The 53,723-nt window shown below is 71.0% G+C and carries 57 protein-coding genes and 1 pseudogene (2 of these 58 cut by a window edge); 30 read left to right on the forward strand and 28 right to left on the reverse strand.

Annotation, left to right across the window (positions count from 1 at the left end; all coding sequences use genetic code 11):
- The 3 genes in view from ACIA5G_RS29200 to ACIA5G_RS29210 are tightly spaced (at most 29 nt apart) and all read left to right on the forward strand, a layout consistent with a single transcriptional unit that may run on beyond the window.
- Positions 1-208, forward strand: the 3' end of a protein-coding gene (locus ACIA5G_RS29200; protein ID WP_395928793.1) for an acyl-CoA dehydrogenase family protein. Its footprint begins 875 nt before the window's first position; 208 of the gene's 1,083 nt are visible here — the last part of the coding sequence; its start codon lies beyond the left edge, outside the window; it ends in the stop codon at positions 206-208.
- A 23-nt stretch (positions 209-231) separates the two neighbouring features.
- The gene (locus tag ACIA5G_RS29205) at positions 232-1,788 is read left to right on the forward strand and encodes an amino acid adenylation domain-containing protein (protein WP_395928795.1); all 1,557 of its coding nucleotides are present in this window, start codon (positions 232-234) and stop codon (positions 1,786-1,788) included.
- Between the two features lie 29 nt (positions 1,789-1,817).
- Positions 1,818-2,276 carry a sugar 3,4-ketoisomerase gene (locus ACIA5G_RS29210; protein WP_395928797.1) on the forward strand — a complete coding sequence of 153 codons (459 nt, stop codon included), beginning with the start codon at positions 1,818-1,820 and terminating at the stop codon, positions 2,274-2,276.
- 174 nt (positions 2,277-2,450) lie between these two features.
- On the opposite strand, the gene aceB is transcribed toward ACIA5G_RS29210, so the two are convergent.
- Together aceB and aceA are read right to left on the reverse strand one after the other, a co-directional pair.
- Positions 2,451-4,058, reverse strand: coding sequence for a malate synthase A (gene aceB / locus ACIA5G_RS29215; protein ID WP_395928800.1), 1,608 nt, complete (start codon positions 4,056-4,058; stop codon positions 2,451-2,453).
- 94 nt (positions 4,059-4,152) lie between these two features.
- Positions 4,153-5,433, reverse strand: coding sequence for an isocitrate lyase (aceA, locus tag ACIA5G_RS29220; RefSeq protein ID WP_395928802.1), 1,281 nt, complete (start codon positions 5,431-5,433; stop codon positions 4,153-4,155).
- Between the two features lie 229 nt (positions 5,434-5,662).
- Between aceA and ACIA5G_RS29225 the strand changes: the two genes are divergently transcribed.
- The gene (locus tag ACIA5G_RS29225; RefSeq protein ID WP_395928804.1) at positions 5,663-7,087 is read left to right on the forward strand and encodes a short-chain fatty acyl-CoA regulator family protein; all 1,425 of its coding nucleotides are present in this window, start codon (positions 5,663-5,665) and stop codon (positions 7,085-7,087) included.
- Here the strand turns inward: ACIA5G_RS29225 and ACIA5G_RS29230 are convergent, their stop codons facing one another.
- On the reverse strand, positions 7,088-8,062 hold the full coding sequence (locus ACIA5G_RS29230) for a hypothetical protein (protein WP_395928806.1): 975 nt from the start codon (positions 8,060-8,062) through the stop codon (positions 7,088-7,090).
- Positions 8,059-8,559, reverse strand: a complete 501-nt coding sequence (locus tag ACIA5G_RS29235) for a SigE family RNA polymerase sigma factor (RefSeq protein ID WP_395928808.1) — start codon at positions 8,557-8,559, stop codon at positions 8,059-8,061. Before ACIA5G_RS29235 ends, ACIA5G_RS29230 begins: the two co-directional genes overlap by 4 nt.
- Before the next feature lie 88 nt (positions 8,560-8,647).
- Here ACIA5G_RS29235 and ilvA point away from each other — a divergent pair, with 88 nt between their 5' ends.
- Both ilvA and ACIA5G_RS29245 read left to right on the forward strand, forming a co-directional pair.
- The gene (ilvA, locus tag ACIA5G_RS29240; protein ID WP_395928810.1) at positions 8,648-9,904 is read left to right on the forward strand and encodes a threonine ammonia-lyase IlvA; all 1,257 of its coding nucleotides are present in this window, start codon (positions 8,648-8,650) and stop codon (positions 9,902-9,904) included.
- A 21-nt stretch (positions 9,905-9,925) separates the two neighbouring features.
- Positions 9,926-10,495 carry an NADAR family protein gene (locus ACIA5G_RS29245; protein ID WP_395928812.1) on the forward strand — a complete coding sequence of 190 codons (570 nt, stop codon included), beginning with the start codon at positions 9,926-9,928 and terminating at the stop codon, positions 10,493-10,495.
- Between the two features lie 15 nt (positions 10,496-10,510).
- Here the strand turns inward: ACIA5G_RS29245 and ACIA5G_RS29250 are convergent, their stop codons facing one another.
- On the reverse strand, positions 10,511-11,941 hold the full coding sequence (locus ACIA5G_RS29250; RefSeq protein ID WP_395928814.1) for an alpha/beta fold hydrolase: 1,431 nt from the start codon (positions 11,939-11,941) through the stop codon (positions 10,511-10,513).
- A gap of 353 nt (positions 11,942-12,294) precedes the next feature.
- The gene (locus ACIA5G_RS29255) at positions 12,295-12,999 is read right to left on the reverse strand and encodes a FadR/GntR family transcriptional regulator (RefSeq protein ID WP_395928816.1); all 705 of its coding nucleotides are present in this window, start codon (positions 12,997-12,999) and stop codon (positions 12,295-12,297) included.
- A gap of 75 nt (positions 13,000-13,074) precedes the next feature.
- Here ACIA5G_RS29255 and ACIA5G_RS29260 point away from each other — a divergent pair, with 75 nt between their 5' ends.
- The gene (locus tag ACIA5G_RS29260; RefSeq protein WP_395928818.1) at positions 13,075-13,950 is read left to right on the forward strand and encodes a carbon-nitrogen hydrolase family protein; all 876 of its coding nucleotides are present in this window, start codon (positions 13,075-13,077) and stop codon (positions 13,948-13,950) included.
- Positions 13,947-15,272: an APC family permease gene (locus ACIA5G_RS29265; protein WP_395928820.1), complete on the forward strand. Its 1,326-nt coding sequence runs from the start codon at positions 13,947-13,949 to the stop codon at positions 15,270-15,272. The genes ACIA5G_RS29260 and ACIA5G_RS29265 overlap by 4 nt, the downstream gene beginning before the upstream one ends.
- 1 nt (position 15,273) lies before the next feature.
- Here the strand turns inward: ACIA5G_RS29265 and ACIA5G_RS29270 are convergent, their stop codons facing one another.
- On the reverse strand, positions 15,274-15,651 hold the full coding sequence (locus ACIA5G_RS29270; RefSeq protein WP_395928822.1) for a hypothetical protein: 378 nt from the start codon (positions 15,649-15,651) through the stop codon (positions 15,274-15,276).
- A 43-nt stretch (positions 15,652-15,694) separates the two neighbouring features.
- On the reverse strand, positions 15,695-16,450 hold the full coding sequence (locus ACIA5G_RS29275; RefSeq protein ID WP_395928824.1) for an acyltransferase: 756 nt from the start codon (positions 16,448-16,450) through the stop codon (positions 15,695-15,697).
- Between the two features lie 52 nt (positions 16,451-16,502).
- Between ACIA5G_RS29275 and ACIA5G_RS29280 the strand changes: the two genes are divergently transcribed.
- The 4 genes from ACIA5G_RS29280 to ACIA5G_RS29295 all read left to right on the forward strand — a co-directional run bounded on the left by ACIA5G_RS29280 (position 16,503) and on the right by ACIA5G_RS29295 (position 21,629).
- Positions 16,503-17,465, forward strand: coding sequence for a nucleoside hydrolase (locus ACIA5G_RS29280; protein ID WP_395928827.1), 963 nt, complete (start codon positions 16,503-16,505; stop codon positions 17,463-17,465).
- Between the two features lie 17 nt (positions 17,466-17,482).
- Positions 17,483-18,610 carry an NlpC/P60 family protein gene (locus ACIA5G_RS29285; protein ID WP_395929272.1) on the forward strand — a complete coding sequence of 376 codons (1,128 nt, stop codon included), beginning with the start codon at positions 17,483-17,485 and terminating at the stop codon, positions 18,608-18,610.
- A 217-nt stretch (positions 18,611-18,827) separates the two neighbouring features.
- A complete protein-coding gene (gene rox, locus ACIA5G_RS29290; protein ID WP_395928829.1) occupies positions 18,828-20,264 on the forward strand; it encodes a rifampin monooxygenase in 1,437 nt (478 codons plus the stop codon).
- 159 nt (positions 20,265-20,423) lie between these two features.
- On the forward strand, positions 20,424-21,629 hold the full coding sequence (locus ACIA5G_RS29295) for a glycosyltransferase (RefSeq protein ID WP_395928831.1): 1,206 nt from the start codon (positions 20,424-20,426) through the stop codon (positions 21,627-21,629).
- 46 nt (positions 21,630-21,675) lie between these two features.
- On the opposite strand, the gene ACIA5G_RS29300 is transcribed toward ACIA5G_RS29295, so the two are convergent.
- From ACIA5G_RS29300 to ACIA5G_RS29315, 4 genes are read right to left on the reverse strand one after another with little or no spacing between them, the layout of a single operon-like run.
- Positions 21,676-22,677: an NAD(P)H-dependent oxidoreductase gene (locus ACIA5G_RS29300; protein WP_395928833.1), complete on the reverse strand. Its 1,002-nt coding sequence runs from the start codon at positions 22,675-22,677 to the stop codon at positions 21,676-21,678.
- A gap of 53 nt (positions 22,678-22,730) precedes the next feature.
- Positions 22,731-23,588: a LysR family transcriptional regulator gene (locus tag ACIA5G_RS29305; RefSeq protein WP_395928835.1), complete on the reverse strand. Its 858-nt coding sequence runs from the start codon at positions 23,586-23,588 to the stop codon at positions 22,731-22,733.
- Between the two features lie 9 nt (positions 23,589-23,597).
- The gene (locus tag ACIA5G_RS29310) at positions 23,598-24,419 is read right to left on the reverse strand and encodes a hydrolase (RefSeq protein ID WP_395928837.1); all 822 of its coding nucleotides are present in this window, start codon (positions 24,417-24,419) and stop codon (positions 23,598-23,600) included.
- On the reverse strand, positions 24,416-25,261 hold the full coding sequence (locus ACIA5G_RS29315) for an alpha/beta fold hydrolase (RefSeq protein WP_395928839.1): 846 nt from the start codon (positions 25,259-25,261) through the stop codon (positions 24,416-24,418). The genes ACIA5G_RS29310 and ACIA5G_RS29315 overlap by 4 nt, the downstream gene beginning before the upstream one ends.
- 97 nt (positions 25,262-25,358) lie before the next feature.
- Here ACIA5G_RS29315 and ACIA5G_RS29320 point away from each other — a divergent pair, with 97 nt between their 5' ends.
- The gene (locus ACIA5G_RS29320) at positions 25,359-25,730 is read left to right on the forward strand and encodes a winged helix-turn-helix transcriptional regulator (RefSeq protein ID WP_395928841.1); all 372 of its coding nucleotides are present in this window, start codon (positions 25,359-25,361) and stop codon (positions 25,728-25,730) included.
- A 4-nt stretch (positions 25,731-25,734) separates the two neighbouring features.
- Here ACIA5G_RS29320 and ACIA5G_RS29325 read toward each other — a convergent pair whose 3' ends face one another.
- Positions 25,735-26,103 (reverse strand): VOC family protein, encoded by a 369-nt coding sequence (locus ACIA5G_RS29325; RefSeq protein ID WP_395928843.1) that lies wholly within the window; start codon positions 26,101-26,103, stop codon positions 25,735-25,737.
- Between the two features lie 60 nt (positions 26,104-26,163).
- Between ACIA5G_RS29325 and ACIA5G_RS29330 the strand changes: the two genes are divergently transcribed.
- Positions 26,164-26,793 carry a winged helix-turn-helix transcriptional regulator gene (locus ACIA5G_RS29330; RefSeq protein WP_395928845.1) on the forward strand — a complete coding sequence of 210 codons (630 nt, stop codon included), beginning with the start codon at positions 26,164-26,166 and terminating at the stop codon, positions 26,791-26,793.
- A gap of 4 nt (positions 26,794-26,797) precedes the next feature.
- Here the strand turns inward: ACIA5G_RS29330 and ACIA5G_RS29335 are convergent, their stop codons facing one another.
- On the reverse strand, positions 26,798-27,649 hold the full coding sequence (locus tag ACIA5G_RS29335; protein WP_395928847.1) for an SDR family oxidoreductase: 852 nt from the start codon (positions 27,647-27,649) through the stop codon (positions 26,798-26,800).
- Between the two features lie 78 nt (positions 27,650-27,727).
- On the opposite strand from ACIA5G_RS29335, the gene ACIA5G_RS29340 reads away from it, so the two are divergent.
- On the forward strand, positions 27,728-28,522 hold the full coding sequence (locus ACIA5G_RS29340) for a helix-turn-helix transcriptional regulator (protein ID WP_395928849.1): 795 nt from the start codon (positions 27,728-27,730) through the stop codon (positions 28,520-28,522).
- Here the strand turns inward: ACIA5G_RS29340 and ACIA5G_RS29345 are convergent.
- Positions 28,512-29,666 (reverse strand): MFS transporter, encoded by a 1,155-nt coding sequence (locus ACIA5G_RS29345; protein WP_395928851.1) that lies wholly within the window; start codon positions 29,664-29,666, stop codon positions 28,512-28,514. The two genes, ACIA5G_RS29340 and ACIA5G_RS29345, sit on opposite strands and share 11 nt — an antisense overlap.
- 22 nt (positions 29,667-29,688) lie before the next feature.
- On the opposite strand from ACIA5G_RS29345, the gene ACIA5G_RS29350 reads away from it, so the two are divergent.
- The 4 genes from ACIA5G_RS29350 to ACIA5G_RS29365 all read left to right on the forward strand — a co-directional run bounded on the left by ACIA5G_RS29350 (position 29,689) and on the right by ACIA5G_RS29365 (position 32,583).
- The gene (locus tag ACIA5G_RS29350; protein ID WP_395928853.1) at positions 29,689-30,084 is read left to right on the forward strand and encodes an MmcQ/YjbR family DNA-binding protein; all 396 of its coding nucleotides are present in this window, start codon (positions 29,689-29,691) and stop codon (positions 30,082-30,084) included.
- 64 nt (positions 30,085-30,148) lie between these two features.
- Positions 30,149-30,544, forward strand: coding sequence for a YciI family protein (locus tag ACIA5G_RS29355; protein ID WP_395928855.1), 396 nt, complete (start codon positions 30,149-30,151; stop codon positions 30,542-30,544).
- On the forward strand, positions 30,544-31,767 hold the full coding sequence (locus ACIA5G_RS29360; protein WP_395928857.1) for an RNA polymerase sigma factor: 1,224 nt from the start codon (positions 30,544-30,546) through the stop codon (positions 31,765-31,767). Before ACIA5G_RS29355 ends, ACIA5G_RS29360 begins: the two co-directional genes overlap by 1 nt.
- 42 nt (positions 31,768-31,809) lie before the next feature.
- Positions 31,810-32,583 (forward strand): maleylpyruvate isomerase family mycothiol-dependent enzyme, encoded by a 774-nt coding sequence (locus ACIA5G_RS29365; RefSeq protein ID WP_395928859.1) that lies wholly within the window; start codon positions 31,810-31,812, stop codon positions 32,581-32,583.
- A 40-nt stretch (positions 32,584-32,623) separates the two neighbouring features.
- On the opposite strand, the gene ACIA5G_RS29370 is transcribed toward ACIA5G_RS29365, so the two are convergent.
- On the reverse strand, positions 32,624-32,950 hold the full coding sequence (locus ACIA5G_RS29370; protein ID WP_395928861.1) for an antibiotic biosynthesis monooxygenase family protein: 327 nt from the start codon (positions 32,948-32,950) through the stop codon (positions 32,624-32,626).
- A 55-nt stretch (positions 32,951-33,005) separates the two neighbouring features.
- Here ACIA5G_RS29370 and ACIA5G_RS29375 point away from each other — a divergent pair, with 55 nt between their 5' ends.
- The 5 genes and pseudogenes from ACIA5G_RS29375 to ACIA5G_RS29395 form a co-directional block, all read left to right on the forward strand.
- Entirely contained in the window at positions 33,006-33,434 is a 429-nt protein-coding gene (locus ACIA5G_RS29375) for a MarR family winged helix-turn-helix transcriptional regulator (RefSeq protein ID WP_395928863.1), read from the forward strand.
- A gap of 41 nt (positions 33,435-33,475) precedes the next feature.
- The gene (locus tag ACIA5G_RS29380) at positions 33,476-34,051 is read left to right on the forward strand and encodes a PadR family transcriptional regulator (protein WP_395928865.1); all 576 of its coding nucleotides are present in this window, start codon (positions 33,476-33,478) and stop codon (positions 34,049-34,051) included.
- 10 nt (positions 34,052-34,061) lie between these two features.
- Positions 34,062-35,495 carry an FAD-dependent monooxygenase gene (locus ACIA5G_RS29385; protein WP_395928867.1) on the forward strand — a complete coding sequence of 478 codons (1,434 nt, stop codon included), beginning with the start codon at positions 34,062-34,064 and terminating at the stop codon, positions 35,493-35,495.
- Positions 35,496-35,745: 250 nt separating this feature from the next.
- Positions 35,746-36,063, forward strand: a complete 318-nt coding sequence (locus ACIA5G_RS29390) for a transposase (protein WP_395928869.1) — start codon at positions 35,746-35,748, stop codon at positions 36,061-36,063.
- Positions 35,954-36,217: pseudogene (locus tag ACIA5G_RS29395) on the forward strand (transposase); the annotation flags it as partial. The gene ACIA5G_RS29390 and the pseudogene ACIA5G_RS29395, both read left to right, overlap by 110 nt.
- Before the next feature lie 280 nt (positions 36,218-36,497).
- On the opposite strand, the gene ACIA5G_RS29400 reads toward ACIA5G_RS29395, so the two are convergent.
- Together ACIA5G_RS29400 and ACIA5G_RS29405 are read right to left on the reverse strand one after the other, a co-directional pair.
- Positions 36,498-37,016, reverse strand: a complete 519-nt coding sequence (locus tag ACIA5G_RS29400) for a GNAT family N-acetyltransferase (protein ID WP_395928871.1) — start codon at positions 37,014-37,016, stop codon at positions 36,498-36,500.
- Positions 37,017-37,040: 24 nt separating this feature from the next.
- Positions 37,041-37,979, reverse strand: a complete 939-nt coding sequence (locus ACIA5G_RS29405; RefSeq protein ID WP_395928873.1) for a TetR/AcrR family transcriptional regulator C-terminal domain-containing protein — start codon at positions 37,977-37,979, stop codon at positions 37,041-37,043.
- Between the two features lie 106 nt (positions 37,980-38,085).
- Between ACIA5G_RS29405 and ACIA5G_RS29410 the strand changes: the two genes are divergently transcribed.
- Positions 38,086-38,793: a DUF2306 domain-containing protein gene (locus ACIA5G_RS29410; protein WP_395928875.1), complete on the forward strand. Its 708-nt coding sequence runs from the start codon at positions 38,086-38,088 to the stop codon at positions 38,791-38,793.
- Between the two features lie 146 nt (positions 38,794-38,939).
- Entirely contained in the window at positions 38,940-39,914 is a 975-nt protein-coding gene (locus ACIA5G_RS29415) for a chitinase (RefSeq protein ID WP_395928877.1), read from the forward strand.
- A 1-nt stretch (position 39,915) separates the two neighbouring features.
- Here the strand turns inward: ACIA5G_RS29415 and ACIA5G_RS29420 are convergent, their stop codons facing one another.
- From ACIA5G_RS29420 to ACIA5G_RS29450, 7 genes are all read right to left on the reverse strand, one after another.
- Positions 39,916-40,761: a LysR family transcriptional regulator gene (locus ACIA5G_RS29420; RefSeq protein WP_395929274.1), complete on the reverse strand. Its 846-nt coding sequence runs from the start codon at positions 40,759-40,761 to the stop codon at positions 39,916-39,918.
- Between the two features lies 1 nt (position 40,762).
- A complete protein-coding gene (locus ACIA5G_RS29425; RefSeq protein ID WP_395928879.1) occupies positions 40,763-41,143 on the reverse strand; it encodes a DUF427 domain-containing protein in 381 nt (126 codons plus the stop codon).
- A gap of 65 nt (positions 41,144-41,208) precedes the next feature.
- A complete protein-coding gene (locus tag ACIA5G_RS29430) occupies positions 41,209-41,973 on the reverse strand; it encodes an HAD family acid phosphatase (RefSeq protein ID WP_395928881.1) in 765 nt (254 codons plus the stop codon).
- 86 nt (positions 41,974-42,059) lie between these two features.
- Positions 42,060-43,223 carry a class I SAM-dependent methyltransferase gene (locus ACIA5G_RS29435; RefSeq protein ID WP_395928883.1) on the reverse strand — a complete coding sequence of 388 codons (1,164 nt, stop codon included), beginning with the start codon at positions 43,221-43,223 and terminating at the stop codon, positions 42,060-42,062.
- On the reverse strand, positions 43,224-44,189 hold the full coding sequence (locus ACIA5G_RS29440) for a class I SAM-dependent methyltransferase (protein ID WP_395928885.1): 966 nt from the start codon (positions 44,187-44,189) through the stop codon (positions 43,224-43,226).
- 4 nt (positions 44,190-44,193) lie between these two features.
- Complete coding sequence (locus ACIA5G_RS29445; RefSeq protein ID WP_395928887.1) at positions 44,194-44,973, reverse strand: enoyl-CoA hydratase/isomerase family protein; 780 nt, start codon at positions 44,971-44,973, stop codon at positions 44,194-44,196.
- A gap of 55 nt (positions 44,974-45,028) precedes the next feature.
- Positions 45,029-45,850, reverse strand: coding sequence for an ABC transporter ATP-binding protein (locus tag ACIA5G_RS29450; protein WP_395928889.1), 822 nt, complete (start codon positions 45,848-45,850; stop codon positions 45,029-45,031).
- Positions 45,851-46,187: 337 nt separating this feature from the next.
- Between ACIA5G_RS29450 and ACIA5G_RS29455 the strand changes: the two genes are divergently transcribed.
- Together ACIA5G_RS29455 and ACIA5G_RS29460 are read left to right on the forward strand one after the other, a co-directional pair.
- The gene (locus tag ACIA5G_RS29455) at positions 46,188-46,733 is read left to right on the forward strand and encodes a cysteine dioxygenase (RefSeq protein WP_395928891.1); all 546 of its coding nucleotides are present in this window, start codon (positions 46,188-46,190) and stop codon (positions 46,731-46,733) included.
- A 10-nt stretch (positions 46,734-46,743) separates the two neighbouring features.
- A complete protein-coding gene (locus ACIA5G_RS29460; protein WP_395928893.1) occupies positions 46,744-47,139 on the forward strand; it encodes a rhodanese-like domain-containing protein in 396 nt (131 codons plus the stop codon).
- A 51-nt stretch (positions 47,140-47,190) separates the two neighbouring features.
- On the opposite strand, the gene ACIA5G_RS29465 is transcribed toward ACIA5G_RS29460, so the two are convergent.
- Together ACIA5G_RS29465 and glgP are read right to left on the reverse strand one after the other, a co-directional pair.
- Entirely contained in the window at positions 47,191-48,177 is a 987-nt protein-coding gene (locus ACIA5G_RS29465; protein ID WP_395928895.1) for an LLM class F420-dependent oxidoreductase, read from the reverse strand.
- 73 nt (positions 48,178-48,250) lie between these two features.
- Positions 48,251-50,779, reverse strand: a complete 2,529-nt coding sequence (glgP, locus tag ACIA5G_RS29470) for an alpha-glucan family phosphorylase (protein ID WP_395928897.1) — start codon at positions 50,777-50,779, stop codon at positions 48,251-48,253.
- A 132-nt stretch (positions 50,780-50,911) separates the two neighbouring features.
- Between glgP and ACIA5G_RS29475 the strand changes: the two genes are divergently transcribed.
- Positions 50,912-52,345 (forward strand): neutral zinc metallopeptidase, encoded by a 1,434-nt coding sequence (locus tag ACIA5G_RS29475; protein ID WP_395928899.1) that lies wholly within the window; start codon positions 50,912-50,914, stop codon positions 52,343-52,345.
- 50 nt (positions 52,346-52,395) lie between these two features.
- On the opposite strand, the gene ACIA5G_RS29480 is transcribed toward ACIA5G_RS29475, so the two are convergent.
- Entirely contained in the window at positions 52,396-53,373 is a 978-nt protein-coding gene (locus tag ACIA5G_RS29480; RefSeq protein ID WP_395928901.1) for a tetratricopeptide repeat protein, read from the reverse strand.
- A 92-nt stretch (positions 53,374-53,465) separates the two neighbouring features.
- Here ACIA5G_RS29480 and ACIA5G_RS29485 point away from each other — a divergent pair, with 92 nt between their 5' ends.
- Positions 53,466-53,723: the 5' portion of a hypothetical protein gene (locus tag ACIA5G_RS29485; protein ID WP_395929276.1), read on the forward strand. 150 nt of this gene lie beyond the right edge of the window; 258 of the gene's 408 nt are visible here — the first part of the coding sequence; its start codon is at positions 53,466-53,468; its stop codon lies beyond the right edge, outside the window.

Consider the following 53,723-nt stretch of genomic DNA (forward strand, 5'->3'; position numbering starts at 1 on the left):
GTTGCTCAAGGCCGGCGCGGGCATGACCGCCGAACGGGTACTGGCGGACTGCGCCCAGCTGCAGGGGGCCGACGGGTTCGCGGCCGGCGGCGCGCAGTGGCTTCGCGCCCAGGCCGCGGTCTTCGGGATCGGCGGCGGGGTCACCGAAGTCGTGCTGTCCGCGGTTGCGGACTCGGCCGACGCGCTGCTGGCGGAGACGGCCCGATGACGTCCCAGCCGAGGAGGGATCCCATGACCGACGCCCGCACGCTCGACGACTGGTTCACCACCACGGTGGCGGAGTTCGGCGACGAGACCGCGCTGGAGGTGTCCGGCGAGCAGTTCAGCTACACCGAGCTCGACACGCTGGCCGGCCGGCTGGCCGGGGTGCTGGTCGCCGAGCACGGCGGCGCGCCGTCGAGGATCGGGCTGCTGGCCGCGCGCTGCCCACTGGCCTACGCGGGATACCTTGCGGCGCAACGGCTCGGCGCCACCGTCGTCCCGCTGAACCCGGCGTTCCCGGCGGCCCGCAACGCCGCCATCACCCGGGCGGCCGGCCTGGACCTGGTGCTGGCGCAGGAAGACACCCCAGGGCTGGACGACTGGCCGGCCCCCGTCGTGCGGGCCGATCCGAAGCTGGCCAGGCTTCGCGAGGGCGCCACCCCCGCTCTGCCCGGCTCGGCGGCCGGCCCGGACGACCTCGCCTACATCCTCTTCACCTCCGGCTCCACCGGGACGCCGAAGGGCGTGCCGATCCAGCACCGCAACGTTTCCGCCTACCTCGACCACGTGATCCCGTTGTACGAAGCGGGCCCGGGCTCGCGGGTGTCGCAGGTCTTCGACCTCACCTTCGACCCGTCCGTGCGCGACATGTTCCTCGCGTGGGGCTCGGGCGCGACGCTGGTGGTGCCCAGCGCCAACGACGTTCTCACGCCGGTGCGGTTCGTGAAGCGGGCGCGCCTGACGCACTGGTGCTCGGTGCCGTCCGTGGTTTCGTTCGCGCTGAAGCTGCGTGGCCTCGCCCCCGGCAGCATGCCGACGTTGAAGTGGAGCGTGTTCTGCGGCGAGGCGCTGACCACGAGCCAGGCGGAGGCGTGGCGGGCCGCGGCCCCGGACAGCGCGCTGGAGAACAGCTACGGCCCCACCGAGGTGACGATCACCTGCACCGGGTACCGCCTACCCGACGAGGTCGACGAATGGCCGCGCCCGGCGAACGGCACCGTCCCCATCGGACCCGTGTACCCGGAACTCGAAAGCTTGATCATCGGCGACGACGGGACACCGTCGGCGGACGGCGAACTGTGCGTGCGCGGGCCACAGCGGTTCCCGGGTTACCTGGACGCGGGCGACAACGCCGGCCGGTTCGTCACGTTCGAGGGTGAACGCGCCGAGGTGTACGACGGTTCGACCCCGTTGACCGGGCAGCACTGGTACCGCACCGGGGACCGGGTACGCGTCGAGGACGGCCGGCTCGTCCACCACGGCCGGCTCGACCACCAGATCAAGATCCGCGGCTACCGCGTGGAACTCGGGGAGATCGAAGCGGCGCTGCGGGCGCAGCCGGGCGTGCGGGACGCGTTTGTCGTCCCCTTGACCGGGCCGAACGGCGAACTGGACCTCGAGGCCGCCTACACCGGCGTCGCCCAGGACGCCGAGGTCCTCCTCGCCGGCCTGCGGACGAAGCTGCCCGGCTACATGGTGCCGCGCCGGGCGACGGCGTTCGACGAGCTGCCGCTCAACCCGAACGGCAAGGTGGACCGGGCCGCGCTGGCCGCCCGCCTGGCCCCGCCGGCACCGAAGGCCGCGTGAGGATCCGTCAACGTGAAGGAAAGGTGACCATGGCATCCGAAACCCGCTCCGGCGGCGACCAGCCCGTGATCGGCCGGATCGCACCCTGCCGGATCATCGACTTCCCCGAGCACGCCGACCAGCGCGGCCGCCTCACCGTGATCCAGCCGCGCCAGGACGTCGACTTCGACGTGCGCCGGGCGTTCTACCTCCACGACGTCCGCGACGGCGCTTCGCGCGGCGCGCACGGCCACCGCGAGCTGATCCAGCTGCTGATCCCGGTCCACGGCAGTTTCACGGTCGTCGCGGACGACGGCTTCCAGCAGGCGACCTACGTCCTGGACAACCCGAGCCGCGGCCTCTACGTGAGCCCCATGGTGTGGTGCGACGTCACCGAGTTCGCCCCCGGCGCGGTCCTGCTCTGCCTGGCGTCCGAGGAGTACGACGAGGCCGACTACTACCGCGACTACGACGAGTTCCGCCGCGCCGCCCGGTCCCTGGCGGCTTGAACCGCGGGGACGACAAGCAGAAATGAACCGGCCCGGTGACGGGGAGCCTCCGTCACCGGGCCGGTTCGGACCACACCATCCCAACCAGTGTGGATCCGGCCGCCCCTCGTCAGGTAGGGGCGGCCGGAGCTCGAAGCACTCTCTTCCGCTGAGAGCGCATCGAACCGAGCCCTGCTACCGGGCGTCCGTGAGGTACCGCGCGTAGGCACCCGTGGTGAGGAAGCTCGGCAGCTTCTCGCCCAGCGCGGTCTCGGTGAAGATCTCGTACGCGTCGCCGAGGCGGTTGCTCTCGCCGAGTTCCGCACGCACCGACGCGAGTTCGTCGTCCAGGAACTCGACCGCCAGTTCGCGGGTGAGCGCCGTGCCGTCCTCGAGCTTCGTGCCGTTGCGGATCCACTGCCAGATCTGGCAACGCGCGATCTCGGCGGTGGCCGCGTCCTCCATCAGGTTGTGGATCGCCGCCGCGCCGGTGCCGCGCAGCCACGCGTCGACGTAGCGCAGCGCGACGTTGATGTTCGCGCGCACGCCCGCTTCGGTGACCTCGCCGCCGGCGCTCGCGACGTCGAGCAGGTCCTCCGCGGTGACCTCGACGTCGTCCCGCAGCTTGCCGAGCTGGTTCGGCCAGCCGCCGAGCACACTGTCGAACACCTCGCGGCAGACCGGAACGAGCCCGGGGTGCGCCACCCAGGAACCGTCGAAGCCGTCGCCGGCCTCACGTTCCTTGTCGGCGCGGACCTTCTCGAGCGCGGTCGCGTTGATCTCCGGGTCCTTGCTCGGGATGAACGCGGCCATGCCGCCGATGGCGTGCGCGCCGCGCTTGTGGCAGGTCTGCACCAGCAGCTCGGTGTAGGCCCGCATGAACGGCACGGTCATCGTGACCTGCGCGCGGTCCGGCAGCACGAAGTCGGCGCCGTGCGCGGCGAAGTTCTTGATCATGCTGAAGATGTAGTCCCAGCGCCCGGCGTTGAGGCCCGCAGCGTGCTCGCGCAGTTCGTAAAGGATCTCGTCCATCTCGAACGCGGCGGTGATCGTCTCGATCAGCACGGTGGCGCGGATCGTGCCGCGCGGGACGCCGAGCTCGCGCTGCGCCAGCAGGAAGACGTCGTTCCACAGCCGCGCTTCGAGGTGGTTCTCGAGCTTCGGCAGGTAGAAGTACGGGCCGACGCCGCGCGCGAGCAGCTGGCGGGCGTTGTGGAAGAAGAACAGGCCGAAGTCGACCAGGCTCGCCGAGACCGGACGGCCGTCGATGCGGATGTGCTTCTCCACCAGGTGCCAGCCGCGGGGACGCGCGACGATCGTCGCGGGGTCGTCGCCGATCGTGTAGTGCTTGCCGGCCTCGGTGGTGAAGTCGATGTTGCGGCGGATCGCGTCGAAGAGGTTGAGCTGGCCGTCGATGACGTTGTGCCACGTCGGCGACGTCGCGTCCTCGAAGTCCGCCAGCCACACCTTCGCGCCGGAGTTCAGCGCGTTGACCGTCATCTTGCGGTCGGTCGGGCCGGTGATCTCGACCCGGCGGTCTTCCAGGCCCGGCGCCGTCGGCGCGACGTGCCAGGACTCGTCGTCGCGGATCCGGCGGGTCTCGGGCAGGAAGCCGAGCGGCTTCTCCCCCGACTGCAGCTCCTCGCGGCGCACGCGACGGGCGTCGAGCAGCTCGCGCCGGCGGCCGGCGAAGGTGTTGTCGAGCTTGGCCAGGAAGTCGAGTGCCGCCGGGGTGAGGATTTCGGCGGACCGGCCCTCGACCGGTCCGGTGACCTCGATGCGGTAGTTCAGCCGATCAACCATGGGGTGCCTCCGCGAGCAGAGCTGTGCAGGGAAGGAAAGGAAGGGGGACGCGGCCTGACGACGGAGGGGGGCCGCCGTCAGGCCGCGACCGGGATCAGTGGAACTGGGCTTCTTCGGTGGAGCCCTTGAGCGCCGTGGTCGAGCTCTCCGGGTTCAGCGCCGTCGCGACGTTGTCGAAGTAGCCGGTGCCGACCTCGCGCTGGTGCTTCGTCGCCGTGTAACCGCGGCTCTCCGAAGCGAACTCGCGCTCCTGCAGGTCGACGTAGGCGGTCATGCCCTCGCGGGCGTAGCCGTGCGCCAGGTCGAACATCGAGTAGTTCAGCGCGTGGAAGCCGGCCAGCGTGATGAACTGGAACTTGTAGCCCATGTGGCCGAGCTCGCGCTGGAACTTCGCGATCGTCGCGTCGTCCAGGTGCTTCTTCCAGTTGAACGACGGCGAGCAGTTGTAGGCCAGCATCTGGTCCGGGAACTTCGCCTTGATCGCCTCGGCGTACTTGCGCGCCACCTCGAGGTCCGGCTCCGAGGTCTCCATCCAGAGCAGGTCGGCGTACTGGGCGTAGGCCAGGCCGCGCTCGATGCACGGGTCGATGCCGTTGGTGACCTCGTAGAAGCCCTCGGCGGTGCGGCCGCCGGTGAGGAACTGCTGGTCACGCTCGTCGACGTCGCTGGTCAGCAGCGTCGCGGCCTGCGCGTCGGTGCGGGCGACGATCAGCGACGGCACGTTCAGCACGTCCGCGGCGAGGCGGGCGGCGTTCAGCGTGCGCTCGTGCTGCTTGGTCGGGATGAGCACCTTGCCGCCGAGGTGGCCGCACTTCTTCTCCGACGCGAGCTGGTCTTCCCAGTGCACACCCGCGGCGCCGGCCGCGATCATGCCCTTCATCAGCTCGAACGCGTTGAGCGGGCCACCGAAGCCAGCCTCGGCGTCGGCGACGATCGGGGCGTACCAGTCGATGTCGGTGTTGCCCTCGGCCCAGTTGATCTGGTCGGCGCGGCCCAGCGCGTTGTTGATCCGGCGGACCACGGCCGGCACCGAGTTGGCCGGGTAGAGGCTCTGGTCCGGGTAGGTCTGGCCGGACAGGTTGGCGTCCGCCGCGACCTGCCAGCCGGACAGGTAGATGGCCTGCAGGCCCGCGCGGACCTGCTGGACGGCCTGGTTGCCGGTCAGGGCGCCCAGCGCGTGGACGTAGTCCTCGGTGTGCAGGAGGTTCCACAGCTTCTCGGCACCCCGGCGGGCCAGGGTGTGCTCCTCGACGACGCTGCCACGCAGCTTGACGACGTCCTCAGCCGAGTAGGAGCGCTGCACGCCCGCCCAGCGGGGGTCGTTCGCCCACTGCGCCGCCAGCTCCGCGGCCGCCTGCTTGGCCTGTTCCGTCATCGGACTCTCCCGGTGTTGCGAAGTTTGCGATTGCTCGCCTTGCCTGATCTGACCCTTGCATGGCAGGGGAAATCCGATCCAGCTGTCCAATTTGCCAATTTGTGCGAAGGGTCCGTACGCTCCTTGCAAAGGTTGCGAATCGCGGTTTCGCAACCGCACCGAAAATCCGCGTTCTTGACCGTTCACGTAACCGTTCAGGACCGGAAACCTTCCGGAGAGGTGGGCTCGAATGGAGAAGACTTTCGCCGGAGCGAGGTTGCGTCATCTGCGCGAAAGCCGGGCGATGAGCCAGGCCGACCTCGCTCGTGTGCTGGAGATCTCACCCAGCTACCTCAACCAGATCGAGCACAACTCGCGCCCGCTGACCGTGCCGGTGCTGCTGCGGATCACGCAGGCGTTCGGGGTGGACACCGAGTTCTTCGCCAACAACGACACCTCCCGGCTGGTCGCCGACGTCAAGGAGGCGCTGCTCGACGAGTCGCTCGGCGTCGACGTCACCACCAGTGAGCTCAACGAGCTGGCGACGAACCTGCCGGCGATCGCCCAGGCGCTGGTCAAGCTGCACCGCAGCTACCGCCACGCCGTCGAGAACACCGCCGCGCTCACCACCGAAAACGGCCTGGGCCTGCACGGCAGCGCCGCGTCGGCCTTGCCGCACGAGGAGGTCCGCGACTTCTTCTACGAGCGCGAGAACTACGTCGCCGAACTCGACGAGCGCGCCGAGAAGATGGCGGCCGACATCCCCCTGCAGCGCGGCCAGGTGCTCAGCGCGCTGAAGGACTGCCTTTCGCAGCGCTACGGCGTCGACGTGACCAGCGATGGCATTGACGAATCCGCCGGTCAGCAGCACCGCTACGAGCCGGTGGCGCGGGTGCTGCGGCTCGCACCGAGCCTGCGCGTCGGGCAGCAGGCGTTCCGGATGGCTTCGCAGATCGCCCTGCTCGAGTACGACGACCTGATCACCGAGCTGGCCGACTCCTGGGCGTTCTCCGGCCCGGCGGCGCGCTCGCTCGCCCGCGTCGGCCTGGCGAACTACTTCGCCGGGGCGCTGATCCTCCCCTATGGACCGTTCCTCGCCGCGGCCGAGAGCTTCCGCTACGACATCGAGCGGCTGTGCGACCACTACGGCGTCGGCTTCGAGACCGTGTGCCACCGGCTGTCCACCTTGCAGCGGCCCAAGCACCGCGCGGTGCCGTTCTCCTTCGTGCGCGTGGACCGGGCCGGGAACATGTCGAAGCGGCAGTCCGCGGCCGGGTTCCACTTCTCCCGCGTCGGCGGCGCCTGTCCGCTGTGGAACATCTACGAGGCGTTCACCCAGCCGGGCAAGATCCTCACCCAGATCGCGACGCTGCCCGACGGCAAGAGCTACTTCTGGATCGCGCGCACGGTGTCACGCAACATCGGCGGTTACGGCAGCCCGGGAAAGACGTTCACCGTGGGCCTCGGCTGCGAGCTGCGGCACGCCGGGCGGCTCGTCTATTCGACCGGTCTCGACCTCGACGAACCCGCCGCGGCGACGCCGATCGGGATGGGCTGCAAAGTCTGCGAACGCCCGGCGTGCTCCCAGCGCGCGTTCCCGACGATCGGCAAGCAGCTCACCGTCGACGAGAACACCAGCACCTTCGTCCCCTACCCCGCGGTGCCGAAGGGCTGATCACCCGATCACCTGCGTGGTCCACTTCGACTCGTCCGGGCCGAGCAGCGTGATGCGGCTCAGCAATTCCTGCGCGGTGATGCCCGCGGCCTGCGGCTGGTCGACCCCGACGCAGGCCTGCAGTCCGTTGCCCTTCGCGCAGAGCGGCGAGCCGTAGTCGGTTTTCCGGCCACCCGGTACGGAGACGGTGATCGTCGCGTGCGTCCCGTTCGACGTGTACGCCAGGATCACCCGCCACGGGACGCCATCGGTGTCCGGGCGGCGCGTCAGGAAGCCGTCCTCGAGGCGGAACGTCTCCGGCAAGCCGGCGATGCGCAGCGGCAGCGGCACCGGCCGGTCCGCGAAGACGGCGTGCTCGGCCACCCGGACCAGCACCTGCTGCCGGTCCGGGCCGGTGAGGTGGAAGGCGAGCAGCTCGGCCCACCGGCCGTCCGGCGTCCGCCACCGCAGGCGGCTCCGGCCGTGGTTGAGCGGGTCGTTCGCGTAGCTCGTGAGCCAGTAGCCGTCGCGGTCACCGATCCGGACCGGGATCCGCGTCGCCTGGTCGCCCAGCTCACCCGGCACGGGCGGCTCCTGGCCGGAAACCGACAACGAGATCTCCGGCGGCTGCTCGCCCCGGCCGATGGCCTCCGTGGTGTCACCGTGCGCGCCCACGGAGTACCCGACGCCGGCGATCTGCTCCGGCAGCCAGCCGAAGCCCGTCTTGGCCACGATCGGGTCATGGGCCGGATCCGGGGTCGGCGGGAGCGCGGTCTCCACGGCGTCCGTGGCCGCGGGAACCGAGGGGCGCGAGAGCGACACAGCGGTCACACCACCGGCCGCCACGACGGCGGCGCACCCCACGACCAGCGCGGTGGTCCGCGCGCGGCGACGGCGTCCCCCGACCCGGCGCGCGCGGTCGACGTCGATCTGCGACGGCGGGGCGGGTCCGTCGGCCAGCTCCTTCAACATCGTGGCCAGCTCGTGGTCGGTCATGCTCGTCCCTCCGGAATGCTGATCGGCTCGCGCAGCAGCTCGCGCAGCGTTTCCACGGCCTTCGCGGTCTGGCTCTTGACGGTGCCTTCGGAACACCCCAGCGCCCGCGCGGTCTCCGCGACCGGCAGGTCGCAGAAGTAGCGCAGGACGACGGTGGCGCGTTGCCGCGCCGGCAGCCGTTCCAGCGCGGCACGCAGGTCGAGAGCCAGTTCGACGTCCGCCCGGGCCACGGGTGGCGGGTCGTCGTCGGTGCCGCGCAGGTCCACCCGGCGCCACCACGACGTCCGCTGCTCGGCGAGGAACGTGTTGACCAGCGTCCGGCGGGCGTACCCGTCGAGGTTGTCCGCCCGGGCCGCCCGCGACCAGTTCGCGTAGAGCCGGGTGATCGACGACTGCACCAGGTCGTCGGCCCGGTGCCAGTCCCCGCACAGCAGGTACGCCACCTTGCGCAGCCAGCCGGTCCGTGCCGTCACGAAGTCCGTGAAACCGGCGTCCATCGGCGTCCCCCATCCTGTTCGACACCCCTTTGATGCGCCCGGAGGCCCGGCCGGTTGCCCGGGACCCGCGAGTCGTACATTCAACCGGGTGCACGACATCGACACGGTGACCGCGGCGACGATCGAGAAGGCCGCCGAGCGGCTGGCCGGGGTGGTGACCCGGACCCCGCTGGAGCCGAGCGCGCGGCTGTCGGCCCGGGTGGACGCCCAGGTCTGGGTGAAGCGCGAAGACCTGCAGACCGTCCGGTCGTACAAGATCCGCGGCGCCTACAACTTCATCGTCCAGCTGGACGAGGCGACCCGCGCCCTCGGCGTCGTGTGCGCCAGCGCGGGCAACCACGCCCAGGGTGTCGCGTACGCGTGCCGGCGGCTCGGCGCGAACGGCCGCGTGTACGTCCCGGGGACCACGCCGCGGCAGAAGCGCGAACGCATCGCGACGCTCGGCGGCGCGCACATCGAGGTCATCGTCGTCGGCGAAACGTACGAAGACGCCTTCGCGGCCGCCAACGAAGACGCGCAGCGCACCGGCGCGACGCTGGTGCCGGCCTTCGACGACGTCCGTACCGTCGCCGGCCAGGGCACGGTCGCCGTGGAGGTCATCGAGCAGCTCGGCTTCGTGCCGGACGTCGTGGTCGTCCCGGTCGGCGGCGGCGGGCTGCTCGCCGGTGTCGGCAGCTGGCTGCGCGAGCGGCACCCCGAAGTCCGGATCGTCGGCGTCGAACCCGGCGGGGCGGCCTGCATGGCCGCGGCGCTGTCCGCCGGCCACCCGGTGCGGCTGCCCGAGCTCGACTCGTTCGTCGACGGCGCCGCGGTGCGCATCGCCGGCAGCGTCACCTACCCGCTGGTCCGCGAGAGCGGCGCCGAGCTGACCGCGGTCGCCGAAGGCGCGGTGTGCACCGAGATGCTCGCGATGTACCAGTCCGACGGCATCATCGCCGAGCCCGCGGGCGCGCTCGCCGCGGCCGCGCTCGGCACGGTTGTCGACGTCGAGCCCGGCCAGACCGTCGTGGTCGTGGTCTCCGGCGGCAACAACGACGTCAGCCGCTACAGCGAGATCCTCGAGCGCTCGCTGATGCACGAAGAGCTGAAGCACTACTTCCTGGTCGGGTTCCCGCAGGAGCCCGGCGCGCTGCGGCGGTTCCTGGAGCAGGTGCTCGGGCCCGAGGACGACATCACGCGCTTCGAGTACGTCAAGCGCACCAACCGCGAGATGGGCCCGGCGCTGGTCGGCGTCGAGATCGCCCGGTCGTCCGACCTCCCGGGGCTGCTGGCGAGGATGGACGCGAGCCCGCTACAGGTGGAGCGGATCGAGCCCGGCAGCCCCCTGTTCCACTTCCTGCTGTGACGGTTGTGGTGGACTAGGCGGATGGTGAAGGTCGACGGAATCCGCAGTGTCGAGGCGTTGCGCGAAAAGGTCCACGAGGGTGCGGAGCCCGAGTACCTGCTGTTCTACGGGCACACGCCCTCGAAGTCCGGCCGGGTGACGGCGAGCTGTCTGAGCCAGTGGTGGCTCGACCCGTTCGAGGTGGACGGCGTCGTCTACCCGACCGCCGAGCACTACATGATGGCCGGCAAGGCCGAGCTGTTCGGCGACCACGAGAAGGCCGAGCTGATCCGCGAAGCCCCCGACCCGAAGACGGCGAAGGTGCTCGGCCGCGAGGTCGCCGACTACGACGCCGCCGTCTGGGAGCGGCACCGGTTCGACATCGTCGTCGACGGCAACCTGGCCAAGTTCGGCGCCCACCGCGACCTGCGCCGGTTCCTGCTCGGGACCGGTGACGCCGTGCTGGTCGAGGCGTCGAAGAAGGACCTGGTCTGGGGTACCGGCCTGGCCCGCGAGGAGAAGAACGCGTCCAAGCCGGACTACTGGCGTGGGCTCAACCTGCTCGGCTTCGCGCTGATGGAGGTCCGGGAGCAGCTGCGCGCCCGCATCTGACCTCCGTCTTGCGGCTTACGGTGCTGGGATCGGCGCTCCGGCGCAGGTCGCTGACGTCGTCTTGCCCGTGTCGAAAAAAGTGACAGCGGCGTCGGCGCAGGGCAGTGACGACAGCGAGCCGTGGACGTCGTCCTCGATCGTCATCAGCGCACCGCCGACCCGCTGCCGCATCGCGAGCGCCCAGCCGATCGGCGTGACGGGCTCGTAGGCGTGGCCGACCAGCTGCAACGGGCTTGTCCCGTTTTCGAACGACCACGGCCGGGCGGCCAGCGGCCAGCCGATGCAAAGCTGTTCGTAGAGGCCGTAGCCCCCGGCGACCGGCAGGCGCTTCATGCGGTCGACGCGGTGCTGCCAGACGGTCTCGAAGTCCCGCGGGCTCGGCGACTCGTTGCAGAGGAGAGCTGTCTGCTGGAAGTGGTTGAAGGCGTGCGGCTCGCCATCCCAGCCGAGGCCGCCGGTTTTCTCCACCCGATCGAGTGAAGCTGTTCCGCCGTCGCGGATCTCGGCGAGCTGCTTGGCCAAGCCGGCCCACTCGCGACGCGGGTTGGCGAGCATGCCGTTCACGGCCGCGCCGTCCACATCGCCCCGCGGATGCGCGGTGAGCTCGGCCCGCAGGTCGAGCAGGGCTTTCGCAACAACGGGCTCCGTGGTCCCAAAACGGTAGACGGCGTCGTACCGGGCGATCCACGACGCGAAGTCGTGGAAGGTGTTCTCCCCCGCGGTCGCCTGGCCGTCGTCCATCGAGGTGACGTTCAGGTCCGGCGGCATGACGGAGTCGAGCAGCATCTTGTCGACGTGCCCGTCGAAGAGCGTCCGGTACTGCGCGCCGAGAGCGGTGCCCCACGAGACGCCGTAGTAGCCGATCTTGTCCTCGCCCAGCGCCACGCGGGTGCGGTCCAGGTCGCGGGCGATGGTCGGCGTGGTCAGATTCCGAACGAAGGCGGGATGCGCGTCGACACACTTGCGGTTCGCCTCGGCAGCGCGCTCCGCGGCTTCGCGGGCTTTCTCCTTGTCGGGCACCCCCGGGTCCGGTTCCTGGACGTCGACGGCACACGGCAGATCGGCGCTGTAGCCGACACCGCGTGGATCAAAGCCGACAAGATCGTGGTGGACACCGATGCCACCTGCATGACTGTCGGCGATGGCGCGAGGCATGTCGAGGCCGGACTGCCCGGGACCGCCGGGGTTGAGCAGCACGGCACCGGTCCGCTCCCCGGTCGCCCGGATGCGGCTGACAGCGATGTCGATTTTCCGACCACCGGGATCGGCATAGTCGAGCGGGACCGGGACCTGCGCACATTCGGTCCGGGTGTCGCCGGAATCCCACCCCTTCGCAACGGCGGAGCAGAGCTGCCAGGAGAGCCCGTCAGCGGCGGCGACCGCAGGGACGGCGGGGAGCAGCGCCGCGGCAGCGAGCAACGGAACGGCGAACCGGGTGATCGACATGCGCCCAGCATCTCGGGGAGCGCGCGGGGCGGAGATCGGCCGATCAGCCGATGATCACCGCCGAACGGCCAGGAGTCGGAGCGGGTCAGGCCGGAGCCGTGGTCGGCGTTCTTGTCAGGTTCTTCGGGCGGCGCGGCGAACTCGAACATCGGCGTCTCGGCAAGTCAGCCGAGGTTAGAAAGGCTTTAGTCGGGTTTCGGACCACGAAGCCTTACGTCAGCTCAAGCCCACAACATCGTCTGACCCAGACTGCGCACACGCCGCCGCGTCACCCGCGCCGCCGCGTCCGGGTCGCCGACGCCAAGATTCCACCAGGCAGGCCGTGGTCGAGTTTCGGACCACGAAGCCTCGCATCAGCTCAAACCCACAAACATCGTCTCGTGCAGACCCCGCACATGACGCCGCGTCACCCGCGCCGCCGCGTCCGGGTCGCCGGCCGCCAGCGCCTTCACCAGGCGGCCGTGGTCGCGGTTCGACTGGCGCAGCTTCTCCATCGGGTACGGCAGGTAGAAGCGGTACAGCTCGGCCAGCACCACCTCGTACTGCCCGACCGCCGCCCGTGGTCCGGGATCGGCGACGGCTCGGTGGAACTCCGCGTCGAGCTCGTGGAACTCCGCCCAGCCCGCCGCCGTGTCCATCCGGGCGACCAGGGTCCGCAGGCGCGCGAGGTCCGGCGACCGCTTCGCCACGAACTGGACCAACCCCACCTCCAGCACCAGCCGGTGGTCGATCAGCTCGCGAACCTCGGCGGCCGACTCGCGGTAGGCGCCGACCTCGCGGACCTGCTCCGCCGGCGGGTTTTCGGCCACGAGCGTCCCGCCGCCGCGGCCGCGGCGGCGCTCGATCAGGCCATCTTCGGCCAATGACTCAAGTGCTCGCCGGACGGTGATCTCCGCGACGCCCAGGGCCCGCGCGATCTCGCCGTTCGCCGGCAAGCGCTCCCCCGGCTTCAGCAGCCCTAGCTCGACGGCCAGCGCGATGCGGGCGCGGACGGTGTCCAGTGCGGACAGCCGCCGGATGCCGGTCAACGCGGGCGCGCTCAGGTCTGCGGTCGCCATGAACCGACCGTACCGCACAAATTGCTCATCCTGAGCACTCTTGTTTAAGTGTTCAAGATGGACTATTTTTCGTCCATGCCGCGACCCCTGCCGATCGCTCTGGTGCAAGCGCCGCCCCGACCCGTCGGCGACGGCGGGTTCGCGGGCGAGGTCGAGGCGGTCCTTCGCCGTTTTCCGGACACGCGCCTGGCCGCCTTCCCCGAGCTGCACCTCTGCGGCGTCGACGGCGAAGGCGACGAGCGCACGAAGCAGCTTCGCGACGCCGCCGAACCGCTGCACGGACCTCGGGCGAAAGAGCTCGGTGAACTGGCCGCAGACCTGGGGATCTGGCTCGCCCCGGGCACCGTTTGCGAAAAAGGCGACAACGGCGAGCTCTTCAACACCGCCCTGGTGTTTTCCCCGCGAGGCGAGCTGGCCGGCTGGTATCGCAAGGTCTTCCCGTGGCGGCCCCACGAGCCGTACGACCCGGGTGATCGCTTCGTCGTCGCCGATCTAGCCGACGCCGGCCGCGTCGGGTTCTCGATCTGCTACGACGCCTGGTTCCCCGAAGTGACACGGCACCTCGCCTGGATGGGGGCCGAAGTTGTGCTCAACCCCGTGCAGACCACAACACCCGACCGCGCGCAGGAACTCGTCCTGGCCCGGGCGAACGCCATCGTCAACCAGGTCTTCGTCGCCAGCGTGAACACGGCCGGGCCGCTCGGCATGGGCGACAGCCTGCTCGTCGGGCCCGAAGGTGACGTCCTCGCCGCGTTGCCGGGATCCGGCGACGGCGTCCTCGCCCACACGATCGACCTCGACGAGGTGGCGCGCGTTCGCCGCGACGGCACCGCGGGCACCAACCGCATGTGGGAGCAGTTCACGCCCGCCGACGCACCCCTGCAGCTGCCGCTTTACCAAGGCCGGATCGACCCGGACCGCTGGCGTCCACAAGAAGGAGACGACCGATGACCTCCACGGCCGCGGCCCCGGCCGCCCTGCAGCGGCGGCTCGGCCTGCCCGGCGTCGTCCTCTTCGGGCTCGCCTACATGGCGCCGTTGATCGTGCTCGGCACGTTCGGCATCGTCGCGACGACGACCGAGGGCACCGTGCCGTCGGCGTACCTGCTCGCCCTGGTCGCGATGCTGTTCACGGCGGCGAGCTACGGGAAGATGGCCGCCACGCACCCCGTCGCAGGCTCGGCCTACACCTATGTCCGGAAAGCGGTCGACGCGCGCGCCGGGTTCCTGGTCGGGTGGGCGGTACTGCTCGACTACTTCTTCCTGCCGATGGTGATCTGGCTGATCGGCGGCGCCTATCTGTCGGCCGAGTTCCCGGGGGTGCCCAATTGGATCTGGTTGATCACTTTCATCGCGCTGACCACGATCCTCAACGTGCTCGGCATCAAGATCGCCGAGAAGGCCAACTTCGTGCTGATGGCCTTCCAGCTGCTGGTGATCGGCTTCTTCGTCGTTCTTTCGGTCAAGCAGGTGCTGCACGCTGGTGACCCGCTGGCGAGCACGCAGCCGTTCTTCCACCCGGGCAGCACGCTGGGCACGATCTCGGGCGGCGCCGCGCTCGCGACGTACTCCTTCCTCGGCTTCGACGCCGTGACGACGTTGACCGAAGAGACGACCGAACCGCGCAAGACGATCCCCCGCGCCATCCTGCTGACCGCGCTGATCGGCGGGGGCATCTTCATCGTGCTGGCCTACTTCACCCAGCTCGCCCATCCCGGCAGCACGTTCACCGACGAGTCGTCCGCCGCGTTCGAAATCGCGACGACGATCGGCGGGAACCTGTTCGCGTCCTTCTTCCTCGCCGGTCTGGTCGTCGCGCAGTTCGCGTCGGGGATCGCGGCGCAGGCGAGCGCGTCGCGGCTGATGTTCGCGATGGGCCGCGACGGCGTGCTGCCGCGCGTCTTCGGCAAGCTGCAGCCGAAGTTCGCGACGCCGGTGTTCGGCATCGTCCTCACCGGGCTCGTCGGGCTGGTTGCGCTGTCCTTGGACGTCAGCACGTCGACGTCGTTCATCAACTTCGGCGCGTTCACCGCGTTCACCTTCGTCAACGTCAGCGTGCTCGCCACCTGGCTGCGCGACCGGTCCGGGAAACGGGCCCTGACCTGGGTGGTCTTCCCGGTGATCGGTGCCGTGGTCGATTTGTGGCTACTGGTCAACCTGGACGGCATCGCGCTGATCTTCGGCCTGGTCTGGCTGGCGATCGGGATCGTCGTGCTCGCGGCGATCACCCGCGGCTTCCGGCGGCCGCCGCCGGAGATGACGTTCGAGGAGTAGGTCAGCCGCCCGGGCATTCGTTGCCGCCGCCGCTGTGCTCGACGCAGTGGCGCGGCTCCGGCGGTGGCGGCGGGGCGTGCCGGACGTCGTCCGCCCAGTTCAACGCCGCGACCGCGGCGGCCAGCGTCAGGCAGATCCCGAAGAACCAGGTCCAGCCGCGCCGGCGCGTGGTCGCCGAAACGACCACGCCCACGAGCGGCAGCCCGGCGCCGAGCCAGGCCGCCCAGGTCAGGTAGCCGTCACCCTCGTGCGAGCTCGTGCCGAAGACCGGCATGCTCTGCAGGAGACCCTGAAGCACGAGGAGCGGGACGACGAGCACCAGGCCCACGGCGCAGAGCGCCAACACGAGCGACGACCACGCGGTCCGGAGTTCCCCCACGCGGCCAGTATGTCCGGCCGGAGGACAAGAAACCTGAGTAGTTCTACTGCTCGCCGAGAGTCTTCTGCAGCGCCTTGTTCGCCTTCCGCGCCATGTCCGCGACGGCCTCGCGGCGCGCGGCATCGGCGGCGTAGTCGTCTTCGCGGTTACGAACCACCCGAGCCGGCGCGCCGACCGCGATCGAGTAGTCCGGAATGTCACCACGGACGACCGCGTGCGCGCCCAGCACACAACCGCGGCCGATGCGGGTGCCCTTCAGGACGCTGACCTTCGTGCCGAGCCAGGTGTCCGGCCCGATCCGGACCGGCAGCTTCACGATGCCCTGGTCCTTGATCGGGACGTGGATGTCGCTGATGACGTGGTCGAAGTCACAGATGTACACCCAGTCGGCGACCAGCGTGGCCGCGCCGAGCTCGATGTCGAGGTAGCAGTTGATCACGTTCTGGCGGCCGAACACGGACTTGTCGCCGATCCGCAGCGAACCCTCGTGGCAGCGGATGGCGTTGCCGTCGCCGATGTGCACCCAGCGGCCGATCTCCAGCCGCCCGTACCCGGGCCGGCAGTGGATCTCGACGTCCTTCCCGAGGAAGAGCATCCCGCGCAGGATGATGTGCGGGTTGGCGAGCCGGAACTTGAGCAGCCGGTAGTACCGGACCAGGTACCAGGGCGTGTACGCGCGGTTGCGCAGCACCCAGCGCAGCGAGTCGGCGGTCAGGAACTTCGCCTGTCGCGGATCGCGGCGCGCCTGCCGCCAGGCTCGCACCCGCGAAAGAGCGGGCGCACCCCACATCGACGTCATGCGGGTGACCGTAACCTGTGTGCGGGACGGGTTCACGGGCAAGGGGAGCTGGATGGGCACGAAGCTGATCATCGACACCGACCCGGGCGTCGACGACGCGCTGGCGATCGCGCTGGCGGCGCTGTCCCCGGACGTCGACCTGCTGGGTGTGACGTCGGTGTTCGGCAACGTCCCGATCGACCGCACGACCTCGAACGCACGACGCCTGCTGGAGCTGTTCGGCCGCACGGACGTCCCGGTGGCCGCCGGGGCGGCGCGGCCGCTGGTGTACTCCAAGCCGCGGGACGCCAAGGAGGTCCACGGCGGCGACGGCCTGTCGGGCCACTCCTACACACTGCCGGAGGCGAGCCGTCCCCTGGAGGAGCGCGACGCCGTCCGGCTGATGCTCGACCTGCTCGAAGCGTCCGACGAGCCGGTGACCATCGCGCCGATCGGGCCGCTGACGAACATCGCCGCGCTGCTCGCGGCCCACCCGGGCGCGGCGGCGAAGATCGCGCGGCTGGTGATCATGGGCGGCGGCGTGACGTTCGGCAACAGCACCACCGCCGCCGAGTTCAACATCTGGAGCGACCCCGAGGCGGCCCGCCGGGTGCTGGTCGAGGAGGACGTCCCGGCGGTGCTGGTACCGCTGGACCTCACGCACCGCTGCGCGGTCGACGGCGAGTGGCTGGCGAAGCTCGCGGCATCGGGGCCGGTCGGCGCGACGCTCGAAGGCCTCACCTCCACCTACCGGCAGCACTACACACGCGTGTTCGGCGAAGACCGGATGGTCATGCACGACGCCGTCGCGGTCGCCGAGGCGATCTCGCCCGGGATCCTGCACACCGAGACCTACCGCGTCGACGTCGACTGCGGCCTCGGCCCGGCACGCGGGCAGACGCTGGTCGACCGGCGACGGCTCGGTGAAGACGATCCGCAGTTCTCCCCCGGCCGCCCGATCGAGGTGGCGATGGACACCGACCTCGACGGCCTGCGCGGCTTCGTCCTCGACCGGCTGACCGGAGCCGCCCGGTGAGCGAGGAGCCCGAGATCGTGCCGGAGGAGACGCCCGTTACGCCCGAGCCTCGCCGCCGGAAGACGGCGGTCGTGGTGGCCGCGGTGGTCGTGGTCGCCGCCGCGCTGGTGGCCGGCGTCCAGCTCGCGCCGAAGCAACAGGAGACGACGAACGCCGCCGCGACGGTCACGCCGACGGTCTCTGTCCCGAAAACGACCACGCCGCCGCAGACGTCCGCGCCGCCGAAGGTGCCGGAAGCGAGCGAGTTCGACGCCTGGGCGTCCAAGACCAGCCAGTGGCTCGACGTCCCGTTGCGCGCGATGGTCGGCTACGCGAAGGCGACGACAAAAATCGGCAAGGACATCCCGGGCTGTCACCTGTCGTGGGTGACGCTGGCCGCGGTCGGGAAGGTGACCTCCGACCACGGCCGGGCGCAGGGCGGGCAATACGGCACCACCGGCGCGCTGGCCAAGCCGCTCGGCACGATCGAGGTGCGCGACTTCTACAACAAGGTCGTCTCGACGGCGAACGCCGCCGGGCCGATGCAGCTGTCGCCGTCGATCTGGGCGAAGTACCAGGCGAGCTACTCGGGCGGGAAGCCCGATGTCCAAAACATCGACGACGCCGCGCTGTCCACCGGCCGCGCGCTGTGCGACGGCGGCCACGACCTGTCCCAGGGCCAGGTCTGGTGGGACTCGGTCGCGACGCTGCAGTCCGCGCCGCTGTTCCTGCACCGGACGCTGGCCACGGTCAACGTCTACGGCACGGTCGGCCAGGGCTCGGCGGCGCCGAACGCCGCGGTGCTGAGCGCGGTGAACTTCGCCATCGACAAGATCGGCCTCCCCTACATCTGGGGCGGCAACGGCACCGGCGGCAACGACCCGGGCTTCGACTGCTCCGGCCTGACGACGGCGGCGTACGCGAGCGCCGGGATCAAGCTGATGCGCACCGCCGACACGCAGTTCCGGAGCGTGTCGCACGTGACCGATCCGCAGCTGGGCGACCTGATCTTCTACGGCGAGCCGGCGACGAAGATCCACCACGTCGGGCTGTACATCGGCAACCAGCAGATGATCGACGCGCCGCAGACCGGCCAGGCGGTGCAGGTGCACTCGTACCGCAGGGACGGCGACGACTACGCGGGAGCGGGCCGCCCGACGGCGTGAGCCGTGGTCGTTTCGGGGCAAGACGGCCAGGAAAAGGATTGGACGGGGTGGCAGCCAGCCTTGTAGCTTGCAGCCGACCGTGACACCGCCCGAGGAGGTGAGACCCATGAACGCTGTAGCGCTGTGGGTGCTCCCCCTGGCCGTCACGGTCGGGCGATTGACGTAGGTGTCACGCCGGGAGCGCCTCGACCACCAGGCACTCCCGAAAGGCACCACCATGGACTCTTCGCCCTCCGTGTTCGACGTGATCATCGCCGGGTGCGGGCCGACCGGCGCGATGCTGGCCGCCGAACTGCGGCTGCACGATCTGCGGGTACTCGTTCTGGAGAAGGAAACCGAGCCCGTCTCGTTCGTCCGCATCGTCGGTCTGCACATCCGCAGTCTCGAGCTGATGGCGATGCGCGGGCTGCTGGACCGTTTTCTCGTCCACGGAAGACAGCGTCCGGCCGCCGGTTTCTTCGCCGCCATCCCCAAACCGGCGCCCCAGGGCCTGGATTCCGCGTACGCCTATCTGCTGGGCATCCCGCAGCCGGTCCTCGAGCGACTGCTCGAGGAACACGCGGTCGAGCTGGGCGCGCAGGTCCGGCGCGGGTGCGCGGTCGCCGGGTTCGAGCAGGACGACGAAGGGGTGACCGTCGAGCTGGCCGACGGGGAACGGCTGCGTTCGCGCTACCTCGTCGGCTGTGACGGCGCGCGCAGCACGGTGCGGAAACTGCTCGGCGTCGGCTTCCCCGGCGAGGCCGCACGGACCGAGACGCTGATGGGCGAGATGGAAGTGGGGGTGCCGCCGGAGGAGGTCGCTGCCAAGGTGGCCGAAATCCGCGAGACCCGATTCTGGCTCCGGCCCTTCGGCAACGGGGTCTACAGCGTGCTCGTCCCCGCGGCCGGGGTCAGCGACCGCGCGGAGCCGCCCACCCTCGACGATTTTCGGCAACAGCTGCGTGCCGTCGCCGGCACCGATTTCGGCGTGCACTCCCCGCGCTGGTTGTCGCGGTTCGGGGACGCCACCCGGCTGGCCGAACGGTATCGAATCGGGCGGGTGCTGCTGGCCGGCGACGCGGCACACATCCACCCGCCGACCGGCGGGCAGGGCCTCAACCTGGGCGTTCAGGACGCGGTCAATCTCGGCTGGAAGCTGGCCGCGCAGGTCGGCGGCCGGGCACCGGACGCAGTGCTGGACACCTACCAGGCCGAACGTCGGCCGGTCGCCGAGGACGTCCTCGACAACACCCGCGCGCAGATGGAGTTGTCGTCCCCGGAACCAGGCTCACAGGCCGTGCGCAGGTTGCTCACCGATTTGATGGACTTCGACGAGGTGAACCGCTATTTGATCAAAAAGATCACTGCGATCGACATCCGCTACGACTTCGGCGAAGGGCCCGACCTGCTCGGCCGCCGCCTGCGCGACATCGACGTGAAGACCGGCCGCCTCTACGGTCAGCTGCATCGCGGCCGCGGCCTGCTGCTGGACCGCACCGAACGCCTGACGACCGGCGGCTGGTCGGACCGGGTCGACCACCTCGCGGATCCCACCGCTGACCTGGATGTTCCGGGTCTCCTGCTACGCCCCGACGGCCACGTCGCCTGGATCGGCGACGACCAGCAGGACCTGGACGACCACCTCGCCCGCTGGTTCGGCGAGCCCGTCGGCTGAGTTCGCCGGCGCCTGGTCAGTTTTCGGCCAAAGCCCCGTTCGAATGATTCCCCCGCCCCCTTCAAGGTATAGCCGACACCGGGGCTTGCGGCAAGGCCGGGGTGATGCTCCACAATGGCCCGTCCGAAGCCAGGGCCAGGGGAAACGGGGATTCACCAAGTGCGTGTTCTGTTGACGACGTGGGGTTCGCGCGGGGACGTCGAGCCATTGGCGGCGCTCGCCGTGGCGTTGCGGGAGCTCGGTGCGGAGGCGCTGGTGTGCGCGCCGCCGGACGAGGATTTTGTGGGATTGCTGGAGCGGGCCGGCGTGCCGCTGGTGCCGTTCGGAGAGTCGGTGCGTGCGGTGGTGAGCGGCGAGCGGCCGGACCCGTTCCGGCTCGCAGCCGCGCTGGTCGACGCGCGGTTCGAGGCGCTCGATGCGGCGGCCGAGGGGTGTGACGTGCTGCTGGCGACCGGCCTCCTGCCGGCCGGCGCGCGGGACGTGGCCGAGAAGCGGGGCATCCCGTACGTGTACGCGAGCTTCCACCTTCACGGCCTGCCGTCGCCGGTCTTCCCGCCCGGGATGCGGCCGGGCACCCCGTCGCCACCGGACGAGACCGACAAGCGGGTGCTGTGGGAGCACGACGCCCAGCGCGTCGACGCTCTGTACGGCCCGCCGCTCAACCGCGGCCGGGAGGCGCTCGGCCTGCCGCCGGTGGACAACGTCCGCGACCACGTCTTCACCGACCGGCCGTGGCTGGCGGCGGACCCGACGCTGTGTCCGTCCGAAGGCATGACGAACCTCGACCTCGTGCCGACCGGGGCGTGGATCCTGCCGGACGACCGGCCGCTCCTGGACGAGCTGACGACGTTCCTGGACGCCGGCGAACCGCCGGTGTACGTGGGCTTCGGCAGCATGGCCGCGTACGCGCCGGAGGGCATCGCGCAGGTCGCCATCGAGGCGATCCGTGCGCAGGGCCGCCGTCTTCTCCTCGGCTCCGGCTGGGCGGAGCTGGCCCTGGCTGACAACGCCGACGACTGCTTCGTCGTCGGCGAGGTCAATCAGCAGGCGCTTTTCCGCCGTGTCGCCGCCGTGGTCCACCACGGCGGCGCGGGCACCACAACGACGGCCGCGCGAGCCGGCGCGCCCCAGGTGGTCGTGCCCCGGATCGCGGACCAGCCGTACTGGGCCGGGCGGGTGGCCGAGCTGGGCATCGGCGCCGCACACGACGGTTCGGCGCCGACCGTCGAGTCCTTGTCCGCCGCGCTGACCACGGCCCTGGCCTCCGAAACCCGAGCGCGGGCCCAGGAAGTCGCCGCCGCGATCCAGACCGATGGGGCGGCGGTGGCCGCGAAACTGCTTATCGAAACAGCCGGCCGCCCGTGACTCGTCGGGACGCTCCGGTCGGCGTCGACCGGAGCGTCCCGGCTCGTCAGGGTTCGAGATCGGCCACGCCCCGGCCACTCACGATGTCGAACGGGACGGACGCCTGGTCGTGCGTGATCAGCCATTCGCCGTTGATCTTCCGGAAGCAGAAGGTGGCCCGGACCCACATCCCGTCGGTCGCCGTCCCCTCCTCCAGCGTGCCGCTGAGCCGGCCGAAGGCGTGCCCGAACGCCACGTTCCGGTCCACGGTGACCGTCAGGTCGCGGACCTCGTAGGACACGTCCTTGAAGAACGTGAACGCCTTCGCCCAGTTCTTCGCCTTCGCCTCCACGCCGACGTGCTGCAGCGGCGGCTCGACGTCGAACGACACGACGTCCGCCGCGTAGTGCCGCATCAGGCCGTCGAGGTCCTTGGCCCCGATGCCTTCGACGATCCCGGAGATCTGCCGCCTGATCGCGGTTTCGTCCGTCTCAAGCTGATCGGACGTCGCCCGCAGCGGCGCGAGGGCGGCGCTCCAGGCGACGACGTGGTCGAGCATGGTGCCCAACGTGGTCACGGCGTAGTCGCCCGGCTTGAGCGTGGTGAAGTTCTCGAACTCAGTCGCCAGCGGCAGGACGACCTGCATCGCCACGTCGGCCATGTGCAGCGCCCCGCAGACGAGCCGCAGCTGTTCGACCGCGCGGGCGCCCCCCGCGCCGCCGTAGGACACGAACCCGACCGCCTTGTTGTTCCATTCGTAGTACACGTGGTCGAGGGCGTTCTTGAGCACACCGGGGAGCGAGTGGTTGTACTCGGGCGTGACGATCACGAACCCGTCGAACGAGGCGACGGTCTCCGCCCAGGCCCGGGTGTGCTCGTGCTCGTGGCGGCCCGCCGACATCGACGCCGGCGTCGAGGCGTCCAGGTGCGGCAACGGGTGGTCGAGCAGGTCGATCACCTCGAACTCGGCGTCGCCTCGCTGCGACGCGAGGTCGTGGACCCACCGGGCGACCTGCTCGCCTCTGCGGCCGGGACGGGTGCTGCCGAGGATGATTCCGATCTTGGTCATCGTTCTCCTGTTCCGATGCGGGTACAGGTACGACGAAGCGGCCCGCCGGAATGTCAGGCGGGCCAGTCCCAGCCGGTGATCGTGGTGCGCAGCAGGCGCGCGGCTGCGGACAGATGGCTGTCCGCGGCCCAGGACAGGGTGATCGTGCGACGGCATCCGGGGTTGTCGACGGCGATCCAGACGAGCGGAGTGTTCATCCGCCGGGCGAAGCCGGGGACGAGTCCGATGCCGAGGCCCGCGCCGATCAGGTCGGCGATCGCGGTGGGCTCGTCGACCTCGCAGACGATCTTCGGCGTGCGGTCCCGCGCGGTGAAGAGCCGGTCGAGCAGCCGGCGTTGCCAATGTCCTTGCCGGGCGGTGACAAACGGCTCGCCGGAAAGCTCGTCGATGTTCACCGACGTCCGATCCGCCAGCGGGTGGCCGAGAGGCACGGCCACCCCGACCGCCTCCTCGAACAGCTGCACCGACTCCAGGCCCTCGGCGTGGATCGGCTGCGAGGCAACACACAGATCGACGTCCTGGGCTCGCAGGCGACGACCCATGTCGTCGGCCGGCGACCACTGGAGCTCGACCTCGACCGAGGGATGGACCCGTTTGAACGCCGCCAGCGGCCCGGTGAGGGTGAGGAAGGTTTCCGACGCCAGCCGCACCGAACCCAGGCCTTGGGCGACGGCGCGACGTCCCGCGTCGAGCTCGCCCAGGGAGCGTTCGACGTGGTCGCGGAAGAGCCGGCCCGCGTCGTTCAGCCGGAGACGGCCGCCCCGGTCGAACAACGGCGCGCCGAGCTCGCTCTCCAGCCGGGCGATGGTGCGGCTCAGCGACGGCTGGGCAACCCGCAGCTCGTCGGCGGCGCGGCTGAGGTGCTCGAGCCGCGCCACCACCAGGAACTGCTTGAGCGCGTTCAGGTCCACGGCCGCGGCTCAGCCGAGGTGGTCGTTCGCCCCGCCGGCCCAGGCGATGTAGCGCTCCGCGGACCGGCGCACCGCACCCTTCGCGTCACCGAGGACCGTGCCGCCCAGCAGGCCGCAGAGGCGGTCGAACTCGTACGGCGCCAGCCGGTCCACGATCCGCTGCACCAGCCCGGCCGACAGCGGGATCTTGTTGGGGTAGCTGCGCATGAAGGTCACCCACCCCGCGGCGGCCACCGGCACGATCGTGTCGCCGGCCAGCAGGGCGCCGCCGGTGCTGTTCTCGACGTGGGCCACCGCGGCGCCGGGGAAGTGGCCACCGGCCTCGACGAGCGTCACCCCGGGCAGGACCCGCTCGGTGCCGGACCACTCGCGGAGCACCGGGGCCTCCCGCTGCACCCACTGCCGGTCGGCGGTGTGCACCAGCACGGGGATGCGGCCCAGCCGGTGGCTCCAGCTGACCTGCGAGCCGTACATGTGCGGGTGGCTGGCCACGATCACCGCGGCGCCGCCGAGCTCGTCGATCTTGGCGGCCAGCGCCGGGTCGAGGTGGTTCGGCGGGTCCCACAGCAGGTTGCCCTCGGCGGTCTGCACCAGGTGCGTCCACTGGCCGATGCCGAACGGCGGTTCCCGGTTCAGCCGGTGCAGGCCCGGTTCCAGCTCCTCGTGCACCACGTCGTGGGCGTCGGCCGAGAGCTTGTCCAGGGTTGTCCACACCTGTCCCGAGGCGGGCACCCACTGGCGCTCGTCCGCGCAGATCGCGCACTCGCCGGCCGGGGGCCGGTCGGTGTCGGGGTGCTCGACCCCGCAGGTCCCGCAGATCCAGATCGTCATGACGACAGTCTTGAAGCTCCAGCAAGGTCGAGGTCAAGGAACGCTTTCAGCAGCGGCGCAAGGACATCGGGACGGTCCAGCGGAATGATGTGGCCGCAGTCCTCGACGACGTGGGCCACCAGGTCGTCGGCGAACGGCCGCAGCTGACGCGCGAGCGTGTCCCCCACCGGGTGGGCGCCGATCGCCATCGTGGGCACCGTGAGCCGCCCGCCCGCGACGGCGTCCGCGATCTGCCGGGCGCTGACGGGCATCGCGCGGTAGTGGGCGAACGCGCCGCGCAGGGCTTCACGCCCGGTGTAAGCGGCGACGAAGTGGTCGCGGATCTCGCGCGGCACCCCGCGGCCCCGGGTGCCGGCGTCGAGGAACCAGTCGACGTACTCCGCCTCGTGTCCGATGAGGACGGTCTCGGCGAGGTCCGGGACGGCGTGGAACCCGAACCACCACGGCGGCCCGCCCGCCAGGAAGTCTTCGGCGCCGGGAAGACGACCCAGCAGCGACTCCATGAGGACGAGCCGCCGGACCCGCTCGGGGTGGCGCATCGCCAGCAGGAACGCGGGCGGCGCACCCGCGTCGATGCCGACGACCGCGGCCGCCGGTTCCCCGAGTGCGTCGAGGAGCGCTTCGGCATCGGCGGCGAGGGTGCCCGCGTCGTAGCCGTCTTCCGGACGCGCCGTCGCGCCGAGCCCGCGCAGATCCGGGGTGATTACTCGATAGTGCGTCGCCAGCTGCGGGACGACTTCGATCCAGAGCCGCCCGGTGTGCGGGAAACCGTGCAGCAGCAGGACGGCGGGGCCGTCCCCGGTGACCGTGACGTTGACCTCGATGCCGTTCACGCGCAGCATGACTCTCCTTGGCGGTTACCATTGGTTACCAGAGAACCGTAGGTAACTTCCAAGCCGTGACCAAGACGGCACTTTCCCGACAGGTGGTGAGCTCCAGGTGACCCCCTCGAAGCGCGGCGACCTGTTCGACCCCGCGTGCCCGACGCGCCGGCTGCTCGACCGGATCGGCACGAAGTGGACGTCGATGGTGGTCAAGGTGCTGGCCGAGGCGGACCCGCGCGAGGTGCGGTTCGCGGAGCTGCAACGCCGGATGCCGGGCGTCTCGCAGAAGATGCTGTCGGTGACCCTGCGCTCGCTCACCCATGACGGCCTGGTCGCCCGCCGTGTCGAGCCGACGGTCCCACCGAAGGTGCACTACCGGCTCACGGATCTGGGGCTGTCCCTCGAGGTTCCGTTGGCCGCGCTGAGGAACTGGGCCGAGGAGAACATGCCGGCGATCGACCGGGCCCAGTCGGCCGCCGAGGAATGACGCGTCAGGCCGGGCCCGCGAGGCCGATCAGGTTGCCCTCGACGTCGGTGAAGTGGGCGACCACCAGGTCACGCCCCGGCGCCCGGTCCGGGCCCATCCGACGGGTGCCGCCGAGGCGCTCGGCCTCCGCCAGCGCCGCCGCGACGTCCGGGACACCCACGTAGAACACGACGTGGCTCTGGTGGCCCGCGCCGCCGCCGACACCGCCCGGGATGCCGCCGGTCTCGACGAACCCGTAGTTCCCGGCTTCCGACACCTGGTCCGACACCGGACCCGAGGTGTCGAACTCCCAGCCGAACAGCTCGCCGTAGTACCCGCGCAGCCGCGCCGGGTCCGTCCCGATGATTTCGAAGTGCACCACAGGATTTCCCATGAGGGTGACCGTACGCCGTTCTAGTTGTTAAAAACAACCTCGTAGTTGTAAATTAGCACCATGTCGACGAGCCGAAGTTACGGAGACGCCTGCGCCACCGCCCGTGCCCTGGACGTCATCGGGGAACGCTGGGCGCTGCTCGTGGTGCGTGAGCTCCTGCTCGGGCCGCAGCGGTTCTCCGACGTCCGCCGCGCGCTGCCGGGCGCGAGCTCGAACCTGGTCACCGACCGGCTGCGGGAACTCGAAGGCCACGGCGTCGTGACCCGCCGGAAGCTGCCGCCGCCGGCCGGTTCGACGGTCTACGAGCTGACCGAGTGGGGCCATGAGCTGGAGCCGATCGTCCTGGCGCTGGGCGCGTGGGCATCCCGCGTCCCGCTCCCCCGGCCCGCGACGCTCGGCGCGACGTCGGTGCTGCTGTACCTGCGCGGCTCCGCCCGCCCGCGCGCAAACGCTTGCTACCGCGTCGAACTGGACACGCGGGTGTGGACGGTCCGGACCGAGCCGGGCCGCCTGACGGTCGAACCCGGCGAACCCACCGCACCGGACGCCGTGCTCCGGACCGACCCGCCGACGTTGAACGCCCTGCTCGAAGCCCCGTGGGACCTCGACCCTCTGACCGCCGACGGCCGCGTGGTCGTCGAAGGTGACCACACGGCCGTCCGCCGGCTGCTGCGCGAACACGAGGCCTGAGCGCTCAGCCGAACTCCGCGGCGTGGTCGGCCGCCCACTCGGCGAACCCGCGAGCCGGGCGGCCGGTGACGTCCAGGACGGTCGTCGTCGTGGGCTGCGGCCGGTCCACGAGCGCGGCCAGCCGCCGGATCCGGGCTTCGACGACGTCGGCCGAGCCGACACTGCCGAGGCCGCGGGCCTCGAACACGGCCGTAAGCTCACGACGGTGTTCGTCCAGGTCCTGGGCCTCGACCCGAACGGGACGCCCGGCGGCGGCACCGATCAGCGCCGCCTGCTGCCGCACGGTCAGCGACTCGGGCCCGGTCAAGGTGTGCACCGCGCCGACGTGCCCGGACGACGTCAGCGCGCAGGCGGCGACGGCGGCGATGTCCGCCTCGTGGACCAGCGCCGCGTGCGAGTCCGGGAAGGGGTCGCGCACCACGCCGTCCGCGCGGATCGACCGTGCCCAGACCAGCCGGTTGGCCGCGAAGCCACCTGGCCGCACGAACGTCCACGGGATCCCGGAGTCGCGGACGGCCTGCTCGGCTTCGCCGTGGGCCCGGGTGATGGCGTCGTCCGACGCGGGATCGGCGCCCGCCGCGGACAGCACGACAACGTGCGCCAGGCCGCCCGCCCGGGCGAGGAAACCGCCGAGCCCGGCCGTGCCGGCGTAGAGGAACGCCGTCGTGACGCCGTTCAGGGCCGCGTCCCAGCCCTCGGGCCGGGCGAGGTCGGCCGCGACCACTTCGACCCCGCCGGGCAGCCGGGCCGCGCCCGGGTCACGGCCGGCCGCGCGGACTTCGTGGCCGTCTTCGAGCAGTCTTCCCACCAGGGCGCGGGCGACGTTCCCGCGGGCGCCGGTCACCAGAATCGTCATGCGGCCAGGCTCGTCCCGGGTGGCCGAAACGGGGTAGGCACTGGCGGTACCACCCCGCGGCGAGGTGATGATGGACCGATGGACAGGGCAGAACTCGGCGCGTTCCTGCGCAGCAGGCGAGCCAGGCTGCAGGCCGCCGACGCCGGCCTCGCGCCCGGCCCGCGGCGGCAGACGCCGGGGCTGCGGCGCGCCGAGGTGGCGCTGCTGGCCGGGATCTCCGTCGACTACTACGTCCGGCTCGAGCAGGGCCGCGGACCACGGCCGTCCGATCAGGTCCTGACCGCGCTGGGGCGGGCGCTGCGCCTGACCGCCGACGAGCACGCGTACCTCCTCCGGCTGGCCCGGCCGGCTTTCGCGCCGCCGTCCGGGCCGGTGCCCGCGAACGTCCTGCGACTGCTCGACCGCCTCGACGACGTCCCGGCGATGGTCATCAACGCCGGGTACGACCTGGTCGCCTGGAACCGGATGCTGGTCGCCCTGATCGGCGATCCGGCCGGGTGGTCACCGCGACGGCGAAACCGGCTGCGCCGGCTGTTCGACACCGGCGACAAGATCACCGGTAACCGGCTGGAGCTGGCCCGGCTGTGCGTCGCGGACCTGCGTGCGGGCGGGCGGTACCCGGCCGATCCCGTCGTCCGGGCACTCGTCGACGAACTCTTGGACACGAGCCCCGAGTTCGCGCGGCTGTGGGCGGCGCGCGAGGTCGTCGTGCCGCGGACGCTGACCAAGCGGACCGTCCACCCGGTCGCGGGCCCGCTGGAGCTCGACTGCGAGATCCTCGCCGTCCCGGGCCACGAGCACCGGCTGCTGGTCTACACCGCGGCGCCGGGCACCCCGTCCGCCGAAGGCCTGAAACTGCTGCTCACCGCGTGAGCGCCGGCTCCCGCACCCGCAGCGACGGAGCGAGGAACAGAATCGCGAAGGTGACCACGACGGCCGACGACAGCGCCCAGTGCAGCCCGATCCGGGTCGCGAGCGCCCCGACCAGCACCGGCTCCACCAGGAAGCCCAGGTACCCGCAGGCCGCGACGGCGGCGACCGCGCGGCCCGGCGCGTCCGCCTGCTTGCGGCTCGCCACGCTCCACGCGATCGGCACGATCCCGGCGACGCCGAGCCCGACCACCGCAAAGCCGAGCACCCCCGCCACCGGCCACGGCGCGGCCAGGACCAGGGCGAACCCGAGCACCGCGACCGTGGTCGCAAACCGGACGAACACCACCGGGCCCGTCCGCGCCACCACCCGGTCGGCGACCAGGCGGACCGCGATCATCGTCCCGGAGAAGGCGAAGTAGCCCAGCGAGGCGAGCGCCGGTGTCGCGCCGGTGACGTCGGCGAGGTACACCGCGCTCCAGCTGTTGACCGCGCCCTCGGCGACGAACCCGCAGAACGCGATCACGCCCAGCGGCACCAGGGCCCGGCTCGGCCACGCGAACGCCGCGTCACCCTGGCCGCGGTCGGCGCCGGTGAGGAACCGCGTGCGCGCCGCCCACAGCGCGAGCGCCAGCAGCACCGCGCCGGCCACCGGGAAGTGCACCGACACCGGGACGTGCACGGCCTCCATCAGCGCGTCGACCCCCGAGCCCGCGAGGCCGCCGATGTTCCAGAAGGCGTGGAAGCCGGCGAAGATCGGCCGTCCGTACCCCTCCTCGACGCGGGCGGCGTGCGCGTTCATCGCGACGTCGAGCAGGCTGTTGCCCACGCCGAGCACCACGAGCGCGGCGACGAACACCGGCGCGGACCACGCGAAGGCGACCAGCGGCAGCCCGGCGCACAGCACCACCGCGCCGAGCACGACGGCCGCGCGGCTGCCGATCCGTGCGAGCAGCGCCCCCGCGCCCAGCAGCGTCAGCACCGATCCGGCCGCGAGCCCGAACAGCCCGACCGCCAGCTCCCCCGTGCTCAGGCCGAGCTGTTGCTGTACCGCCGGCACGCGGGCCAGCCAGGTCGCGAACGCCGCGCCGCACACCGCGAAGACGATCGAAACACCCAGGCGTGCGCGTTTCAGTTCCCCAGTCACTTCGGCGATTATCCTGATCGCCGTGGCCAGCTGGGACGACGTCGGCCGGGTTGCGCGCGAGCTGCCCGAAGTGGTCGAAGAAAACTCGCGCGGGTACCTGGCCTGGCAGGTCGGGAAGAAGGGCTTCGCCTGGGAGCGCCCGCTGCGCAAGGGCGACCTCGAGGCGCTCGGCGCACGGGCGCCCGCCGGGCCGGTGCTGTGCGCGTACGTGCCGGACGTCGGGGTCAAGGACGCCCTGGTCGCCGACGACCCGGCCGTCTTCTTCACCACGCCGCACTTCCGCGGCTTCCCCGCGATCCTCGTCGAGCTCGACCGGATCGACCTCCCGACGCTCGAAGAAGTGCTGGTCGAGGCCTGGTTGTGCCGGGCGCCGAAGCGGCTGGCGAAAACTTGGCTCGAAAACCGACCAACGATGTAGAGAACGCGGGCCGGGCTCCGTCCTTCCCGTGAACGCGCCACCGCGGCGCGGAAAGGAGCCGATCATGGCGAAGTACATGCTGCTGATGAGCTACAGCGGGGACACCGCGTGCGACCTCCCGATGGGTGAATGGCCGCCGGAGGACATCCGCGCGCACATCGACTTCCAGCACGCGCTCGACGCCGAGCTGCGGGACAAGGGTGAGCTCGTCGACGCGCAGGGCCTGGCCGGGCCCGAAGTGGCGAAGACGGTGGTCTCCGACGGCCGGACCAGCCCCGTGGTCACCGACGGGCCGTACCCGGAGGGCAAGGAGCTGCTGGCCGGCTACTGGGTCGTCGACGTCGAGAGCGAGGAGCGCGCGCTGGAGATCGCGGCGAAGGCCTCGGCCGCGCCCGGGCCGGGCGGGGTGCCGATCCGGCAGCCGATCGAGGTCCGCCAGGTGATGAGCGCACCCGCCTGATGCCCGGCGACCGGGTCGAGGACCTGCTGCGCACCCTCGCGCCGCAGGTCCTCGGCGTTGTCGCGCGGCGGTTCCGCGACTTCGACGCCGCGGACGACGCCGTGCAGGAAGCGCTGCTCGCGGCGGCGCGGCACTGGCCGTCCGACGGGCTACCGGACAACCCGCGCGGGTGGCTGATCCAGGCCGCTGTGCACCGGCTGACCGACCATTTCCGCAGCGAGCAGGCGCGGCGCCGCCGGGAGGAGACACTCGCTCACGAACCGCCGCCGGCGGATGTCCCGAATACCGACGACACGCTCGTGCTGCTCTTCCTGTGCTGCCACCCGGCGCTCACCCCCGCGTCGGCGATCGCGCTGACGCTGCGTGCGGTCGGCGGCCTGACCACGGCCGAGATCGCCGGCGCGTTCCTGGTCCCGGAAGCGACCATGGCGCAGCGGATCAGCCGCGCCAAGGCGCGCATCAAGGCGTCCGACGTGCCGTTCCGGCTGCCCGAAGCCGGCGAGCGCGAGGCCCGGCTGCAGGCGGTGCGGCACGTGCTCTACCTGGTGTTCAACGAGGGCTACACGAGCAGCGCGGGCGCCAGCCTGCACCGGACCGAGCTGTCCGGCGAAGCGATCCGCCTGACCCGGCTGCTGCACGAGACGCTGCCGGACGACGGCGAGGTCACCGGGTTGCTGGCACTGATGCTGCTCACCGACGCGCGGCGCCCGGCGCGGACCGGTCCGTCCGGGGAGCTGGTGCCGCTGGCCGAGCAGGACCGGGCGAAGTGGAACCGCGCGCAGATCCGGGAAGGCGTCGCCCTGGTCACCGAGGCGTTGAAGCGCGGCGACGCGGGTGAGTACCGGCTGCAGGCCGCGATCGCCGCGGCGCACGGCATCGCGCCGCGTGTCGAAGACACCGACTGGACGCAGATCCTGCGCACCTACCGGCTGCTGGAGCGGATGACGGACAACCCGGTGGTGTCGCTCAACCGCGCGATCGCCACGGCGATGGTGCACGGGCCCGCCGCCGGGCTCGAGCTCCTGGCGACCCTCGAGCTGGGCGGGCACCGGCTCGACGCCGCCCGGGCGCACCTGCTGGAGCTGGCCGGGGACACCGCCGCCGCGATCCGGCACTACGACGCGGCGGCCGCGCGGACCGCGAACACCCCGGAGCAGCGGTATCTCATGACGCGCGCGGCCCGGCTCCGGGCGTCGAGCCGGATCGACCTCCGGGGCAGCTGAAAACGCCCCCATGGCCACCTCCGTCCGGACTATCTTGGCCGGGTGAAGTCCTTGAGCCACGATCGGCTGGCCGAGGCGCTCGTCGCCGAAGCGGAGCAGTTCGGGATGACGATCGCGGGCGCCGCCCCGGACGTGCGCGTCCCGACGTGTCCCGAGTGGACCCTGCACGACCTGATCCGCCACGTCGGGCTGGCCTACCACAAGTCCGCCACCATCATCGCGAGCCGGCCCACCGGGTACGTGCCGTTCGAAACCGTCACCGTCGACGACCCGCCCGGCTTCGACGCTCTCGGCAACTGGCTGATCGACGGCGCGGAGCGGCTCGTCGAGGCCGTGACCGACGTCGGCCCCGAAACGCCGACCTCGACGTGGACACCCGACCGCCGCGCCGGGTTCTGGACGCGCCGGCTCACCCACGAGACCGTCGTCCACCGCGCGGACGCCTCGCTCGCGACCGGCGCGCCGTACGAGGTCGACGGTGATCTGGCCGCGGACGGGATCTCCGAAGGCCTCGACCTCGTGGCCGTTTTCTCGCGACTGGAACACCCGGCCCTGGACCGGACGGCGCTGCGGGGCGCGGGCGAGACCCTGCTGTTCCGCGCCACCGAACCGAAGGTCGCCTGGCTGGTGCGGCGGACGCCGTCGGCGGTCGAGGTGAGTTTCGAATCTGCGGCCGAGGCCGACGTCGTCGTCGAGGGCCGTGCCGTCGATCTGCTCCTGGCGCTGACCGGGCGCGTTGCCGCCGACGACCCGCGGTTGACGATTTTCGGCAACGCGGAGCTGTTCCGGCATTGGCGGGAGAACACGAAGTTCTGAGACGCCGTCTCCGGGTGACCGCGCTCGACATACGCTGACGTCAGCTGTGGTGCACCGACTCGACGGTGTAGAGCTGCGGGTCGGCCGTCGCGAGGGCGAGCGCGGCCTGCATGTGCTCCTGGCACTCGGGGTCGGCGAGCATCGCGCGGAACGCGTCCGCGCTCTCCCACTGGGCGTAGTTGACGACCCGGGTGCCTTCGGCGCCGGCGTGGATGTTCGCCGCGACGAAGCCCGGCCGGTGCTGCATCACCTTCTCGGTGGCCGTGACCAGCAGCTCGACCAGCTCCTGCTGCCGCCCGGGGTCGACGGTGAAGACGTTGATCAGGGTCGCCAGGTCGGCGCCGGCGGTGATGGTGGTGGTCGCCATGACTTCTCCTCGATGTCAGGATCCTTACATCGTCATTATGTGTAAGGTTCCTGACATGAGTCAACCCCGCACCGGCGAGCGGCCCGGCTACCTGCTGAAACGCACCCAGCAGGCACTGAACCAGGCCTGCACCGACCGCCTGCGTCCGCTGGAGCTGTCGATGTCGCAGTACGCCGTGCTGCGCGCGCTCGACGACCACCCCGGCGCGTCGTCGGCCGAACTCGCCCGGGTCACCTTCGTCACCCGGCAGTCGCTGCGGGACGTCCTCAGTGGACTGCGAGCCGCCGGCCTCGTCACCGTGGCCGAACGGGCGACCACCGGCCGAGCCTTGCCCGTGGCGCTGACGTCGTCCGGCCGCACGAAACTGCGCGCCGCCGACGACCTGGTCACGCAGGTCGAGACGGCGATGCTCGGCGACCTGTCAGCCGACCAGCAACGTTATCTGGCAGACCTGCTGCAGACCTGCCTCGGCAACCTGACTTGACGGCGGTCGTATAGTCGGATCCGACTAATAGGGAGCGACTAGTGCCACCTCGCAAGATCCGGAACACCCTCGCGCTGGCTCTGCTCGGCCTGCTGCTGGAACGCCCGATGCACCCGTACGAAATCGCGTCCACGCTGCGCGAGCGGTACAAGGACACGACTTTCAAGATCAACCCGGGCTCGCTCTACGACACCGTCGAGGCGCTGGCCAAGCACCGCTGGATCGAGCCGGTCGAGACGGTCCGGGAAGGCAACCGGCCGGAGCGGACCGTCTACGCGCACACCGAGCTCGGCCGCCAGGAGTTCCTCGCGTGGCTCGACGAGCTGCTCCGCGAGCCTGTCGCGGAGTACCCGAAGTTCGTCGCGGCCGTGAGCTACCTCGGCGCGCTCGGCCCGGAGCGCGCCGCCGACGCGCTGGAGGAACGCGCGCGGCACCTCGCCGACCGCATCGAGGGTGCGAACACGGCGTTGACCGACACCGTCGGCCAGGGCGTGCCGCGGCTGTTCATGATCGAAGTCGAGTTCGCCCGGCACGCGTGGCAGGCCGAGCTCGACTGGGCGAGCGGCACGGCCGCCGAAATCCGGTCCGGCTCCCTGTCCTGGCCCGACCACTCCTGAGGGGAAGACTGTGCCCGAACTCGAAACCGACGTCCTCGTCGCCGGCGCCGGCCCCGCCGGCCTGCTGCTCGCCGCGGAGCTCGCGCTGGCCGGCGTGCGCACCACGATCGTCGAACGCCACGAGTCGCGTCCGCCGCACAGCCGCGGCTTCAACCTCAACGCGCGCTCGCTGGACCTGCTCGCCCGGCGCGGCCTGGCCGACGGCCTGGTCGCCGAGGGCCACCAGGTGCCGCACGCGCCGGTCACGGGCCTGCCCGGCCCGCTGCTGCTCGACGGCGCGGCGACCGATCACCCGTTCTCGCTGGGCATCCCGCAGGCGCGCGTCGAGGAAGTGCTCGAGGCCCGCGCGCTCGACCTCGGCGTCGAAATCCTGCGCGGCCACGAACTGCAGACGTTCACCCAGTCCCCGGACACCGTCCTGGTCCACAGTGGACGCCAGATCCGGGCCCGGTTCCTCGTCGGGTGCGACGGCGGCCGCAGCACGGTGCGCAAGCAGGCCGGGATCGGCTTCCCGGGTGTCGACGCGCGCTGGTTCGCACTGCTCGGCGACGTCGAATGCGAGCTGCCGTACGGGGTTTCGGCCGGCCCGGACGGCCGGACGGTGTTCGTCATCCCGCGGCCGGGGTACGTCCGGATAGTCGTCCGGGAGGACAACCCGCCGGCGGACAAGTACTCGCCCGTCACCCTCGACCAGCTCCAGGCGCAGGTGGACTCGGTGCTGGGCCGACACGTCGAGCTGCGCGAGCCTCGCTGGCTGACCCGCTTCGGCGACGCGGCGCGGCTGGCGTCGCGGTACCGGGAAGGCCGGGTCCTGCTGGCCGGCGACGCCGCGCACATCCACCCACCGGCGGGGGCGATCGGGTTGAACGTGGCGCTGGACGACGCGTTCAACCTCGGCTGGAAGCTCGCGGCGACGGTCCACGGAACGGCGCCTTCGGGGCTTCTGGACACATATCACGACGAGCGGCACGCGGCGGGCGAGCGGATCCTGGCGAACACGCGGGCGCAGGTGGCTTTGGAAGAGGCGGACGCGACGGAGCCGTGGGCCGACCTGATGCGACGGGTCGCTTCGCACCCGGCGGGGAACCGGGCGCTGGCGGAGATCATCACCGGGCTGGACGCCTGTTATGCGCCGGGCGGACATCCGTGGCTGGGTCGTCTCGCGCCGGACGTGCCGTTGACGGTTGCCGAGCGTCCAATGCACCTGGCGGCACTGCTGCATGCCGGGCGGCCGGTGTTGCTGGACCTTGCCGGATCGTTCAGTGCTTGGTCGCCGGGAATCGAGGTGGTGACCGCGTCTTCGTCCACTTCGGACATCGAGGCGGTGTTGCTGCGGCCGGACGGCCACGTGGCCTGGGTCGGCACGCCCGGCTCCGGCGACACGGGCTTGGCGGAGGCGGTGCGCCGCTGGATCGGCGACGCCCCGGTCCCTGTGCCCGCCTGACCGGGAACGCCCGCCGGAGCTCCCCCGTTACTTTTTCGTAGTTCCTGATCAAGGAGCTGTGGTCACCAGGCCCGGCCTGACTGACGCCCCCAGTCGAATCCATGATCCGGGGGGTGTCACCGGGTCTGGTGGCATCGAGGGACCGCTGAATAGGGACACGGCCACCGGAAGGTAGGTCTCGTCGTAGGCGTGGGTGCCGGCCATCGATGCCCGATCGGCGACCACTCGCGACGAGCGAATGGCATGGTGGATGAGCAGCAGTTTCGGCGTGTTCCTCGGCCTGGATGTCGGCAAGGACGCTCACCACGCGGTCGGCCTCGACCCCGACCGCACGCGGCTGCATGACGGGCCGCTGCCCAACACCGAACCCAAACTGAAGGCGCTGTTCGACAAGCTCGCCGAGCACGATCCGCTGCTGGTCGTGGCAGACCAACCGGCCACGACCGGGGCGCTGCCGGCCGGTCACCCGCAGCTCCGGCACCAGCATCAAGGGCGAGCACCCTGCACGGACCGGCAACCGTCAGCTCAAACGCGCGTTCTTTCTCTCCGCCTTCGCCGCACTGTCTGACCCGACCAGCAGGACCTACTACGACCGCAAGCGGGCCGAGAGCAAGAAGCACAACGCCGCCCTGATCTGCCTGGCCCGCCGCCGCTGCGACGTCCTCCACGCCATGCTCCGCAACGGCACCCACTACCGCCACCCCGAACCTGTCGCGGCTTGACAACCAGATAGGGGCACCTCCCCGCCCCTTCCCTGGGGGGCGGCCCCAAGTCCAGTCTACCGGCGGGGTAGGACAAACCCGCCGGAATCGCGGGTGAGCGCCCGAGCTGTCCACATTCGGACCCGGCTGTGGACAGCTCGGAAACCGGCCGGCTAGGGGCAGTCCGGCGCCGCCCATTTCACCAGCTCCGGCCAGGGATGACGGCTCATTCCGAGGTCGAGAACGAGCACCTCTGGATCGCCGAGGCGACCGAACTTTGGCGATACCGGAGGAATGCACCTCAGCTCGAACGTTCCAGCACCGCGCGCTGCTCCACCCGCCCGTCCAACGTGAACTTGCTGTGCGGAGCGAACCCCAGCTTCTCCACCACCCGGGCCGAAGCCTTGTTCACCGGCTCATAAACCGCCAGCAGCCGCTCGGTGAAACCCGACGCGAACACGTGGTCCCGCACCGCCGAAGTCGCTTCCGTGGCATACCCGCGGCCCCAGCCCGACGGGGCGATCCACCAGCCCATCTCCACCGCCGGTGCCCCCAGACCGGACTCCGTCGCGTCCCGGCGGACCAACGACACCACGCCGTCGAAGGAGTCCGGGGCCGCCGAGACCGCGAACCAGCCGAAACCGTGCTCAGCCCAGTGATCCAGCGTTGCCCGGTGCTTGGTGAGGGTGTATTCGCGGCTCCACGGCTCGCCCGTGCCGACGTACCGGACCGTGTCCGGCAGCTGGGCCAAGGCGAACAGGTCGTCGAAGAAGTCTTCGGACCACGCGTGCAGCGTGAGGCGTTGTGTGGTGATCAGCACCGCCGGAAGTCTAGGCGGCGCCGGTCATCGCGGCTCGTCGATTTCCAGCAGCGCCGCGATGCCGTCGAGCTGCAGGCGCAAACCGAACTCGAACGCCTCGTCGAGGTCGACGTCTTCGACGCCGGTCATCACCTCGGTCAGCACCGGGAACCGGCCCGACTCCAGGTATCCGGCGAGCAGGGCCATGTCCGCCGCCAGGCGCTGGTCGCCCGAAATACCCGTGTCCTGCTCGGCCTGGACCTCGAACGCGTTGCTCACGGCCAGGCCACCGACCCAGCCGTTGAGCGTCATGATCACCTGCAGCTTCACCCGGCGTCGCAGTCCCGAACCGGAAAAGGCCCGCAAGGACCAGTCGACCAGGCGCAGGCCGGCCGCCAGGACCGGCGGGCGGACCAGGGAATTCAGCAGGATCGGCGCGAGCCACGGGTGACGGCGGTAGGCGCCCCACTGCGCGCGGGCAGCCAGCTCGAGGCGGGGGCGCCACTCCGCCGGGCCCGGTTCCGGCAGTTCCGCCTCGCCGAGCGCCGCGTCGGCCATCAGGCGGAGCAGTTCGTCCTTGTCCGGCACGTGCCGGTACAGCGCCATCGGGCCGACACCCAGCTCGGCGGCCAGCCGCCGCATCGACAGCGCGGTGATGCCCTCGGCGTCCGCGAGCGCGATGGCCGCGCGCACCAGGGCGGCCCGGCCCAGTGGCGCCTTCTGCGGGGTCCGCTCGGCCACCACCGTGCCGCTGCCCGGCACCGCGCGCACCCAGCCCTGCTCGCCCAGCGCGGAGAGCGCTTTCGCCGCGGTCGCCATCGCGACACCCCATTCGCGGACGAGCGTGCGCGTCGACGGGACACGCTCGCCGGGCCGCAGCTCACCGGCGGTGATCCGGCGGCGCAGGTCCGCCGCGATCCGCAGGTAGGGCGCCTGCTCGGCCACGAACACCTCGATCCGTACTAGAACACTTCCCCAGGACACCTAGAACGGTTTCAGGGTACTCCCCCATTGTCAGCAGCAAGGACTGTCGGCCGGACGCGCTGGTCAATACGGTGCCGATACAGCGTCAAGAACCAAGGGGGACCCCATGACCACGACCGAGACTCCGGCGAGCGTCGGCGACGCCCGGCGCAACCCGCAGTGGTGGCGCCGCCCGTGGGTGTTCCCGCTGGGGCTGCTCGTCACGGTGTTCCTGGTGTACTCGCTCCCGCCCTACCTCGGCCTGGACCCGGCGCAGTCGCGGATCCCGGCGCCGGGCGGCGCCGGCTGGTACTACCCGGTGCTCGTCACGCACATCGGCTTCGCGACCATCGCGATGGTGACCTGCGCGATGCAGATCTGGCCGTGGCTGCGGCAGAAGCACCCCACGGTGCACCGCCGCACCGGCCGCGTCTACGTGTTCGCCGGCGCGATCCCGGCGTCGATCGCGGGGTTCGCCATCGCGCTCGCGGCGCCGTTCGGCCCGATCGGCGCGGTGTCGAACGTCCTGCTCGCGACGCTCTGGTTCGGCTGCACCGTGCAGGGCTACCGGATGGCGCGCGCCCGGCGCTTCGGCGACCACCGGCGGTGGATGATCCGCAGCTTCGCGCTCTGCATGTCCATCATCAGCAACCGGATCTGGGGCATCGTCTGGGCAGTCGTCCTGGCGCCGCAGGTGGACACGACGTTCGGCGGCAGCGAGCTGGCGATGGGCCAGGCGATCGCCGGCATCACGACGTGGACGGGCTGGGTGGTGCCACTGCTGATCGCCCAGTGGTGGCTGGAGCGGGGCCGCGGACGCAAGCGCGCCGCGTGAAGAAGAGCGGAATCGGTCGGGGGGCCGGTTCCGCCCGTCACCCGCGGTCATGCCCCCGAACGGCCTATGGTCCGGACCACCTTAATGGTCTATACCAATTGGGACAGGAATTCCCGCCGCCGCGCTCGTCGTCGTGGAGGTCCCCCATGCGTCTCCCCCGTCTCCATCCCCTCCTGGCCGCTTTGGGCGGTTTGGCCCTGGTGGCCACCGGGTTCGCCGCTCCCGCGGGCGCCGCGGCCGGCTCCCCGATCCCGGTCGGGCCCTACGTCGACATGGGCGCCTGGCCGTCACCCAGCCTCTCGGCGATGTCCGCCGCGAGCGGGGTCAAGGGCTTCACGCTCGCCTTCGTCAACTCGTACGGCTGCAAGGCCAGCTGGTTCGGCGCCTACGACCCGCGCACCGCGTGGCAGAAGGACGAGATCACCAAGATCCGCAACGGCGGTGGTGACGTCAAGATCTCCTTCGGCGGCGCGTCCGGCATCGAGCTGGCGCAGGCGTGCAGCACGTCGGCGCAGGTCGCGGCCGAGTACGACGCCGTGGTCAAGGCGTACGGCCTGAAGTACGCCGACTTCGACATCGAGGGGGCGGCCATCGCGGATCCGACCACGATCGCACGCCGCTCCCAAGCCCTGAAGACGTTGCAGAACAACAACCCGGGCCTCAAGATCTCGCTGACCCTCCCGGTGCTGCCGAACGGCCTCACCGCCGACGGCCTCAACGTCGTCAAGTCCGCGAAAGACGCCGGGGTGAACCTGGATCTCGTGAACGTGATGGCCATGGACTACTACCAGGGCGCCGGCGACCAGGGCGCCAAGGCGATTTCCGCGGCCAAGGCGACGCAGGCGCAGCTCAAGTCGCTCTACGGGCTGAGTGACGCGGCGGCGTGGAAGAAGGTCGGCGTCACCCCGATGATCGGGGTGAACGATTCGCAGAACGAGATCTTCTACCAGAAGGACGCAAAGGCGCTGGTCGCCTTCGCCAAGACCGTCCACCTGGGCATGCTGTCGTTCTGGGAAGCCGGCCGCGACGCCAACGCGTGCACCGGCGCGCTCTACAAGTGCACCAACGTGCCGCAGGCGAAGTACGAGTTCGCGAAGATCTTCGCGGGCTACACCGGCTGATTCACCACCGGGCGGCGTCCGCGAGCAGTGCGTCCCGCACCGCCGCGGGCCCCGCCCGGCACGGCTCGGTCCGGGTCACGACGAAGAGCGTGTTGATCGGCGGTTCGACCGGGTCCAGCAGCGCCACCAAGTCACCCGAAGCCAGCTCGGCGGCGCAGAGATAACGCGGCAGCACGCTGACGCCGAACCCGGCCACCACGCAGGCCAGCACACCCCGCAGGTCCGGGACGACCACGGCGGGTCCGGCAGGCGGCCGCACACCCAGCACCGAACGCCAGTAGCGGCGGATGATCGGCAGGTCTTCGGCGTACGCCACGAGCGGCGCCGTGCGAGGGTCGGCGGAGAAGCCGCGCGGACCGACCAGGACGAACTCCTCGTCGGTCAACGGCGTCGCCGCGAAGCCGCGGCCGCGCGGCCGGATCGTCGAGACGACCAGGTCGTACCGCCGCTGCGCCAGCCCCGCCAACAAGTCGTCGGCCAGCCCGAAGCTGACGCGCAGCTGCAGGCCGCCGGCGACCAGGCCGGCGAGCGCGGGCAGCACGCGCGCAGCGGTCAGCTCGGCCGGTCCGGCCAGGTGCACCGGCGCGGCGAACGGGTCGACCGCCTCGACCGTCAAGGAAGAAAGCGCGTCGACGTGCGGGGCGATCCGGACGGCCAGCTCGTCGGCCACCGACGTCGGCGTGACGCCCCGCGCACGCCGGACGAACAGCTGCTGCCCGAGCTGTTCCTCCAGGGCCCTGACCTGCGCGGTCACCGTCGGCTGGGACAACCCCAGCGACGGCGCCGCACCGGTCAGCGAGCCCGCGCGGTGGACCGCGAGGAACGTGCGCAGCAGGTCGAGGTCCAGCTCAGTCCTCGATCAGCTCGATCGAGTCCACGACGTTCGGGTAGAACGCGACGTGGTCCTTGATCGCCGCGACCGCGTCGTACGGCTTCTCGTACGTCCAGATCGCGTTTTCCGCCTGCACGTCACCGGCGTTCAGGCTGTAGTAGTTGCTCTCGCCCTTGTACGGGCAGTACGTCTCGTGGTCGGTCCGCTCCAGCAGGCTGAAGTCGACGTCCGCCCGCGGGATGTACTGCGCCGCCGGGTAGTTCGACTCCTGCAGCGTCAGCGCGTTGCGGCTGTCGGCCACCACTCGCCCGCCCGCCTTGACCACCACGCGGGCCTTGGTCGGCTCGACGGTGATCGGGTGGTCCGGGCCCGGGACCAGCACCTTCTTCTCCGGCATGTCAGCTCCTCGAAAAAGTTGTGTACTGGGAGCAGCACCCGGGACCCGGCGGTTATTCCGGAGGATCAGGGCAGGTAGTACATCGGGTTCGGCAGCTTCACCGGACGCAGCCCGTAACCGCCCTCGAGGTCGCTGAACTGGTCACCGACGTTGAGCACGATCTTCGCGCCGGTCGCCTCGATGTGCGCCCGCGTGCCCGACTTGTACTGCACGGTGGTGCAGGTCAGACCGCACGGCAGGTAGTCGGGCGCGGTCACCTTCGGCTTGAAGAACGCGCCGGCCGGAGCCGGGAAGCCCTCGTTGGCGAGGTTCTTCAGCGACTGCGGGCCCTGCAGCTCGTTGCGGCCGGTCAGGAAGTACACCTTGACGCCGTGCTGCGCGGCCCAGTTGGACAGCTCGAGCACCGGCTTGTTGGCGGTGAACGTGCCGTTGTCGATGGCCTGCTGCTGCTTGACCGGGTCAAAGCCGAAGTCGTTGTCGGCCTCCCAGCCGTAGGTGACCTCGGAGGTGTCGTCGACGTCCAGCACGATCGCCGGGTTCTTGACCTTGCCGAGCTGCTGCTGCAGGTAGCGCTTTGCGTCGGCGACGACGTTCTTGGTGTCCTTCACGAACCGGCTGGTGTCCGAATAGTGGTGTTTGCCGGCGGCGTCGAGGTAGTCGCCGTAGTAGGCCTTGACGTCGTTCTTGACCTGGCCGATGTTGGCCGGCTCCTTGGCGCGGGCGGCGGTGGCGTCGTCCGAGCCGGCCAGCGCGGTGGCCCCCGAAGCGACGGTGGCGCCGATCGCCGCGGCGGCGGCGAGCTTGACGAGACCTGACCATTTTCCGGACACGAGCGACCCTCCAGTGCAGACTTGACGACGGAGGGAACCTACGTCACGTTCACCCGGAGTTCCACCCTTCGTTGGTTCTTGTTCACCTAAATCCGCTCGGCCCGGCAGAGGAACGCCACCGGCGCGCGGCCGATCCGCGTCAGGACGACCGAAGCTTCCGCCGCGCCGCGTGGTTTGAGCCTGCGGCGCAACGCGTCCGGGTCGACGTCCAGGCCGCGGATGAGGATTTCCAGCCGTCCGACGTCGTGTCGCTTGAGGACGGCCTTCAGCGCCTTTTCGCTGTACGGCCCCTGCTCCAGCACGCGGAACGCGCGCACACCCGGCGGCGGGGTGTCTCCGGTCAGGTACGCGATGCGCTCGTCCAGCTGCCACAACCCGTGCCGCGCCGCGTAGTGGCGGACCAGTCCGGCCCGGACGACGGCGCCGTCCGGGTCGACGATCCACTCCCCCGGCGGCCGGGTGGGCAGTTCGTCCGGTTCGGCGTCGGTGACCGTCCACTGTGTCCCGTCCGAGCGCAGCACGGTCGCCCGCCGGGTGACGCCGGTGCCGAGGCCGCGCCAGAGACAGGATTCGCGCACCTGGCCGTCGAGGGACACCAGCTCGACCTCGTCGGCCCACGGCGTGATCGCGAAGTCGAGCCCGGGCGCGCACTTCACGGACAGCGGACGCCCCGGGTAGGCGTCGACCAGCCCGTCCAGCGGCGGCGCGAAGTCCGCGGGTTTCCAGGCCCGGCGTCCGGCGGAGTCGCGGCGAGCGGGGTCGGCGACGACGACGCCCGAGCGGCTCACGGGGTGCAGCGCGTCGGCGCGGGCGAGTCCGAACGCGACACCCGCGGTGGTTCCGTTGTGCCGGGCCATCTCCAGCCGCACCGGGTCCACATCGGACCCGAGCGCCCGCCTGGCCACCCGGGCGATCTCGACGAGGTCCGCGCCGACCGAACACGTGACGTCGTGGACGTCGAGACCCGCCAAGCGCTGGGCCCGGTGCCGGGCGACCGGTGTGGCGCTCGCCTGCTGGAGTGCGTCCGACGTGAAGAGCCAGCCATCCGAATCCACTTTGGCCGCGGATTTACGGCGCAGCAGCGCGGTTTCCAGAACGGCCGCCGCGTACTCCTCGCCGGCGATCCGGCGCACGGCGGCGACGTCGGCGATCCGGTCGGTCAGCGGCAACACCGAGACCTCGGCGAGCGCCGCCACACCCGCGTCAGAGCGCAGGTAGGCGACGTCGCCGAGGGTGAACGCATAAGGCACTTAGGACGGCCGCTTGGTCCCGGTGATCATCACGTTGTAGAACAGCTCGCGCGGCAGGATCTTCGCCAGCAGCTTCTTGTCCACGGCGGACAGCCGCAGCCACAGCTTGTAGGCGAACAGCCGCCAGCGCACGGTGAGCTTCTCCGGCGGCACCGCGGCTTCGAACGTCCGGATCGGCCAGCCCGCGAGCGCCGCGGCGAACTCCTCGGTGACCGCGTGGACGTCCTGGGCGCCGGCCCCGCGGGCCCACGACTCCAGCTCCGACGGGTCGAAGGTGTGGATGTCGACGACGGCTTCCAGCGCGGCGGCGCGGGAGGACTCGTCGAGCTCCTCCTGCGGACGCCGCCAGCCGCTCAGCGCGGGCAGCTTCGTCACCCGGGTCGTCAGGAACCAGGTGAACTGGCCGAGCTTGCGGGCGTAGAAGTCGCCGATCTTCGTCGGCTCGCCGGCGAAGACGAACCGGCCGCCCGGCTTGAGCACGCGCAGCACCTCGCGGAACGCCGCCTGGACGTCCGGGATGTGGTGCAGCACCGCGTGCCCGACGACGAGGTCGAACGTGTTGTCGTCGTACGGGATCCGCTCGGCGTCGGCGACCCGGCCGTCGACGTCGAGACCGAGCTTCTCGGCGTTGCGCAGCGCGACCTGGACCATGCCGGGCGAAAGGTCGGTGACCGAGCCCTTCTTGGCGACGCCGCCCTGCATCAGGTTCAACAGGAAGAAACCCGTACCGCTGCCGAGCTCCATCGCGTGCTGGTACGGCTGGCCGTCATCACCCGCGACGGCGTTGAACACGTCCGTCGCGTAGGAGATGCAGCGCTCGTCGTAGGAGATGGACCACTTCTCGTCGTAGGTGCCGGCTTCCCAGTCGTGGTACAGCACGTTCGCCAGCTTCGGGTCGGCCCAGGCGGCCTGAACCTCGTCGGCGGTGGCGTGTGGGTTCGGAGCCGGGTCGTTCACGTCGGTCAAGGCGTCATTTCCCTTCGAAAGTGGCCTTGCCGGGCCCGTTTTCGATGAACGACTTCATGCCGTTCCGCTGGTCTTCGGTCGCCCAGAGCGCGGCGAACAGGTGCGATTCGAGCTTGAGCCCGTTCGCGAGGTCGGTGTCGAGGCCGCCGTCGATGGCCGCCTTCGCCGCGCGCAGCGCCACGGCGGGGCCGTGCGCGAACTGCGACGCCCACTTGAGCGCGGCCGCGTAGACGTCGTCCGGGGCGACAACCTGGTCGACGATCCCCAGCTGCAGCGCCTCTTCGGCCTTGACGAACCGTCCCGTGTAGACGATGTCCTTGGTCTTGCTCGGCCCGATCAGCCGCGCCAGGCGCTGGGTGCCGCCGGCGCCGGGGATGACCCCGAGCTGGATCTCCGGCTGGCCGACCTTGACGTTGTCACCGGCGACGCGGCGGTCCGCGGTCAGCGCGAGCTCGAGGCCGCCACCGAGGGCGTACCCGGTGATGGCGGCGACAACCGGCTTCGGGATCTCCGCGATCGCGGCGAGCGTGCCGGTGAGCCGGGCGCCGAACTTGGCGATCTCCGGGTAGGTGCGGGTGGCCATCTCCTTGATGTCCGCGCCGCCGGCGAAGGTCTTCTCGCCGCCGTAGAGGATCACCGCGCGGACGTCGTCACGCTCGGAGACCTCCTTCGCCAGCTCGGCGAGTTCGGCGGTGACCTGGGCGTTCAGGGCGTTGACCGGCGGGCGGTCGAGCCGGATCGTGCCGACCCCGTCCTTGACCTCCAGCGATACGAACTCTCCCACGCCCATCCTCCTCGTTGACGAAGTGCCAGCAGGCTACCCGCCGGTAAGCGACAGCTTAGCGACGGCGGGCGAAGAAGCGATCGCCGGAACGCTCGAGCACGAGGTCCTGGTCGAACGTCTTCGAGAGGTTTTCGCTGGTGATGACGTCGTCGACAAGGCCGGACACCACCGCGTGGCCGTCGCGGAGAAGCAGCGCGTGGGTGAACCCCGGCGGGATCTCTTCCACGTGGTGGGTGACCAGCACGAGCGCCGGCGCGTCCGGGTCGAGGGCCAGCGCCGAGAGCCGCGCGACGAGGTCCTCGCGGCCGCCGAGATCGAGCCCGGCGGCCGGCTCGTCGAGCAGCAGCATCTCCGGGTCGGTCATCAGCGACCGCGCGATCAGCGCGCGCTTGCGCTCCCCTTCGGACAGCGTGCCGAAGGTGCGCTCGGCGAGGTTCCCGATGCCCATCGCGTCCAGCAGTTCGGTCGCGCGGGCGGTGTCGAGGGTGTCGTATTCCTCACGCCAGCGGCCGAGCACCGCGTAGCCCGCGCTGACGACGACGTCCTTGACGAGCTCGTCGCCCGGGACGCGCTGGGCGATCGCGGCGGAGGTGAAGCCGATCCGCGGCCGCAGGTCGAAGATGTTGACCCGGCCGATCCGCTCGCCGAGCAGGTCGACCTCGCCGGTGGTCGGGTGCAGCTCGGCCGCGGCGAGGCGCAGCAGCGTGGTCTTGCCCGCGCCGTTCGGGCCGAGCACCACCCAGCGTTCGTCCAGTTCGACGTTCCAGTCGAGGCCGGCGAGGAGGTCGTTGGTCCCCCGGCGGACGCCGACACCGGCCATCCGGACCACGAGGTCGTCAAGTTCGCTGGGCTGGATCGGCTCGCTCACGAGGCCCATTCTGTCTGCCGTCGCGCGCGCGTGCGCACCCGCCCGGGTGAGACGGCGAACCAGCAGGTCGGCGGCCGTTCCACGACTTGGAACAGCGCAGTCGGGAAGTGTCGGCGGCAGCCGTGCTGTGGCAGGATCGACAGCATGTCAGCCGACGCGCCCGTCACTCCGGTCACCCGGGGTACGTTCTGGCGCCGTCGCGCGATCGACCTGCTCCTGGTCGCTTCCGCCGGGTGTACCCGGGCACGACTCCGCTGATTCCGCGCGCCCTCGCCCGGGCGCCGCTGACGGCCGTGCCGTGCTGCCCCCGCGTCCTGACCACCTTCGCGTCCGAGGAGCACCCGCGTTGACCACGTCCCTTGTTCGTCCCCCCGTCGAGATCCACCCGCAGCTGACCGACCCGCTGCTGCCCGACCTGCTGCACCCGGCGCGGCTGCTGTGGACGCCGCGTGAGCTGGCGGACCTGACCGCCACCGTGACCACCGAGCTGACCGCGAGCCTCAAGGACATCCTGCGGTTCGACGAAGACCGCCGCTGGTGGGCCCGGCTGGCCCTGACCGACGGCGTCGAGCTTTGGCTGCTGTCGTGGTTGCCGGGCCAGCACACGAAGCCGCACGACCACGGCGGCGCGTCCGGCTCGTTCACCGTCCTGCAGGGCGAGCTCGGCGAGGAGTACCGCTACCCCGGCGGCCCGGTCCGGCGCCGCACGCACGTCCCCGGCCAGGGCATCGGCTTCGGCGCCGGCCGCGCCCACCAGGTCACCGGCCTCGGCGACCAGCCCGCGGCGAGCGTCCACGCGTACTCGCCGCCGCTGGTGGCGACGCGGGAGTACAAGAGCCTCGCCGACGTCCCCGCCGAGATCCCGCCGCTGCCCGCCGTTGTCGGCCGGTGATACTCGGCTCATGAGCGCGATCGACGAGGTGCTGGCGAAGGCCCGGTCCGGGTTGGACCGGGTCGATCCGGAGCGAGCCTTGGAGCTACAGGGCGCGGGGGCGCTGATCGTCGACATCCGCCCGCACGCGAACCGCGAGGCCGAGGGCGAGATCCCGGGCTCGGTGGTCGTCGAGCGGATCCACCTGGAGTGGCGCCTGGCCCCGGACAGCGAGTGGCGGCTGTCGTCGGTGACGCCGGACGCGACGGTGATCGTGATGTGCAACGAGGGGTATTCGTCCAGCCTGGCGGCGGCCGACCTGCAGCGGCTGGGCCTGCGTCACGCGACCGACCTCGACGGGGGGTTCCGCGCCTGGGCGAAGGCCGGGCTGCCGGTGCAGACCGGCGGGAGCCCGGCCGTCCCGTGAGCTCGTGGGTGGCGCCGAGGCTCCCCAGTCGGGCGCCACCCACGACCCACGTCAGGCCAGGGCGGGCGCGACCTGCTCGGTGAACAGGTCGATGCCGGAGCGGTCGTACGCGGCTTCGGGGAAGTTGAAGATCGCGTAGGACATGCCCAGCTCGCCCATCGCGGCGAGCTTTTCGGTGATCTGCTCGGGCGTGCCGGTGGTCGGGCTGTTCTCGAAGTTGCCGGCCCAGCGCTCGACGGCGTCGGCCTCGATGTACTTGCCGAGGTGGGACCTCAGCCAGGCCAGCTTGTCCTGGACGTCCTTCTCGGTCTCGCCGATGACGATGTTGTGGTTGGCCGAGCGGACGATCGCATCGAAGTCGGTGCCGACGTCCTTGCAGTGCTGAGCGAGGATCTCCGACTTGCGGGTGAACGTCTCCGGGTCGGCGGCGAAGTTCGTGTACTTCGCGTACTTCGCGGCGATCCGGAGCGTCTTCTTCTCCCCGCCACCGGCGATCCACAGCGGGATGCCGCCTTCCTGCGGCGGCAACGGGCGCAGGATCGCGCCGTCGGTCTGGTAGTGCTTCCCGTCCAGTGTGGACGTCCCGGTGGTCCAGAGGTCGCGCATGATCTGCACCCCCTCGTCGAGCTGGCCGAGCCGCTCGCCGGCACCGGGGAAGCCGTAACCGTAGGCCCGCCATTCGTGCTCGTACCAGCCCGCGCCGATGCCCATCTCGACCCGGCCGCCGGCGATGGTGTCAGCGGTGGCGGCGACCTTCGCGAGGTAGGCCGGGTTCCGGTACCCCATGCAGGTGCACATCTGCCCGAGCCGCACGGTGTCGGTCGCGGCGGCGAACGCCGAGATCAGCGACCAGGCCTCGTGCGTGGCCTCCTCGGTCGGGACGGGCACGGTGTGGAAGTGGTCGTAGACCCAGATCGATTCGAAGGGCCCGGCCTCCGCGTGCTTCGCCAGGCCGAGCATGGTCTTCCAGTGGTCCGCGGGATCGATGCCGGCCAGGTCCAGCCGCCACCCCTGCGGAACGAAAATTCCGAAGCGCATACCCCCAACCTAACGCGGCTTCCGGCCGCGCGCGGCGTGATTTCCGGAGCTTCGGAGGTGGAGTAACTCCAGGTCAGGCCAGCACCACGCGGGCCAGTTCGGCCGGGGCCGCCAGGAGGCCGTGCTTCGGCAGCACCCGCACCGTGTACCCGATGGACCCCGGCCGCGGCAGTTTGAGCCGGGCCGCGAAGGCGCCGATGCCGTCGTCGGTCATCGGGACCGTGACCGCGTCACGCAGCTCGTCGTCGTCGCCGACCCGGCCGACCACCGCCTGGATGTCCACTTCGGACGGATCGAGGCCGGCCAGGTCGATGCGGGCCCGGATCGTCACCTCGGTGCCGACCACCAGCGGCTCGGTCGCCTCCACCAGCAGCTCCGAGTCGAAGATCCGCAGCCGCGGCCACGACACCTCGAGCTTGGTGCGGTAGTCCGCCAGCGACAGCGCGCCGCGGTAACCGTCGCCGGTGGCCGCGGCGACCATCCGGGACGCCGGCAGGTAGCCGTTGTCGACGTACTCGCGGACCATGCGCGACGCCTGCACCCGCGGGCCGAGCGTCTCCAGCGTGTGCCAGACCATCGACAGCCAGCCGGTGGGCACACCGTCGCCGGACCGGTCGTAGAACAGCGGCGCGATCTGCTGGCCGAGCAGCTCGTACAGCGCCGCGGCCTCGAGGTCGTCACGGCGCAGCGGGTCGGCGACGCCGTCCGCGGTCGGGATCGCCCAGCCGTTGCTGCCGTCGTAACACTCGTCCCACCAACCGTCGCGGATGGACAGGTTGAGGCCGCCGTTGAGCGCCGACTTCATCCCCGACGTCCCGCACGCTTCGAGCGGCCGCACCGGGTTGTTCAGCCAGACGTCGCAGCCGCGGTAGAGGTAACGCGCCATCGACATGTCGTAGTCCGGCAGGAAGACGATCCGGTGCCGGACGTCCGCGCCGTCGACGAACCGGACGATCTGCTGGATCAGCTGCTTGCCGTTCTCGTCGGCCGGGTGCGACTTCCCGGCGACGACGACCTGGATGGGCCGGTCCTCGTGCAGCAGCAGCGTGCGCAGCCGCTCGGGGTCGCGCAGCATCAGCGTCAGCCGCTTGTACGTCGGCACGCGGCGGGCGAACCCGACGGTCAGCACGTCCGGGTCGAACACGGAGTCCACCCAGCCCAGCTCCAGCGGGGACGCGCCGCGCTGCAGCCACGCCGCGCGCACCCGGCGCCGCACCTCGAACACCAGCTTCTCACGCAGCTCGCGCCGCAGCTCCCAGAGCTGGGCGTCGGAAACGCCGTCACGCAGCGGCCCGGCCCCGGTGTCGAGGCCCCACTCGCGGCCGAGCAGCGTGCTGAGCTCGCGCGCCACCCAGGTCGGGCCGTGGACGCCGTTCGTCACCGACGAGATCGGCACCTCGTCGTGGTCGAACCCGGGCCACAGCCGGGAGAACATCTTGCGCGTGACGCGGCCGTGCAGCTGGGAGACGCCGTTCGCGCGCTGCGCCAGCCGCAGGCCCATGTGCGCCATGTTGAACAGGCCGGGGTTGTCCTCGGCGCCGAGCGCGAGCACGCGCCGCGGGTCGATGTCGGGCACCAGCCTGCCGTCGGCGAAGTAACGCTGCACCAGGTCCACCGGGAACCGGTCGATGCCCGCGCTGACCGGGGTGTGCGTGGTGAACAGGGTCCCGGCGCGGACCGCGGGCATGGCCTCGTCGAACGCGAGGCCGTCGGCCTGCACGATCTCGCGGGCGCGTTCGAGGCCGAGGAATCCCGCGTGACCCTCGTTGGTGTGGAACACCATCGGCTGCGGGTGGCCGGTCAGCTCGCAGTACTTCCGGACGGCGCGGAACCCGCCGATGCCGGCCAGGATCTCCTGCCGCAGCCGGTGGTCGGCGTCGCCGCCGTAGAGCCGGTCGGTGACACCGCGCAGGTCGTCGTCGTTGGCCTCGGTGTCGGTGTCGAGCAGCAGCAGCGGGACGCGCCCGACGCGGGCCTGCCAGATCTGCGCGCACAGCTCGCGTCCGCCGGGCATCGCGACGCCGATCAGCACCGGACGGCCGCCGGCGGTCAGCAATTCCAGGGGGAACGCGTTCGGGTCGATCACCGGGTAGTGCTCGACCTGCCAGCCGTCGAGCGACAGCGACTGCCGGAAGTAGCCGTTGCGGTAGAGCAGCCCGACCCCGACCATCGGCACACCCAGGTCGGACGCGGCCTTGAGGTGGTCGCCGGCGAGCACGCCGAGGCCGCCGGAGTAGTTCGGCAGGGCTTCGGTGACGCCGAACTCCATGGAGAAGTAGGCGACCGCCGGCGGCAGCTCCGCGTCGTCACGCTGCTGGTACCAGCGCGGCTCCGACAGGTAGTTCTCCAGGTCCGCGGCGGCGACGCGGGCGCGCTCCAGGAAGCCGTCGTCCACGGCAAGCTCGTCGAGGCGGTCCGGCGGCAGCGCGGTGAGCATCCGCAGCGGGTCGCGCACGGCGTTGAACAGCTCGGCGTCCATCGACGCGAAGAGGTCACGCGTGGGCGGGTGCCACGTCCAGCGCAGGTTGGTGGCCAGCGCGCCGAGGCCGGACAGGGACTCCGGGAGGCTGGCGCGGACGGTGAACCGGCGGACTGCACGCATGGGAAGCGACGATATCGGGCCACGGCCTCGCCTGCGCAGGGAGTAGTTCGGGGATAACGCGCACGCGTCCCGTAAGCCCTGGGTATGGTCCTGCCCGTCGGGTAGGCGGGCGTGGGAGTGGAGCGAGTGAAGATGACCCCAGGGGGAGGACGGCGCGCGCTGGTGGCGTTGCTGGCCGTCGCGGCCGTGGCCGTGAGCGGGTGCAACGGCAAGAGCAGCTCCGGCAGCGGGCCGGTCCAGGACACCGGCGCCGGGTCGGTCGCCGGGCTGCCGGTGACGCACTTCGAGAGCGGCCTCAAGCCGGACGCGCCGACGCCGAGCGTCGACGTCCGCAACGCCGACGGCGGTGAGGACGACAAGCTCGCCACCGCCGCGATCGACGACGTCCAGACGTACTGGAACGAGCGGCTGCCGGCCGACTTCGGGCAGCAGTTCGAGCCGGTGAAGTCGCTGCTGTCCTACGACTCGAAGACCGACACCGAGGAAACCGGCTGCGGCAGCGTCAAGAAGCTCGTGAACGCGTTCTACTGCTCGGTCGACGACTCGGTGGCGTGGGACCGCGGCGTGCTGCTGCCGATGCTGCGCGAGCGCTTCGGGCCGATGTCGGTGGTCGTCGTGCTGGCGCACGAGTTCGGCCACGCCGTCCAGTTCCGGCTGGGTGACAAGGCCGGGATCACCAAGAGCACCCCGACCGTGGTCAAGGAACAGCAGGCGGACTGCTTCGCCGGCGGCTACTTCCGCTGGGTCGCCGAGGACAAGAGCAAGTTCTACCGGGTGTCGACGTCCGAAGGCCTGAACCAGGTGATGGCGGCGATGTTCCTGATCCGCGACCAGGCGGGCACCAGCGGCGCCGACCGCGGCGCGCACGGCACCGCGTTCGACCGCACGTTCGCGTTCCAGACCGGGTTCGAGAAGGGCCCGAAGGAGTGCGCGGCGATGAACGCCGAGAACGTCAAGGCCCGGCTGACCGAGCGCCCGTTCGACAAGGGTGACAAGGGCAAGGGTGACGCGAAGTTCAACGACCAGGCCGTCGACCTGCTGAAGAAGAGCCTCGACGAGGCGTTCAAGGGCGCCGGGGTGACCGCGCCGGAGATCACCGACGGCGGCAGCTGCCAGACCACACCGCCGGCGTCGTACTGCCCGGGTGACAACACGGTGAGCATCGACCTGGCGAAGCTGTCCGAACTGGCCCAGCCGATCGACCGCGAGGCCGAGATGCAGGGTGCGGACCCGGGCGGCATGGGTGACTTCGCGGCGTTCTCGGAAGTGGCGTCGCGGTACGCGCTGGGCATCCAGAAGGGTGTCGGCGCGTCGATCGACAACCCGAACGCGGGCCTGCGGACGGCGTGCCTCGTGGGTGCCTGGGCGGCGTTCACGAACCGGCCGGGCGACCTGCGCCTGTCGGCGGGTGACCTCGACGAGGCGATCGCGGACCTGCTGCAGCCGGAGAGCCTGGTGTCGGCGGACGTCAACGGGAAGCGCCCGGACAGCGGTTTCGACCGCGTCGAGTCGCTGCGGCGCGGGTACCTCGAAGGCTCGTCGGTCTGCTCGAAGCAGTACGCCTGACCGGACGGAAAGGCCCCCACCGCGCGCGGTGGGGGCCTTTTCCACGGCTTCTAGAAGAGGGCGGACGCCAGGTCGCGGCGCGCCTTCATCACGCGGTCGTCGGCCGGGTCGAACAGGTCGAACAGGGCCACCAGGTGCTCGCGGACCTTGTTGCGGTCCTCGCCCGCGGTGCGGCGGACGGTGTCGATCAGGCGCTTGAAGCCCGCCTCGACGTTGTTGTCCGCGATCTCCAGGTCGGCCGCGTCGAGCTGGGCGGCCAGGTCCGACGGGTCCGCGTCCGCCTTCGCGCGGGCCGACGGGTCGGCACTCTCGGCGCGAGCGGTGAACTTGACCTGGGCCAGCGCGTTCTTCGCCAGCTCGTTGGCCGGTTCGACGTCCAGGATGCGCTCGTAGGCGGCCTGCGCGGCGGCGAAGTCGCCCCGCTCGAAGGCCTCTTCGGCCTCGGTGAAGCGCGGGTCCTCGGGCTCCTCGACCGGGCCGCCGCCGTTGGCCTCCGCCTCGCGGATCGACGGCAGCTTGTCCCGCAGGGCGTCGAGCAGCGCGTTGATCCACTTGCGGATCTCGGGCTCGGGCAGCGCGCCGGAGAACGCGTCGACCGGCTGGCCGCCGCCGATGGCGACGATCGTCGGGATGGACTGCGCACCGAACAGCTGCGCGATCCGCGGGTTGGCGTCGACGTCGACCTTCGCCACGACCCAGGCGCCACCCGACTCGGCCGCCATCCGCTCCAGCACCGGGGACAGCTGCTTGCACGGGCCGCACCACTCGGCCCACAGGTCGACGATCACCAGCTGGTGCAGGGACCGCTCCACGACCTCGGCCTGGAAGGTGGCCTCGGTGACATCGATCACGGCCTCGGACGAACCCGGGGCGGGCGGCGGCGCGTCGCCACCGGCCGGGCCGGCGGGCGGGGCCGGCTGCCTCTGCGCCGATTCGGCGCGGGCCTTGAGCGCGGACAGGTCGACCGCGCCGGAAAGGGCGGCGGACAGGGCCGCTGACTTCGCTGCAGATCCGCGTGGTTGTGTCACGCTTCCATCCTGGCACGCGCGCCGGAGCGTTTCACCGGGTGGCCCGGCCCGTCCGCTTGGCAGGACGGCGCCGCTGGGGCAGGCTCGGCCGGGTGCACATCCGGCGTGACGTGAAGGTGGGCCTGTCGATCGCGGCGGCCGTCGCCTGGATCGGCGCGGTGACCCTGCTCATCGTGCACCAGCCGGACCCGGGCGCCGGCTCCCCGGGCGAGCTGCGCGACAAGCTCGCGTCGGCGCTGTCGGGGCACGACGCCGACGCCTTCGCCGGCCTGCTCGACTACCCGGGTTCCGGCGGTGACGACTTCGCGAAGGACTACGTCACGGTGCTGTCGGACCACGGCGTCCACGAC

This window comes from Amycolatopsis sp. NPDC051758 (assembly GCF_044453095.1).
Classification (GTDB): domain Bacteria; phylum Actinomycetota; class Actinomycetes; order Mycobacteriales; family Pseudonocardiaceae; genus Amycolatopsis.

What these genes read in the sequence shown, in the direction of transcription:
- ACIA5G_RS29205 (WP_395928795.1), top strand. Translation starts at nt 232, where the DNA reads ATGACCGACGCCCGCACGCTCGACGACTGGTTCACCACCACGGTGGCG.
- ACIA5G_RS29210 (WP_395928797.1), top strand. Translation starts at nt 1,818, where the DNA reads ATGGCATCCGAAACCCGCTCCGGCGGCGACCAGCCCGTGATCGGCCGG.
- aceB (WP_395928800.1), bottom strand. Translation starts at nt 4,058, where the DNA reads ATGGTTGATCGGCTGAACTACCGCATCGAGGTCACCGGACCGGTCGAG.
- aceA (WP_395928802.1), bottom strand. Translation starts at nt 5,433, where the DNA reads ATGACGGAACAGGCCAAGCAGGCGGCCGCGGAGCTGGCGGCGCAGTGG.
- ACIA5G_RS29225 (WP_395928804.1), top strand. Translation starts at nt 5,663, where the DNA reads ATGGAGAAGACTTTCGCCGGAGCGAGGTTGCGTCATCTGCGCGAAAGC.
- ACIA5G_RS29230 (WP_395928806.1), bottom strand. Translation starts at nt 8,062, where the DNA reads ATGACCGACCACGAGCTGGCCACGATGTTGAAGGAGCTGGCCGACGGA.
- ACIA5G_RS29235 (WP_395928808.1), bottom strand. Translation starts at nt 8,559, where the DNA reads ATGGACGCCGGTTTCACGGACTTCGTGACGGCACGGACCGGCTGGCTG.
- ACIA5G_RS29245 (WP_395928812.1), top strand. Translation starts at nt 9,926, where the DNA reads ATGGTGAAGGTCGACGGAATCCGCAGTGTCGAGGCGTTGCGCGAAAAG.
- ACIA5G_RS29250 (WP_395928814.1), bottom strand. Translation starts at nt 11,941, where the DNA reads ATGTCGATCACCCGGTTCGCCGTTCCGTTGCTCGCTGCCGCGGCGCTG.
- ACIA5G_RS29255 (WP_395928816.1), bottom strand. Translation starts at nt 12,999, where the DNA reads ATGGCGACCGCAGACCTGAGCGCGCCCGCGTTGACCGGCATCCGGCGG.
- ACIA5G_RS29260 (WP_395928818.1), top strand. Translation starts at nt 13,075, where the DNA reads ATGCCGCGACCCCTGCCGATCGCTCTGGTGCAAGCGCCGCCCCGACCC.
- ACIA5G_RS29265 (WP_395928820.1), top strand. Translation starts at nt 13,947, where the DNA reads ATGACCTCCACGGCCGCGGCCCCGGCCGCCCTGCAGCGGCGGCTCGGC.
- ACIA5G_RS29275 (WP_395928824.1), bottom strand. Translation starts at nt 16,450, where the DNA reads ATGACGTCGATGTGGGGTGCGCCCGCTCTTTCGCGGGTGCGAGCCTGG.
- ACIA5G_RS29280 (WP_395928827.1), top strand. Translation starts at nt 16,503, where the DNA reads ATGGGCACGAAGCTGATCATCGACACCGACCCGGGCGTCGACGACGCG.
- rox (WP_395928829.1), top strand. Translation starts at nt 18,828, where the DNA reads ATGGACTCTTCGCCCTCCGTGTTCGACGTGATCATCGCCGGGTGCGGG.
- ACIA5G_RS29300 (WP_395928833.1), bottom strand. Translation starts at nt 22,677, where the DNA reads ATGACCAAGATCGGAATCATCCTCGGCAGCACCCGTCCCGGCCGCAGA.
- ACIA5G_RS29310 (WP_395928837.1), bottom strand. Translation starts at nt 24,419, where the DNA reads ATGACGATCTGGATCTGCGGGACCTGCGGGGTCGAGCACCCCGACACC.
- ACIA5G_RS29315 (WP_395928839.1), bottom strand. Translation starts at nt 25,261, where the DNA reads ATGCTGCGCGTGAACGGCATCGAGGTCAACGTCACGGTCACCGGGGAC.
- ACIA5G_RS29325 (WP_395928843.1), bottom strand. Translation starts at nt 26,103, where the DNA reads ATGGGAAATCCTGTGGTGCACTTCGAAATCATCGGGACGGACCCGGCG.
- ACIA5G_RS29330 (WP_395928845.1), top strand. Translation starts at nt 26,164, where the DNA reads ATGTCGACGAGCCGAAGTTACGGAGACGCCTGCGCCACCGCCCGTGCC.
- ACIA5G_RS29335 (WP_395928847.1), bottom strand. Translation starts at nt 27,649, where the DNA reads ATGACGATTCTGGTGACCGGCGCCCGCGGGAACGTCGCCCGCGCCCTG.
- ACIA5G_RS29340 (WP_395928849.1), top strand. Translation starts at nt 27,728, where the DNA reads ATGGACAGGGCAGAACTCGGCGCGTTCCTGCGCAGCAGGCGAGCCAGG.
- ACIA5G_RS29355 (WP_395928855.1), top strand. Translation starts at nt 30,149, where the DNA reads ATGGCGAAGTACATGCTGCTGATGAGCTACAGCGGGGACACCGCGTGC.
- ACIA5G_RS29360 (WP_395928857.1), top strand. Translation starts at nt 30,544, where the DNA reads ATGCCCGGCGACCGGGTCGAGGACCTGCTGCGCACCCTCGCGCCGCAG.
- ACIA5G_RS29370 (WP_395928861.1), bottom strand. Translation starts at nt 32,950, where the DNA reads ATGGCGACCACCACCATCACCGCCGGCGCCGACCTGGCGACCCTGATC.
- ACIA5G_RS29375 (WP_395928863.1), top strand. Translation starts at nt 33,006, where the DNA reads ATGAGTCAACCCCGCACCGGCGAGCGGCCCGGCTACCTGCTGAAACGC.
- ACIA5G_RS29390 (WP_395928869.1), top strand. Translation starts at nt 35,746, where the DNA reads ATGAGCAGCAGTTTCGGCGTGTTCCTCGGCCTGGATGTCGGCAAGGAC.
- ACIA5G_RS29410 (WP_395928875.1), top strand. Translation starts at nt 38,086, where the DNA reads ATGACCACGACCGAGACTCCGGCGAGCGTCGGCGACGCCCGGCGCAAC.
- ACIA5G_RS29415 (WP_395928877.1), top strand. Translation starts at nt 38,940, where the DNA reads ATGCGTCTCCCCCGTCTCCATCCCCTCCTGGCCGCTTTGGGCGGTTTG.
- ACIA5G_RS29425 (WP_395928879.1), bottom strand. Translation starts at nt 41,143, where the DNA reads ATGCCGGAGAAGAAGGTGCTGGTCCCGGGCCCGGACCACCCGATCACC.
- ACIA5G_RS29450 (WP_395928889.1), bottom strand. Translation starts at nt 45,850, where the DNA reads ATGGGCCTCGTGAGCGAGCCGATCCAGCCCAGCGAACTTGACGACCTC.
- ACIA5G_RS29460 (WP_395928893.1), top strand. Translation starts at nt 46,744, where the DNA reads ATGAGCGCGATCGACGAGGTGCTGGCGAAGGCCCGGTCCGGGTTGGAC.
- ACIA5G_RS29465 (WP_395928895.1), bottom strand. Translation starts at nt 48,177, where the DNA reads ATGCGCTTCGGAATTTTCGTTCCGCAGGGGTGGCGGCTGGACCTGGCC.
- glgP (WP_395928897.1), bottom strand. Translation starts at nt 50,779, where the DNA reads ATGCGTGCAGTCCGCCGGTTCACCGTCCGCGCCAGCCTCCCGGAGTCC.
- ACIA5G_RS29475 (WP_395928899.1), top strand. Translation starts at nt 50,912, where the DNA reads ATGACCCCAGGGGGAGGACGGCGCGCGCTGGTGGCGTTGCTGGCCGTC.